This window comes from Desulfovibrio fairfieldensis, from assembly GCF_001553605.1.
Taxonomy (GTDB): domain Bacteria; phylum Desulfobacterota; class Desulfovibrionia; order Desulfovibrionales; family Desulfovibrionaceae; genus Desulfovibrio; species Desulfovibrio fairfieldensis.
Genome location: NZ_CP014229.1, coordinates 57,672 through 115,342, shown reverse-complemented (window position 1 = coordinate 115,342; position 57,671 = coordinate 57,672). Strand labels below are relative to the sequence as shown.

The following is a 57,671-nucleotide window of genomic DNA, read 5'->3' as shown; positions in this document are numbered from 1 at the left end:
GCCGTCGCCCAGAATCCCCGTATGGCCGCCCAGGCAGGGGCCGCAGGTGCAGGGCCCCACAATGCAGCCCGCATCCATGAAGACCTCCATGAGACCTTCCTTCAGGCACTGCTTCCAGACCGTGGGCGTGGAGGGCAGCACGATGCAGCGCACCTTTTTGTCCACCTTGCGGCCGCGCAGCACTTCCGCCGCGTCACGCATATCGCTGATGCGGCCGTTGGTGCAGGAGCCGATGACCACCTGCTGGATGGGCGTATCCCCAACTTCGGACACGGGCTTCACATTGGACGGCAGATGCGGACAGGCCACCACGGGCTCCCGGCCGGTGACGTCGATCTCCACCACGCGCTCGTAGACCGCATCCGGGTCGGCGGCCAGTTCCAGACTCAGACCGGGGCGGCCGTGCTCCGCGCAATAAGCCCTGGTCTGGGCGTCCACGGCGAAGAGCCCGGCCTTGCCGCCGGCCTCGATAGCCATGTTGGCCATGGTCAGGCGGCCTTCCACGTCCAGGGCGTCAATGACAGGGCCGCCGAATTCCAGGGCCTTGTACAGGGCGCCGTCCACGCCGATGGCGCCGATGAGCAGCAGCATGAGGTCTTTGGCGCGCAGCCAGCGGGGCATCTCGCCCCTGATCTCGACCCGGATGGTGGGGGGCACCTTGAGCCAGGTCTCGCCCAGGGCCATGGCCGCCGCGATGTCCGTGGAGCCCATGCCCGTGGCAAAGGCCCCGATGCCGCCGTAAGTGCAGGTGTGGCTGTCCGCGCCGATGACCAGGTCGCCGGGGGCCACCAGCCCCTGCTCGGGCAGGAGGGTGTGCTCCACCCCGCAGTCGCCGCCCTCGTAATAATGGGTGATGCCCTGCTCTTCCGCGAAGTTACGGCTGATCAGCACCTGATTGGCCGAATCAATGTCCTTCTGGGGCGTGAAGTGGTCCATGACCAGGGCGATCCTGTCCTTGTCGAAAACCTTTTCCGCGCCCATGCCGCGAAATGACTTGATGGCCAGCGGGCCGGTAATATCGTTGGCAAGCACCATGGATACCCGGCACTGGATGATCTGGCCGTCGCACCGCACGGCCTCGTCGGTATGGGCTTGCAAAATTTTCTGCGCAAGCGTCTGAGGCATGTTCAAACTCCTTGTATCTCCAGGACAAAAAAATCTTCTTACCTTTCTTACATGACATTTGTGCGTTTTTCGTCGCTGGCAAGGCAGGCAAGCGGTCCGGCGCGCGGAGCGTAGCCGTCTACGTGACCAAGCCGGACCGCGCCGCCTAACACCGCCAGCGGCAAAAAACGCCAAATGTCAATCATGCTGGCAGTGGAGGCGTGTGCCTTCTTCCTCCCTCTTGGCCAGATGATTCAGGGCATCCACATAGGCCTTGGCGCTGGCCACAAAAATATCCGGATGCGTGCCGCGTCCCACGGCGGAATGCCCGTTCTCCTTGATGCGCACGGTCACTTCGCCCAAGGCGTCGGTGCCGCCGGTGATGGCGTTGATGGCGTACTGCTCCAGCTCCGGCTCGCGGCCCACCATATCGGCGATGACGTTGAACAGAGCGTCCACCGGCCCCACGCCGAAGCCCGCGCCGCTCTTTTCCATGCCGTCCACATCCATGAGCACCGCGGCCGTGGGCGGCACGCCCCCGGCATCCGAGCTCTGCACGCTGACGTGCCGCAGGCGCAGGCGGTCCGGGATCCGGTAGATTTCCTGCTGGACCAGGGCCATGAGGTCGTCGTCGTGCAAAGTTTTTTTGCGGTCGGCCAACTGCTTCACGGCCTCAAAGACCAGGTTGAGCTGCTCGTCGTCCAGCTTGTAGCCCATGCTCTCGAACTTGTTGCGCACGGCGTTGCGGCCCGAATGCTTGCCGATGACCAGATTGCTCTCGGTGCGGCCCACGGACTGCGGGGTCATGATTTCATACGTCTCGCGGTTCTTGAGCATGCCGTCCTGATGGATGCCCGACTCGTGCGCAAAGGCATTGGCCCCCACAATGGATTTGTTGTTGGGAATGGGCTGGCCGATGATCATGGAAAGCAGGCGACAGGAAGGATAGAGCTGCTCGGTTTTGATGCCGTGCTCCAGGCCGTAGTAGTCCCGGCGCACGCTCAGGGCCATGGCGACTTCCTCCAGGGAGGCGTTGCCCGCGCGTTCGCCGATGCCGTTGAGGGTCACCTCGGCCTGACGCACGCCCACCCTGAGGGCGGCCAGAGTATTGGCGACCGCGACGCCCAGGTCGTCATGGCAGTGCACGCTGAACACAGCCTTGTCGCTGTTGGGCGTGTTTTTGATCACATAGTCCACCAGAACCGCGAATTCCTGCGGCTGGGCGTAGCCCACGGTGTCCGGCAGGTTGATGGTGGTGGCCCCGGCATTGATGGCGGCCTCCACGATGCGGCAGAGGAAGTCCTTTTCCGAGCGTGAAAAATCCTCGGCGGAAAATTCCACGTTGTCCGTGTAGGAGGCACAGCGTTTGACCCCGGCCACGGCCATCTTGAGCACGTCTTCGGGGTCCTTGCGCAATTTGTGCTTCATATGCAGGGGCGAGGTGGACAGGAAGGTGTGGATGCGTGGATTTTTGGCGCACTTCACGGCTTCCCAGCAGCGGTCGATATCGCTGTCCACGCAACGGGCGAGCCCGGCCACCTGAATGTCTCCGGCCTGCGCGGCGATGGTGCGCACGGATTCGAAATCGCCGGGACTGGAGGCGGGAAAGCCCGCTTCCATGATGTCCACGCCCAGCACTTCCAATTGATGGGCAAGGCGCAGTTTTTCCTGGAGATTCATGGTGGCGCCGGGCGACTGCTCGCCGTCGCGCAAGGTGGTGTCGAAGAAATAAACGCGGTTTTGCATGTTCGTACTCCTCTGGGTTGACAAGATATATCTGCTTGCATAACGGCCGCCGTAAAGGGCGGCTGTCCAGGGAGCGCGTCTTCCGCCCGACGGGCGGCGAACCGTTACGCAGCCTTAATCGCTCTGGGGCGATAGGGCGCGTAGTAGCTGACGGTTGCGGCGGGGAAGAATCACAAAGGTGTAGGCGAGCCCGCCCGCGATATAGATAGCGCAGAGCAGAAAGCCGAACAGGCGGGGCAGGGAAACCACCAAGGCGAGAAGGAAAAGAAAAGTCACCATGGTGCGGACCGGATGGGCGCGCAGGAAATCATATTCCTTGAAGGAGAAATAGCGCACCCGGCTGACCATCAGCACGCCCACGCCCACGCTCAGAAGCAGGGCGAAGTAAGGCGTGACGGAAGCCAGGAAATCCGGAAACAGAGAGGCGAAAAAGACAAAGGTCACCACAGTGCAGCCGCCCGCCGGAATGGGCAGGCCGATGAAAAAACGTTTGCCCACGGCGGCGGTGCTGACGTTGAAGCGCGCCAGGCGCAAAGCCCCGCAGGCCGCGTAGATGAACGCCGCGGCCACGCCTAGGCGGCCGAAAGCCTGCAGCTGCCATTGCCAGAGCAACATGGCCGGGGCAAGGCCGAAGGCCACCAGATCGGCCAGGGAGTCGTACTGCACCCCGAATTCACTGGCGGTGTTGGTCAGGCGGGCCACCTTTCCGTCCAGGCCGTCCATGAGGGCCGAGACCAGGATAGCCATGCCCGCTTCTTCAAAGCGGCCCTGCACTGCCCAGACCATCGACAAAAAGCCGAGAAACATGCTCAGCGTCGTGATCATGTTGGGCAGGAGATAGACCCCTTTATGCGGCTTTTTCTTTTCCATAACATCCATGGCTGTGGCCTGATCGGCGTATCCGGCTCAATGGACCCGGGCGATCACGCTTTGTCCGGCGAAAACCTGTTCGCCGATGCGTACAGCCGCAACATAGCCCCGGGGCAGATAAAGGTCAACTCGCGAGCCGAACCGAATCATGCCGTAACGCTGGCCGCGCGCCAGGGGATCGCCGGGCTCCGTGCGGCAGACGATGCGCCGGGCCACCAGGCCCGCGATCTGGACCATGCTCCAGACCTGGCCGTCGTCGCCGCGCAGGCGGTAGGCGCAACGCTCATTGTCCGTGGAGGCCTTGTCAAAGGCGGCGTTGAGAAATTTGCCGGGCCAGTAGCGGACATCCTCCACCACGCAGTCCACGGGCGCGCGGTTGACGTGCACGCTGAAGACATTCATAAAAATGCTGACGCAGCAGCAGGTTTCGTCACTGAAAGGATCGGCCCTGTCTTCGACACGGATGATTCTGCCGTCCGCCGGGCTGACGGCCAGGCCTTCGCCCTGGGGCACGACCCGCTCCGGGTCGCGGAAAAAATGCAGGCTGAACCAGCAGAGCGCCAGCAGCGCCAGCGCCAAAAACCACCAGTCCAGAAGCGCGAAAACCAGAGCCGAAAGCCCGGTCAGGCCGATGCAGGGCCATCCTTCGGGCGTTATGCCGCAATGTGCTGGGCGCATGGCAACTCCAAGGGAAACGTCGCGCTGTCCCGCGCGGCGGTATAATTGCATATGAAGGCGAGATTATAGTCTGAGCCGGAGCGCAAGGCAAGGACGGCGCGGACCCGCGTCGCGGGCAGACGCCTCCCAGCCAGCTTTTGCCGGCTTCTTATTTGCCGAATTATCCGTCAAAACCATCCTTTTCCTTGCCGGCGCCGAAAAATCTTTTTTATTGCGTGAATAGCAACAGTAACGGCCATAAGGCGGCAAAGCGCAGCTTGCCGGGGATTGGAGAAACCCCTCAACAAGCGGGTTCCGCAGGTTTGGGCCGGAGGCGCAACACGGGAAGATCGCAAAATAAAAATTGCAACTACACGCCAAAAGGGAGAATAAAATACGTTCAATTTATAATGATGATTATGACAACAAATGTTTATAAGCGTTTACTTTTCTAAACTTGCCCAAATCTTCTGTATCACGGTATTTTCTTATCGATTCCATATCAAATACAGCATACACCAAGCCTTCAAATGCTTCGTCAGCGACGATTATGCTGTTTTCTTGATGTCCCCAAACCATAGGATGAAATGCGCAGGAACACCCTGAATTCTCCCCTGGTGGGTTTGCCATTGCAATGCCCACCATATTCTGCATGGCCTCCACTGACAATTCTCTTAATCTGAACGGCCTGACACAATCACAATCATTTGGCACCAGTATCAGCTCTGCGCCCTGCATCATTAGCTCTCTTGCACTTTCAGGGTATTCCCGGTCATAGCAAATCATAACTCCAATACATATCCCGTCAAAGTGACATACCTTAAATTCCTTACCGCTTTCAAGATAGCGTTCCAAATCAAAATCACAAGTATGAACTTTGCTGTATTTCAAAATGATTGAACCATCCCTGTCAATTATAAATGCAGTATTTTGAGGATATTTCTTTCCTTTGGTGAGACAAGTGATCTCAACACCGATGCTTAGTTCTTTCGCGACCCGTCTTATCTTTTCAAGATAAGTGCAGTCATCGTCTAAGGCACCTTCACACCATTTGGCAAATTCATCATTAGTTTCAACCTCTTCAACAGACTGTAATGTTTCACAAATTTTTGGAAATTGATAAGCCGAAAGGAAGCATTCAGGAAAAAGAACAAAATCAGCGCCATCCGCTTTCGCTTCTGTGATATATCGTATCGCTAGTTCCGTGTTCTCCCCGACATTTGACGTAGGTACTTTGTGCTGTACCATTGCGACCTTAAATTTTCTCATAGCTTATTTTCCCTTTTCAAATAGGGGGATATCAAAAGCGCCTTACCCGCCGACTGCGAACGAATGGCTCTTTGCAGATGAAGCGACTCATAATAAATAAAAAGGCAGTATTAGGGGATTGGCTCAACGTGCTGGAAAGGCCAGTACAAACAGCAATAAATCAGATACGTTAATCAGGCATTCGTTGGCAGCGGTTTTCAAGCAGCTCTGTCCTGCCGAACCCGCGTCGCGGGAACACAGGGCCGCCCCGAAAAAAGCTGGGGAAGCACAGAGTAATGAGGATTTTTGTTCTCTGCCAAGAACGGCGAGCTGCGGGTGGAGGAAGTATATTCAAAGCCGCCCTTTGCACGGAGTGAACCGGGCGCGGGCAGAGGGCAAAAAGGCCATCAACCCGCGTTCCTACGCGTCCTCGTCCCCGTACAGACAGATCCGGTCGCGGCCCCCGGCCTTGGCCCGGTACAGGGCCTTGTCCGCGCGGGCCACCAGTTCCGCCCCGGAGCAGCCCTCCCCCCGCCGGGCCACCGCCACCCCGATGCTCACCGTCACATACGGGGCCACCGCCGAATCGGGATGCGGCAGGCGCAACGAGCGGATTCTGTCCATGATCCGCTCGGCCACGGCCAGGGCCTGCTGCGCGACGACATCTTCCAGAATCACGGCGAATTCCTCGCCGCCGTAGCGGAACAAGGTGTCGTCATGCCGGTAGAGCGTGGCCTGCATGGCCCTGGCCACGGCGACCAGACATTTGTCGCCGGCCAGATGCCCCAGAGAATCATTGTAGTTTTTGAACAAATCCACATCAATCATCAGCATGCCCACCGAAGCGCAACAGGCGCTTTGCGCCAGACGCGCGTCAAAGCTGCGCCGATTGGGCACGCCGGTCAGGGCGTCCACCAGACTGAGGTTCTCGTATTTGTTCTTCTCCTGCTCCAGTGCGCCGGAACGCGCGGCCAGATCTTTCAGATAGCCGCGCAGGCTGGGCACAAGATCCAGCAATTGCTGCAGCTCACGAATGCGCACGGGCGGCAGCGCCTTGGCCGGGCTGCCGAAGCGGATCTGGCGCAATTCCTGGGCGGCCAGGGAAATGGGCGAGAGGATATGCCGGTGCAGTACCGCCACGGTCCCGAGCACCATGGCGGCCAGCAGGGCGATGGAAATGTAAAAGCCGTTCCGCATGCTGCGGGCTTCGGCCCGCAGGCCTTCCATACCGGCATAGGCCCGCTGAAATTCCTCGCTGGAAGCGGCGTTGCTCAGGTCCTGGAGGGAGGCGTCCAGACTTCTCCAGAGCATCAACGCCTCCTGGTCGGACGCACCTTTTTGGTTCCAGGCCTGCCCCACCACACGCAGGTCACGCTGAAAGGCCGCGCAGTCCTCGCTCAAGGCGGGGGTGAGGTCCATACGGCGGCAGAGAGCCAGCATCGGCTCAAAGCTCTTCCGGGCCCGTTCATACTGGGCTTTGTCTTTCTCCCGAGCGGGCGAAGTGACGTGGCGCGAGCTGTGCGTGGGTTCAAGGGTGTGCACGTCGCCGGCGGCATGGCGCAGGAGCGCCAGCACTCCGGACAGACGCAGTTCGTTCAGATGCAGCGCGTCCGAGGCCTCGTCGCTGCGCTTGCGGGCATTGTCCAGCTTTTGCGTCAGTTCCTGCACGGTCTTGGCGAAGCCGGTGATCTCCGGAGATTGCTCGAACACGGATTCGGCCACCAGGGCCTGGACCTTGAGCCGGGCGGCGCGGCGCTGGCCGGGGTCCTCGGCCATAAAGACCACGGCGGCTTCGCTGCGCAGCACATTGATATTGTCCACCGTGCGCTGGCTGTCCAGAATGCCGGGCAAATGCTCTTCTTCCAGGGAATCCGTGATCTGACGGATAGTGTCCAGACTGAGAAAGACCGCCAGCCCGGCCACGCCCAGCAGGAGCGCCGCGGGCAATATGAGCAGCGCCAGGAAGCGGTAGGCGCTGATACGCCTGATTTTCCGGGATGGGGCTTCGGGCCGCCCCTGCTCTGCATCCATGCCGCGGCTCCGTCAATACAAGGTGTACGGGAAATAGTTGCGATTGATCCGCCCGAACACGCCGCTGAAACGGATGCTCCGGATGGCGCGGTTCAGTTCCTCGCGCAGCCCCTCCTCCCCCTTGCGCACGCCGATGTTCACCAGACTGGGAAAGGAGTCCAGCGGCAGAGGATCGCCCAGCACTTCGAAATCCCGGCCCCGCTCGGAAAGCAGAAAGCTGTAGCCCGCCAGGTCATTGGCCAGAACCAGGTCCAGTTCCCCGGCGCAGAGCATGTCCAGCAGGCGGCCGAATTCAGCCTGGACAACTTCCGCGCGTTCAGCCCGGCGGTTCCGAAGGTGGCCTACCTGCACGCTGCCCCCGCGCGCGCCGATCCTGACCACGCCGTCCTTTCCGGTCCCCATGTCGCCGGGCCTGCCGATATAAACGGAACGCGCGCGGAAATAGGGCTTGGAGAAATCCATGAATTCCCGCCGCCCGTCAGTCTCACTGACCCCCAGCAAAAGGTCGAGCCCGCCGTTGCGCATGCTCTCCAGCAGTCCGTCCAGCGGCAGGAAGACGAATTCGCATTGGCGGCCCATGGCGCGGCACAGTTCCTCGGCCACCTCCAGGTCAAAGCCCGAGGCGTGACCGCGCCTGTCCACCAGGGAAAACGGAGGATAATTGCTGTCCAGGCCCACCCGCAACGGGGCGGCCGACGCCGGGGCCGACAGGCCGAAGAACAGCAGCGACAGCGCAAGAACGCCCGCAAGGCGCAGCAGATCCGGCGCTCCCCACACCCTTTCCATGGCAATCCTCACCCGGATAATTCAGATAATCTGCAATGCCGCACTGCCGGCGGCGCATATATTTCAGGGATATAGGCCCTCTTGACTTCAAATGCAACGAGCCTTTCTCCGCCACTTGCCGGATGGGCCGCGCATGTCTATACTGAGAACCATGAAGGTCCTGGTAAAAAAAATCCGCGCCGCCCTTTCGGCGAAGCTCGTTCCCCTGGTTCTGGCGGCCCTGCTCTTGCCGGTTCTGGCGGGTTGCGGCCCCAAGGACATCGGGGCGGGCTCCTCCTCGGACGGCGAGCGCGGCGCTCCGGCCCCGTCAACGGCGGAACAGCTGCGCTATCCCATGACCGGAGCCGGCAATACCCAGCGCATGCTCTACTATTACAACCGCCCGGACGTCATGAGCCGGATGCAGGACTGGCAGATCAGCCGCTTCAACCGCCTGACCGGCGCCCAGCCCTCACCCGAGGACCCGGCCTATCGCGCCGTGCCCAAGCAGCGCAGCCCCTTCCGGCAATAAAGGGCTTATGGATCCCATCACCCATGCCGCCAGCGGCGCCGTGGCCATGCTGGCCCTGCCGCGCCGCCCCCTCACCCGCTGGGCCGTGCCCCTGGCCGCCCTGGCTGCGGCCTCGCCCGACCTGGACCTTGTTTTTGTCTCCACGCCGCTGCAGTTCCTGCTGCTGCACCGGGGCATTACCCACTCCCTGGCCGCCATGCCCATACTGGGCCTGCTGCTGGCTCTCTGCTGTTACCCGCTCTGGCGTTCCACCACGCCGGGACGCTGGAATTTCGGCAAGGTCTGGCTGCTGACCTGCGCCATGGTATTGCTGCACATCTGGCTGGATGTGGTGACCACCTACGGCACCATGATTTTTCTGCCCTTCTCGCACGAGCGGGTGCGGCTCAACGGCGTTTTCATCATTGACCTGCTGCTCACCCTGCCCCTGCTCTGGGCCGTGTGGCGCTGGCGGCGCAAACGCGGCCTCATGCTCCTGGCCCTGGCCTGGGTTTTCGTCTATCCGGCGACGGGCGTGGGGCTCAACGCCTGGCACGCGGCCCAGGCGGAAGCCCGACTGCGGGCCGAAAACCGCCAGGTCAGCCATCTGACCATTCTGCCCGACGCCTTTTCGCCCTTTTTCTGGCGGGTATTGTTTGAGGAACAGGGGCCGGACGGCATGCTGGTGCATGAGCAGAGCCTCAACGCCCTGGGCCGACCGCGCGCGCCCGAAACCACGCATCAGGCCGCGCCCGCAAGGCTGACAGCGGAACTTTCGCGCCAGTCCGTGACGTGCGAGACATTTTTTCAGTTCACGCTTCTGCCGGTCATGACGCCGCTGCGCCCCGAGGATGCCCCAAAGGCGCCCTCCGGCGTTCAGGACGCGCAAAATCTCCTGTTTTACGATCTGCGTTTCGGCAGCGGTCTGGCCTTTGTCCGCAAAATCATGGCCCTGCGCCCCCACGCGGATATTCCCTTCCAGTTGATGGTTGAAGTCGCCCCGGCCCAGGCGCAATCCGGCGCAAAAACTGCGGATATGCTCCTGCTGCGCCAACGTCTGCGCTTTTCCGACAGTCGGCGCGACTCGCATTGGCAGCTGCCGCGCGTTCCCCGGCCGCCGTCACTGGCGGAATGGCTGGTGGGCCTGCGCTGAGGAGCCTGGACTGCCCAGGGTCATTCTGTTCTCCGTCCGTTGTTTTATTCTGCCCTCCGGGCATTAGGGTTCTCGCTTCGTTCCCGTTTGGGCCGCCTATCGTTGCTGTCTTCATCCGTAAGGTGGCTCAAACGCCGGGGGGGGGCGTAAACCCTCCGTGCCCGCAGGACTCGGAATGCCTCATCCGTATGACAAGCCCTAGAACAATTGCCTTTAAGATGTAACTTATTATAAATACAGAATAATTTTGTCTATATGCGAAGAACAGAATGCCCCTGCGGACTGCTCGGCGGCTTGCGCCGCGCCCCTACTTGCAGTATGTGGCGTATATCAGCGCATGGTCGATTGCAACAAAAGCATAGGTTCTCGATAAGGATTCGCAGTATGGAACATACATTTTCACATCTGGACGCCCAGGGCAACGTAACCATGGTGGATGTGGGCGACAAGGCCCCCAGCAAGCGTGTGGCCATTGCCGAGGCCGTGGTGGAGCTGGCCCCGGCCACCTTGGAACTGCTGAAAAAATCCGCCCTGCCCAAGGGCGACGTGCTGGCCTGCGCCAAAATCGGCGGCATTATGGCGGCCAAACGCACCAGCCAGCTGATTCCGCTCTGCCACAGCCTGAATCTGACCTTCGCGGACGTCCGTTTTGAAGTGCGCGACATGCCGCCCCAGGTGCGTATTGAGGCCGAGGCCCGCACCGTGGGCAGCACCGGCGTGGAAATGGAAGCCATTGTGGCGGCCCAGAGCGCCGCGGCCGTTATTTACGACATGTGCAAGGCCGTGCAGCGCGACATCGTCATCAGCCGGGTGCGCCTGCTGCACAAGAGCGGCGGCAAAAGCGGCGAATTCAACGCTCCGGAATTGCCCGCATGACCATGCCGCATATTGATCCCGTAGCCATTTCCATCGGCAGTCTCCAGTTGCGCTGGTACGGCCTCATGTACCTCATCGGTTTTGCCGTGGGCTGGGGCCTGGGCCGCTGGCGGGCGTCGCGCCCCGGTTCGGGCTGGCGTCCCGCCGATGTGGACGACCTGCTGACCTGCGTCATGCTGGGCATCATTCTGGGCGGCCGCCTGGGCTATGTGCTCTTTTACGATCTGCCGGTCTACATCCATGATCCCGTGGAAATCCTGCGTATATGGAACGGCGGCATGTCCTTCCACGGCGGGCTGCTGGGTGTGCTCGGGGCCTTCTGGTACTTCGCGCGCAGCCGCAAAAAGTCCTTCCTGGAAGTCTCGGACTTTGTGGCCCCATTGGTGCCGCAGGGCCTCTTTTTCGGACGCCTGGGCAACTTCATCAACGGCGAGCTCTGGGGCAAAGTCAGCGACGCGCCCTGGGCGATGGTCTTTCCCGGCGGCGGCCCGTATGCGCGCCATCCTTCCCAGCTCTATGAAGCCCTGCTGGAAGGCCTGCTGCTGTTCATCGTGGTCTGGGTATACTCCGGCAAACCGCGCAAGCCCGGCGCGGTGTCCGGGCTGTTTGCCGTGGGTTACGGCCTGTCCCGTTTTATGGTGGAATTCGTGCGCGTGCCCGACGCCCAGCTGGGCTACCTGGCCTTCGGCTGGCTGACCATGGGGCAGGCGCTCTGCCTGCCGTTGATTCTGGTGGGCTTGTGGCTGCTCTTCCGCAAGGACGACAGCCCGCACGGTTCCGCGCGGACCTGAACAAGCTCTGAACGCGTCCGGAAGCGCCACGGGGCCAGGCCCGCCGCGCGATACGCCGGGCTTGCGGATGCCGTGCGCCGCTCCGGTTGACAGGTGCGGGCTTTTTTGTGAAGCTGTCCGCCGTTCAGAGCGGCTTAATTTCGGGAAGCCGGGCCGTCGTGGGATTTCAAAAAAATCCCCACCGCGAGGGCGGCAGCGCCGCTTTGCCGTCACGCAACACGTTCACGCGCACATTGCCAAATACGTTTTTTACGGAGGCCCCATGGCTAAGGAAGGTTCCATTGAAGTTGACGGCGTGGTGCAGGAAGCCCTGCCCAACGCCATGTTCCGCGTGGAGCTGGAAAACGGCCACGAAGTGCTGGCCCATATTTCCGGTAAAATGCGCAAATTCTATATCCGCATTCTGCCCGGCGACCGCGTCAAGGTGGAACTCTCCCCCTATGATCTCACGCGCGGCCGCATCACCTATCGCATGAAGTAGCGCCGGGCACGGCGATTTCTTTTTTCCGCTTTTCCCTGCATATTCCGCCGGAATCCGTCGGTGCGCCCGCTTTGCGCGGCGCTCCGGCGTCATGCCGCGCGTCTTCGGAAAAGTCCCGGCTGGGGCCTGTTGACGCTATAGAATTTTTGTTCGCCCGCAAGGAAGATAAGCCTGCTTTGAGGGAGTGTACTCTTTTGGTACTCGACCCAAAAAGCAGGCTAAATCTGGCTTCAGCCGTTGCGACGCAGGAGCTTCAGCCGTAGGCGAACTTGTGAGCCGTACGGATAAAGACAGCAACGCCCAACTACGGATGAAGACAGCATGCGTAATGACACAGCCTGTTCCATGCAATTGCTGTCGCCATCCGTAAGTCCTTCGGACAACGGCTGCCGCGCATAGTGAGCGGCAAAAAGGCATAGTGTCAAAGGCCCTAAACCAGCCCGACCCAGTGCAACACACCCACGCACAGCAGGGCCCAGAGCCCGGCCAGCACGTCGTCCAGCATGACCCCGAAACCGTCGGGCAGCCAGTTTTCCGAGGCGCGCACCGGCCAGGGCTTGGCGATGTCGAAAATGCGGAAGAACACAAAGGCCGCGACCACCAGCCAGACCCCCGGTGCGGCAAACGGCAGCAGCACCAGCCAGACGCCCACCAGTTCGTCAATGACCACTTCGCCGGGGTCTTTGCGGCCCAGCAGCTTTTCCGCGCGCGTGGCGGCCAGCGCGCCCAGCACAAAGAGCAGCAGCAGCGCCAGCACGCGCCAGCCCATGCCGAGCGGCAGAAAGACAAAGGGCGCCAGCAGGCAGGCCAGGGCCGTGCCCCAGGTGCCCGGAGCCTTGGGAGCCAGCCCGGCCACGCCCAGGCGACAGAACGCCAGTACGCAGGTATCCCGGAAACGCATAGTTCCTCCTGTTCGGAATTGCCGCGCGGCGGCCTGTTCCGTGTATATTTCGTGTATAGCGGCTTTTCACTCCCAAGACCAGCCGCGTGTTGCCTAATGCCAGGCTTTGACATATAAAAACCGGCAGATTGAGGCCGCCATGGACAAAAATCGCAGTGAGGTTTTCGGGCAGTTCAGCTACGACGAAAGCCTGACCTACGAAGAACTGCTGGATGTGGAAAGCACGCTGATCGCCGACCTGGAAGCTCTGCTGCTGCGGGCCGGAGCGACACACCTGGATTTCACGCCGCTGGGCGACGCGCTGATGTGCCAGTGCGCCTTTGAAGCGCACAAGCTCTACGTCTACCGCAAAATCGCCCAGGAAGCGGCGGCCCTGCTGCCGCGCGGCGTCACGGGGCGGCTGCTCTGCCTGGACAAAAGCCTGGCCGCCCTGCATGTCTACTGGATTCAGGCCGGTCAGTGGCAGGAAGAGGAGCGTCCCGTGCCCGAGGATCCCCCCCAGGGGCTGAAAATCTGGCGCGTGCCGCCCGCCCCGGCGGCAACGGAAGGAGAAGAGTGACGGCGGCGCGCCCGTGCGGCAGCGGCCTGATGTGACGCACTATGCCCGGATGGTGGAATTGGTAGACACAAGGGACTTAAAATCCCTCGGCCTTTGGCTGTGCCGGTTCAAGCCCGGCTCCGGGTACCAGGAAATCAACAAACATCCCGGATTCGTTCAGATGGCGAATCCGGGATGTTTTACTAATCCTGAAAATGCGTCGGCCGGTTCATCCCCGCCAAGCCAGATACAGCAGAGGATAGGGCCGTCCCGCGTTGTCCAGGGCTGACCGCCCTGTCACCGCAAAGCCTTGGCGCTGATAAAAGGCCAGAGCCCGCGCATTCTGCTCGTTGACTTCCAGGCTGAGCGCGCCGTGCAGGTCCCGGGCGTGCCGCAGCAGGGCCTTGCCCACGCCGCGTCCGAAATATTCCGGTTCCACAAAAAGCATTTCCACATGCGCTCCGTCACAGCCCAGAAAGCCCACTGGGCAGCCTTCTTCTTCCGCCAGCCAGACTTCATCCACACCCGGCAGATAGACGTCCGCCACTTCCGCGTAAATCCGCTCCAGATCACCGGGCAGCAGAAAGTCATGCGTGGCTTCCACGCTGCGCCGCCACAGTTCAGCCAGGACCGGGAAATCATCGGCCATTGCCCGGCGGACGGGCCAGGACGGGTTGCCGGAAGCGGCGGAAGCGGAATGAGGCGGTACGGACATGGCGGCCCTTCCATTATACGGCACAGGCGGCGACGGACGGATCAGTAATTGTACTTCCAGCGCACGCCGCCCCAGGTATCCTGCTGTTCGGTGCGGAGTTCCAGATTGATGCGCGGGGTCAGTTCCAGCTGGATGATAAAGGCCGTGCTGTCCGGCTTCATGCCCTGCTCCACGCCTACGTAGATCAGGTCGCCGATGTACTTGCCCATTTCCAGGGTGGTGCCCCCCGCGGTCTGGTCACCGGGTTCTCCGGCGGCCCCGGTGGACGAGGTGCCGAGGCGCAGCACGTCCACGCCCAGGGCCTTGCGCGTGAAGTCGAGCATGCCACCCCCGCCCGAGCCGAAACCGGCCAGCTGGGCCACGGCCCCTGCCAGCTGCAGGGCCTCCAGGCGGCTCAACTCATTGGCGCTGCGGCCAAAGAGAATCCGGGAGAGGATTTCATCCTTGGGCAGGCTGGGCTCGCTGCTCAGGCTGAGCTTCATCTTGCTCACCGTGCCGCTGATGGTGATGTGAGCCGTGAGGTCCGGCGTTTCATTGGTCATCACAATATCCAGCAGGGGATTGCTCAGGGAACCGCCGCCAAAGGTGATGACCCCGCGCGTGAGCGCGAAATTCTTGGTCAGGAAATCGAAATTGCCCTTCACGGCGCGCAGTTCGCCAGTAATCATGGGCGCGGCCGGGCTGCCGCTGACCAGCAGATTGGCCTGCCACTCGCTGGTCAGGCCATGCCCCTCAACGATGAAGCGGCCCGGAGCGCGGATGCGCAGATTCAGGGAGCCCTGTCCTTCGGCGGCCGCTGCGGGTGCCGCCGGGGCGGCGTCCGTCACGGTAGCGGCTTCCTGAATGGGCAAGGTGGTGATGCTGCCGCCCACGGCCAGGTTGTTGAGCAGCAACGCGCCCTGGTTGATGACGATTTCACCGCGCACGTCCGGAGCCGTGGCGCTGCCCGTAACCTGGGCCTGGCCGGAAAGATTGATGCGCAGATCCCGGCGGCGCAGAGGACGCAAATGGTCCAGCACGGCCCGCAGATCCAGATTGCGGCCGTCCAGCCCGCCGCCGCCCGTCAGGCGCAGGCTGCCGCCCAGGCCGTCGGCCGCGCTGAGTTCCAGATGCATGCTTCCGGCCAGCGGGCCTGTGCCGCCTGCCGCATTCTTTTTTCCGGCCTCTTTCCCGTTCAGGTCTAGGCGCAGATTGATGTCCGTGAGCAGCACGCCCAGCACCAGGTCCTCATAACGAGCCTTGTCCACGCGCAGGCCGCCGGTCACGCGCGGCGCGGCCAACGTGCCCCCCAGATCGAGATTCAGGGATATCCGGCCGTTGAGACGGCGGTCCGCCAGGGGCAACAAGCTCCAGACGGGACCCACGGCCCCCTCCCAGCGCACCTGCCCGGCCAACTGCCCCCGGGGAGCGGGTTTGGGCAGGCCGTCCGGGCCGAAAAGCAACGGCAGGCGCAGGTTGAGGCGGGCCTCGCTGCCGCCCAGGGCCTTGACGGCCTGGGGGTCCAGCTCCAGCCGCGCGGCCAGCGCACTGCCCGAGGCGCCGCGCTCAATGCCGCCCACCAGGGCCAGATCCAGCGGGGCCACGGGACTGCCCGGCACGCGCAGACGGCGCACGCCCAGCCGGAAATCCCCGCCGGGCCGGGCCGGGCTGCCGCTGAGCCGCACGCGGGCCTCGGCCGTGCCCAGAGGCAGAGCGGGCACCAGCGCGCGCCAGGGTTCCAGGGCCAGGCCGTCCAGAACGACCCGCAAATCAAGTTTCTCCGGCGCCAGCGCGCCCTGGACCTGCAAGCGGCCCGAGGGCGACAGGGCCAGATCCAGGCCGGAAACCGCCAGCCCAGGGTCGCCGTAGCGGATCTCCGCGCCGCGCGTGGCGCGCAGGCCCAGAGCCCGCCCTTTGCTTCCCTTGCCGCTGTTGCCCGCGGCCAGCGCCGCGTTCAGGCGCACTTCCAAGGTTTGCAATGCCACCAGGCCGGGCCGCCACTGGATGTTGAGCCGACTTGTCACGCCGCCCGAGCTTTCCAGATTGAGGTCCAGGGGCCCCTGCAAGGGCCCCGAGGCCCGCGCCCGCGCGCTCAAGCGCAGATCGCCCCGGCTCACCCCTTCCAGATCCAGACGCGCCGCCAGCGCCGCCCGGCCGAAAAGATCCGTGAGCCGGGCCTCGCCGTCCAGGCCGCGCACATGCAGCGCCGCATCCCCGCCTTGCGCGGAGCTGAGATTGAAACGGGGAATCTTCCAGCGCAGCAGGACCTGCTGCGCGCCGGGCCCGGAACCGTTTTGCGGCGCTTCCACGCGTAATTCCAGATCCAGCCCGGCTTCGCCGTCCAGACGCTGCCCCGGCACAAAGGCGGACAGAGCCTGCCAGTCAGCCACGCGCAGCCGGATCGCGCCGTCCAGAACGGGCGCTTTGCCCGGCGTGAGCACGGCGGTCACGTCGCCCGTGCCTTCCAGGCCCGCCGCCCCCAGGCGCAGCTTGCGCAGACCGGCCACAGCCGCCTCCGGCGCGACGCCCGTCGCGTTTTCCGGGCCGCTCCTCAGGTCCGGCCCGTAAAAAAGTTCCGTCGTGAGGCTGAGAGGACGCTGATCCAGCTCGGCGCGCAGGTCCAGCACCAGCCGGGCCTCCCCACGGGCGCCGTCCAGGCCGAACGCGTCGCCCCAGGCCAGGGGCGCGCCCGTGAGCGCCAGCGTCGTATCCTTGAGGGCATGGCCGTTGCTCTGAATATTCGCGCAGGCCAGACGCAGGTCCACGTCCGGCCGCCGCAACGCGCCCTTGGCGGTCAGCGTGAGGGAGAGCGGCGCGCGCAGCATGGCCAGCACATCCCCGGCCTCTTCCGTGCCATCTGCGGTTTTTGCCGGAACGGCGGCCGTGTCCGTCGCCGGACTTTGCAGATTGACGTTCAGACTCAGGTCCAGAGGGCCGTCCGGCCAGTCTTCCCGGCCGCTGTGCCACTGCCCCTGCCCTGTGGCCGTCACACGGCCCGCCGTCAGATTCAGGTCGGCCAAGGCCAGCCGCGCCGAGGACGCCGGGCCGGATTCCCTTGCGGTCGTCCCGCCTGCAAGGGCCAGGTTCAAGCGGGCTTCGGAACCCAACAGGTCCGACGGCAGAGCGTCCACATGGAGCACAGGCTGCCGCAAGACCGCTTCCAGGCGGCTGTCCACGGCCAGGCCCGGCCCCGGTTCCGCTGCGTTGCCCGGCCCTTTGTCCGTCCCCTTATTCGCCCTGGCCGATGGTCCGGCCTGGGCTTCCAGGCTGACTTCCGCCGCCATGCAACTGAGCACGGACACGGCAACAGGCGCATCCTCCGCGCCGCTCAGGCGCGCCCGGACGTGCAGCTTCGCGCCCTCTTTTCCGGCCGTGAGCCCGGCGTCCAGATCGGCCCTCAAGGCTTGCGCTGCGGGAGCCGGAGCAGGCGCGTCAGCAGTTTTCCGCTCCGGCGTCTGTGCTTTTGCCGGGGCCGGCGTTGGCGGCATCGCCGCGCCGCCCAGCAATTCCGACGGCAGCAGGGCGTTTTCCACGCTCAGCGCGTCCAGACGCACTGCGGGCAGCCAACCGGGCAGATCATTCAAAACGCGCGCCGCGTCGCCGAGCATCACGCGCAGGCCCTCCACGGTCAGGGGCTGCCCTGGGGCGGGCGGCTCCGGGGCGGGCGGCAGATCGGGCAGACGACGCAATGCCGGATTGGCGCTGCGGATGGACGCAATACGCATAGTGCCGGGCAGGGCATGCCAGTCCCAGGCAAAGCTGTTTTCCGGAGCCGTAAGCCAGACGCCCTGGGCGTCGGCGGCTTCCAGGCCGAAGGAGCAGGCAAAGGGCAGCGGGCCGGAGAGGTGGGTCAGGCGCACATGCAGGCCGCTTTCCCGCAGGGAGCTTTCCAGAGCGGCATTGACGGTTTCTGTCAGCCAGGCCTGGCCGCTTTCACTGCGCAGCGCCCAGGCCACCCCCCCAGCGCCGCCAACAGCAGCACCAGCAGAACGGCCAACGCGCGGCGCAGCCAGCGCGTCCACCTTTTGGGATGCCTGGGGCGTCCGCTGTGCCCGTCCTGCACGGCGGCCGAAGATTGCGGCGTGGGGCTCGCCGGCCGCCCTTCCTTTATCCGCGCCATCAGAAGGACTGCCCTATGCTGATATAGACCTGCACCGGCGGATCGCCGTCAATGCGCCGCAGGGGTGTGGCCACGTCCAGGCGTACCGGCCCGATGGGCGTGTAATAGCGCAGACCCAGGCCCACGCCCCAATCCATGTCGCCGATGATGCGCGGAAACTCGTCCGTATAGACCATGCCGCCGTCCAGAAAAGGCACCAGGCCGATGTTTTCAGTCACTTTGAAGCGCGCCTCCAGATTGACGATCTGGTAGGAGCGCCCGCCCAGGGGGTCGTCCTTGCTGTCGCGCGGCCCCAGGGCCTGATAGGCATAGCCGCGCACCGAACCCGCGCCGCCCGCGTAATAGCGCATGCTTGACGGGATGCTGTGCAGCGGCGAACCGGCCATGGCCCCGCCTTCCACCCGGCCCGCCAGCACCAGGCGGTCGTCGGGACGGCCCGTCTTGTCGCGCATGGGCGCGTAATAGACGCTGGCCGCCAGGCTTCCGGCCATGGCGCTGAACGACTCCTGATAAAAGCCGCCGAAGGGCGTGAGCTTGATTTCCATTTCCGAGCCGCTGCTGGGATTGAGCACGTTGTTGCGGCTGTCGCGCCGCAGGCTCACGCGGGGGCTGAATACGCCGTAAGGGTGCTCGCTGTTCTCATTATCCTTGAGGGAACCGCTTTCCATGAACACGCCGACGCCGCCCCACCACTGGCGGGCCAGCTTCCGGTCCAGGCCCGCCGAGGCGTTGCCCGCCATTTTGCGGTAGGCGCTGGTATCTTCGCGCAGGGCCGAGGCCGAGGCCAGCAGGCGCTGCTCGCGCACCAGAAAGGCGGGTTTTTCAAAAGCCGCCTTGATGCCCTGGATTTCCGTGGCCAGAGGCGCGGTGACCGTAAGTTTTTCCCCGTTGTGGAAAAGATTGCGGTGCTCCCAGACGCCTTCCAGGCCCAGACCCGTATCCGTGTCATAGCGGGCGCTGCCGCTGATGGAACGGAAGGGCGCTTCGGCCACGGTAATGTCCGCGGGCAGCACGGGCACGCCGTCTCCCTCGCCGCTTTTTTCCAGTTCCGCCGCGGCCGGGGCCGCCTCCACGGAGCGAAACAGGCCCAGGCCGCGCAGGGTATTGGCGTAATCGTCCAGCAATTCGCTGTCCCAAGGCTCGTCGCCCGGCGTCCAGGGCGTCAGCCGTTGCAAGTATTCGGCGTTGACATCCTGCGCGCCGTGCACGCGGATGGCCCCCATGAGCGCGGGCGGTCCGGTCCGGACCAGGATATCGGCATTGAGCGTGCGGGCCTCGCGGTTCAGGGCATAGCGGGCGTCGGCCACCTTGGCCAGGGGATAGCCCTCGCGGCGGAAGCGTTCCGGCAGGGCGTCCACGGCGGCCAGCATGGCGTCGGCGGTCACCGGCTGCCCCACGTTCACGCCGGGCAGGCTTGCCGGAAAGGACGGCGGGGGCAGCACCTCCCGCTCCAGGCCCCAGAAGCCCGTTTCGCGGCTGCGGTTCTTAAAGGATTCCGGCACCACGGGCGCGGGTTCGTAGCGCACGTCGGCCCGGCCCAGCGTGTAGCGCGGGCCCGGTTCCAGCAGCAGGGTCACCTTCACGGGGGAGGCGGCCTCGTCCATGCTGAAAGAAGCCTTGCCGTCATAATAGGATTGGGAATGGAGCAGCTTGAGCGCGGTTTCCGTATCGGCGCGGGCACGGCGTTCCAGGGCCAGCATGCTGTCCGGCGGCTCCTTGGCGAGCTGGGCGAGCTGGCTGGCGGCCTTCATCTTGCCCTCCAGGGAGGACGGCCCGTCGCGCACCTCAATGCGCAGGGCATAGGGAATGGGCTTGCCCTGCCAGTCCGGGTCCGGCTCAGCGCCCTGTCCGGAGTCCGCCGCCTCGGGCCCGGCATCGCCGTTCCTGGCCAGCAGGCCGCAACCGTTGAGCAGGCCCGGCAGAACCAGCAGGGCGGCCAGCATCAGAACACGCGCCGACTGCCCGGCCCGTGGGCGAGGCCGGGCGTCGATAAAAAAAAGCCGTCCGCCGACGGCGTGAAAAAAACATAAAAGAGTAACGAATGCGCAACGCATAGTATATTCCATATACGCTTGAGCGTCAGCGCGCGCAAGCCGGGTTTCACACGAGGGCGAAAAAAACGCCGCAGCGCCCGCCCGCTTGGCAAAGCCGCGCCGCTTTGCTAGGCTCAACCCTCATTAAAACGCCGTCCGCGAAAAGCTGAATTTTTTCGGGCAGTAAGGCGCAAAGGAGAAATTGGGCGAAGCTGTATTGAACATACCGCGAGGTCAATTTCTTTTTTGCAACGCAGCTGCACGGAAAAAGGCGGCTTTGCAGCAGGCGCTTTTAAGGAGGGCTGAGCCTAGCGTAACTGCCGCTTCGCCATATCGCGGAACCGTGAAACTATCTGGAGAATACTTATGAATTATGATCTCTGCCTGCATATAGACAGCAACGACCCCGCCATGCTGCGCCTGGTGCTGAAAAACGCGGCCAACTACATCAAGGGCCTGCCCGGCGAAAAATTTCAACTGGCCGTGGTTGCCAACGGCCCCGCCGTAATCCTGTTCACGGACGGGCACGCGGATCTGCGCGAACTGGCCGCGCCGCTTCTGGCCCAGGGCGTGCGCGTCATGCTCTGCGCCAATGCCCTGGCGGACAACAAGATCGACCATGCCCGCCTCTGGCCGGGCTGCTCGGTGGTGCCCGCCGGTCTGGTGGAAGTGGTGCGCCTGCAACGCGAAGGTTTTGCGTACATCAAACCTTAAAAAGGTACGTTGCACAACAGACAAAGCCCCCGTTTCCGGCTCGCGGGACGGGGGCTTTCCCATGACGCGGGCGTGGGCAAAGGAGTGCGGAAAGAATGATCGCCAGAACCTGGCACGGCTTGACGCCGCTGGAAACAAAGACGGCTTTCCGGAAGTATCTGGAACAAACCGGCGTCAGAGACGCCCTGGCCCTGCCCGGCAACCGGGGGGCCTTTGTTTCAGTTGTGGACCAGGGCGCTTACGCCCATTTCTTTCTCTGCACATTCTGGGAAAGCCGGGAGGACGTCCTTGCCTACGCCGGAGACAATCCCTCACTGGCGGTCACCTATCCGGAAGATGCCGCCTTCGGCCTGATTTCCGACCCCATCGTCATCCATCAGGAAGTGCCGGAGGCGCGCAATCCCTTCGTGGAAGGCGGACCGCGGCAAAACCTCCTTGAATCCGCAAGCGGTCAGCGGGAAAATCCGCCACTGGAAGCCGTTGCGGAAACCCTGCGCGCCGTAAGGCAAACAAGCCCGCTTGTGCATTTCATCACAAATTACGTCACGGTCAATGACTGCGCCAACATCACCCTGGCGGCGGGCGCTTCGCCGATCATGGCTGACGACGCCCGCGAGGCCGGGCAGATCACGGGCCTCTGCTCGGCCCTGGTGCTGAACATGGGCACGCTCAACGAACGCACGGTGCAGGCCATGCTCCACGCCGGTCAGACGGCCAACCTTCTGGGCAGGCCCGTGGTTTTTGATCCCGTGGGCGCGGGCGCGTCCGATTTCCGCAACGACACGGCCCTGCGCCTGCTGCGTGAGATCCGCTGCGCCGCCATCAAGGGTAACAATTCGGAAATCAGCTTCCTGGCCGGAGGCATGGCCGACGCCAGGGGTGTGGACGCCGGTCCGGAGAGCCTGGTCACCGAGGACAACCTGGCGGAAAACGCCCGGCGCGCCCGGAAAATGGCCGCGCTGACCGGCGCGGTGATCATGGTCAGCGGGCCCATCGATATTGTGGCGGACAGCCGGGAGGCCTGGGCCGTGCGCAACGGCCATGCCATGATGGCGCGCATCACGGGCACGGGCTGCATGTCCGCTGCCGTGACCGGCGCGTATCTGGGCGCGAATCCGCAAGCGCCCCTGCGGGCCTGCGTCTGCGCCATGGCCGCCATGGGCGTCTGCGGCGAGCTGGCCTATGAAAAACTGCGGGCCGTGGACGGGGGCACCGGCTCTTACCGGATCTTCCTGCTGGACGCCATGAGCAAACTGGATGCGGAAACCCTGGCCGCGCGGGCACGAGTGGAGCGCCTGGAACTGTAAGCCACCGCTCCGCAGATGAGCATGACAATCAGGAGTACTTCACTTCCAATAAGTTACTCAGCGAGCGATCCGTCAGCATACTGAACAGTTCGTCGTAATCCCCGGAAAAAACACCAATGCAACCGTTAGTGCCGGGCTGACCGCCATCGGGATGGATACCGAACATACCTTTTCCAGGCGTGCCCCGATCGGTTTGGAAGCATGGTTCAAGAGGCACAAACCAACCAATATTACGTCCGGGGATTCTCATCTCCTCCTGACTTATCCAACCACCATGCCTGACCGGCAGGATATGATATGGACCATCCGGCAAATGCTGGGCGTATCCGTCCGCCCCATAGGTCACGTTCCGACTATGACCTGCAATTCCTCCACTACGGGCCGACCAAACCTTCATGCCGTCAGGTGAGGTCAGAAAGCTGCCGTTGAATTTCCACATAACCACTATCCTCCCTTCACACGGCTCTGAAGATAGTGCCGCTCGACAGTCTCAAGCCAGCCGTCGCCATAGCGCAGCAAGGCCCTGAGCGGCTCCCCGGCAAATGGTTCACGGCAACGCAGGAAAGCGCGTACGATGCCGTCAAACGGCGGTCTGTACAAACGCTTTTCCGTCCGCAGGGCGGCTTCCACCGAGGCCCCGTCCGTGGGAAAACTTTCCAGAAAACCCTCATAGTCCACAGCCCGTTGCAATAGTATGGCCTGTCCCACGTCCGGCTTGATGTTTTTTTGCTGAAGCTCTTCGCGCAGTCGGCGCAGCTTTTCCGGCTTTGATCCGCACCTGTATATCAGTAGTGCCGCTATACGGGAATCCAGGTCGTCGCTCCCCATGAGCGCCTTGATCTTGGCCTCGCAGATTTTTCCCGGCACATGCTCTCCGCACTGGCCTTCCTTCACTACCAGAGCGTCCCCGTGCGCGTCGAGATAGGGCTTGACCAGCGGGTCGCGGGCCTCCTCGCCCAGTGTCTCCGCCGGGCCGTTGTTACTGATGATCCGGGCCAGATGCGGCAGTGCCCTGTCGCGCGTGCGCGGCTCATGCGCCAGGAGCAGCAGAAAATCCGCCATGCCTGTACCCAGCGTGGAGGAAAGCCGCCATTCCGCATCTTGCAACGTCAAAAACAGTCCGGCGTCCACGGGGAAAGCAGCCAGAAAGGCGTCCACATCCTCCGGGGCGCGGGTCATCGCCGCCAAGGCGTAGAGCGTGACAATCCGCTCCAAAGGATCATCCGTGGACAGATTCTGCCGCAGAATCCGCACGTGCTCCGGCCGCTCGGGCAGTCCCACGGAAAGAAAACAGGCTTCCAGGCGCGTGATCCGGTCGGCATCCTGAAACAGTTCGCTGAAGGCCCGCGCCAGAGGCTCGCCGGGACGGGCCGGTTGCGCCGCCCACGCGCCGGAACAGCCGGAACAAAGGCACACAAGCAGCCCGAGAAACGGAAGAAGCGCCCGCAGGCGCACACCAGGGCATTCGCGACCCAGCATGGCATCTCCTCAAACACCGCGCACGGTGAGGCATCAGCCGTTATTTTATTTATTTATAAATAGTATTAACTGAAAATATATTTTCAGCAAGGGCCCTTCCGTCAAAGGAGGGGGCGTGGAAACAAAAAGCGCCCCGCCGGACTTGCCGACAGGGCGCTGATTCATGCTCCAACGCGCCGCCCGTTTCCCCTTACCTGGGGCCCAACGGCTCAGGACTTGCTCTTGGCGGCCTTGCCCGCTATCTGGTAGCGTTTCAGGGACGAAAGCTCGACCTTGCGCAGGCGAAGGGACTGGGGCGTCACTTCCACCAGTTCGTCCTCGCGCACGAAGTGCAGGGCATGTTCCAGAGTCATTTTCTTCACCGGGGTGAGGATGACGTTTTCATCCTTGCCCGCGGCGCGCAGGTTGGTGAGCTTCTTTTCCTTGGTGGCGTTGACGTCGATGTCATTGTCGCGGTTGTGCTCGCCCACGATCATGCCCTCGTAGACCGGGTCGCCGGGCTCCACAAAGAGCGTGCCGCGCGGTTCCAGATTGAACAGGGCATAGGCCACGGCTGAACCGGGCCGGTCCGCCACGATGGAACCGGAAAAACGCGTGGGGAAGTCGCCGCGCCATTCCTCGTACCCTTCCAGATAGGAATTCATGATGCCCGTGCCCTTGGTGTCCGTGAGAAATTCGTCGCGGTAGCCGATGAGCCCGCGCGAGGGCACGGAGAATTCCAGGCGCACGCGGCCCGTGCCGTTGTTGGTGCAATTGAGCATGCGGCCCTTGCGCTGGGCCAGCTTGTCCGTGACCACGCCCATGAAGATTTCATCGCAGTCCACATAGAGATGCTCAATGGGCTCCAGGGTCTTGCCGTTGGCGTCCTTTTTCAGGATCACCTCCGGCCGCCCCACGGAAAGCTCGAAACCCTCGCGGCGCATGGTCTCAATGAGAATAGCCATCTGGAATTCGCCCCGGCCCTTGACCAGAAAGGCGTCACGGTCCGACGTCTCTTCCACCCGGATGGCCACGTTGCGCAGGCTTTCCTTGACCAGACGGTCCTGGATGGCCCGGCTCTGCACAAGTTTGCCTTCGCGCCCGGCCAGGGGCGAGGTGTTGATGCCGAAGCGCATGGCCACGGTGGGCTCGTCCACGCGGATGCGCGGCAGGGCGCGCGGGCTCTCGCGGGTGCAGATGGTGTCGCCGATGGTCACGTCCTCAATGCCCGCCAGCACCACGATGTCGCCGGGCCGGGCCTCCTCCACCTCGGAGAGCTGAAGGCCGTCATAGACCTGAAGGCGGGTGGCGCGCAGGGGCCGGGCTTCGCCGCCCTCGCCGATGCAGGCCAGGGATTCCTTGGCAAAAACCTTGCCGTGCATGATCCGGCCCACGGCCAGCCGCCCAAGATAGTCCGAGTAATCCAGGTCAGCCACCAGCATCTGGAAGGGCTGCTCCGGATCGTGGGCCGGGCCGGGAATTTTGGTCAGAATGGCTTCGAACAGCGGGGAAAGATCTTCCTGCGGGTCGTCGATATTGTTCATGGCCACGCCCGAACGACCGATGGCGTAGAGCACGGGGAATTCCAGCTGTTCCTCGCTGGCCCCCAGGTCGATGAACAGATCGTAGATTTCATTGAGCACTTCCTGCGGCCGGGCGTCCTTGCGGTCGATCTTGTTGATGACCACCACCACGGGCAGACCGGCTTCCAGGGTTTTGCGCAGCACGAAGCGAGTCTGCGGCAAGGGGCCTTCGGAAGAGTCCACCAGCAGAATGGCTCCGCTGGCCATGGACAGGGAACGCTCCACCTCGCCGCCGAAATCCGCGTGGCCCGGCGTGTCGATGATGTTGATCTTCACGCCCTTCCAGCGCACGGCGCAGTTCTTAGCGGCAATGGTGATGCCGCGTTCGCGCTCCAAATCCATTTTGTCCATGACGCGGTCGTCCACGCGCTGGTCGGCGCGGAATACGCCGCTCTGCTTGAAAAGGGCGTCCACCAGGGTGGTCTTGCCGTGGTCAACGTGGGCGATAATGGCAACATTGCGGAGAGAATCATTCTGCTGCATGGGAAAAGCCTTGGATTAGAAAAGGATACGGCGGCGACGAACCGGAAGGCCGCCGTAAAAAACAGTGCAAACGCTCTGGAGAGAGGCCGCCGACGGCGGCGCAAACACTGCGGAGCGGGGCTTGTCATCAGCCTGAAGGAGAGGCTTTGTACGCATTTTTCAAAGTTTTGTCACCAAGGCCCTGAGCAGGCGGTCCAGTTTGGCCCCGGCGCGCCCGGCCACGGCGATGATTTCCTCCAGGGGCGCGGGCGCCATGCAGTCCGGCAAATTCTTGTTGGACAGGCAGGAAAAGCCCAGCACGCGCATGCCCAGATGCCGCGCCGCAATCACTTCCAGCACGGTGCTCATGCCCACGGCGTCGGCACCCCACTGGCGGTACATGCGGGTTTCCGCCGGAGTTTCCATTTCCGGCCCGTGCACTCCGATGTAGACGCCCCGCTCCAGGCGGATGCCCAGATGCTCCGCCGTTTCTTGGGCCAGGGCCCGCAGTTCCGGGTCAAAAACCGCGCTCATGTCCGGAAAGCGCTCGCCCCAGGACGCGCAATTGGGCCCCATGATCGGCGAAACGCCGGTATGGTTGATCTGGTCGGCCATGCACATCAGGTCCCCGGCCTCAAAGAGCGGGTTGAGCGCCCCGGCGGCATTGGTGATGATCAGGGTTTTCACGCCCAGCCCGGCCATGACCCGCACGCCCATGCAGACCTCGGCCGGGCTTCTGCCCTCATACAGATGGCAGCGGCCCTGCTGGGCCAGTACCGGCCGCCCGCCCAGGCGGCCCAGAACAAAGGCCCCGTGATGCGAATCCACGCCGGGCAGCGGAAAACCGGGCAGTTGCGCGAAGGGCGCCACGCAGGGACCGGCCCCGCCCGCGTCGCCAGCCAGGGCGGCTGCCAGGCCCGAAAGGCCGGTGCCCAGGATCAGACCCAGAGGGGCTTCCGCCCCGAAGGCGGAATCGGGCAGGGCGGCGCGCAACGCCTCGACGGCAAGCTGGACTTCTTGTGGATTTTGCATAAGATTATCTCTCGACTTCTGGTAGATTTTCGGGTGAAAGACATCGCCCGGCCACTATAGCCCGCGCGCATCCGGCCCACAAGGGCGGGCGCGCGGCGCGGGCATGCCATAATAGGGAAGAGCACTGTTCCCTGGGGAGAGAGGTTTGAACAAAGCTCAGGACAGCAGCAAAAAAAAGGCCGCCGCCGGCAGCGCCGCCAAAGGCGTTCCCACGGAAATTCCGTTGACCGAGCATAAAATTCTGGTGGCCAACCGGGGCGAGATCGCCATACGCATCATGCGGGCCTGCCGCAAGCTGGGTGTGGCATTCACGGCCGTGTACACCGCCGAGGACGCGGCCTCGGGCCATGTCCGCCTGGCCCGCGAGGAAGGCGGGGAAAAGAGCCTGTTCCGCGTGTCCTCCTATCACGACGCCAACGAACTGATGGCCGTTGCCGACGAGGCGGGCTGCACCGCCGTGCATCCGGGCTACGGCTTTTTCGCCGAGGATTTCCGTTTCGCCCGCCGGGTCACCAAGCGCGACCGCAAACTGACCTTCATCGGCCCCTCCTGGAAAATCATCCGCGAGCTGGGCGACAAGATCAATACCAAGCGCCTGGCCCGCAGCCTGGGCGTGCCCACGGTGCCTGGTTCGGACCGCCCCATTTACGACGAGATGGAGGCCGAGCGCATCGCCAAGTCGGTCTTTGAATTCCAGGAACAGCAGGGCATCCAGCGCCCGCTGGTGCTGGTCAAGGCCTCGGCGGGCGGCGGCGGCATGGGCATTGAGGAAGTCTACGACCCGGACCAGTTCCGCTCGGTCTACCGGCGCATCCGCAATTACGCCCTGCGCCAGTTCAAGGACGAAGGCGTGCTCATCGAGCAGCGCATCACGGATTTCAACCACCTGGAAGTGCAGATCGTTTCGGACCGCTCGGGCACGAACCCCGTGCACTTCGGCACGCGCAACTGCTCCATCCAGTCAACGGGCCTGCAGAAACGCATCGAGGTCGCGCCGGGCTTCGCGCCGGACGAACTGGAGTATACCTTTAATGCGGGCCGCGTGCTTACGGACATTGTGGACTATTCCCTGACCATGGCCCGCAAGGTGGGCTATGACAACGTGGGCACCTGGGAATGGATCGTCACCCGCAAGGGCGACCCCTTCCTTATGGAGGTCAACACCCGCATCCAGGTGGAAAACGGCGTCTCGGCCCGCATTTCGCGTGTTCGCGGCAAAGAGGGCGTGGATCTCATCGCCGAGCAGATCCGCATCGGCCTGGGCCAGCCCCTGGGCTACACCCAGGCGGAAATCGCCTCCGAGGGCGTGGGCATCGAGTACCGCCTCATCGCCGAGGACCCGGACAACAATTTCACGCCCTGGGTGGGCCGCATCGAGCACTTCCAATGGAAGGACCAGCCCTGGCTGGCCATGCTGACCCATGTGCCCCGCAACGAGCCCTACGAGATCCCCACGGAATTCGACCCCAACCTGGCCCTGGCGATCATCTGGGGCAAGGACCTGGAGGAGGCCAAGGCCCGCGGCCTGGAATTTCTGGACTCCCTGCGCCTGGAAGGCCAGAACGGCGCGGGCGACCCCCTTAAATCCAATGTGGGCTTTTTGAAGGCCAATACCGGACGCATTCTGCGTTTTTAACCACGGCCAAGGCGTCGGCATGCACAGTTCCTCCCCACCGCCCCGTTGCGCGGCCTGTCCCTTCAAACGCGAAGAGCGGCTCTGTTGCGTGCCGGGCGGCAAACATCCGCCGGACTGCCCTTCGGCGGCGCACACGGACTTGGTGGAGAAGAGCCGCCGGACCTACGCGCAGCCGGACATCCGGCATTTCGCCCGCCAGGCCGCCCGGGTGGAGCGGCACAGCTACGCGAAACTGCCCGACGGCGGGCGCATGCCCTGCCGCCCCCGGATTTTGGAAATCGTGGCCTTTGCCAGGGCCATGGGCTACCATCGCCTGGGCCTGCTCTTTTGTATCGGCCTGCGGCGCGAGGCCGCGGGAGCGGCGGAAATCTTCGAGGCCCAGGGCCTGGAAACAATTTCCGCCGTTTGCAAGGCGGGCGGGCTGTCCAAGAGCGAGCTGGGCCTCTCGGGCGAGGATCTGCTCAACCCGGAGCAGCCGGAAAGCATGTGCAATCCCGTGCTCCAGGCCGAGCTGATGAACAGGGCCCAGGTGGACTTCAACGTGCTGCTGGGACTCTGCGTGGGCCACGACACCCTGGCCCTGCGCCATCTGGAGGCCCCGGCCACCGTGCTGGCCGTCAAGGACCGCATGCTGGGACATAATCCGCTGGCCGCTGTCCAGTGCAGCGGCAGTTATTTCAACTACCTCAAGACACCGATGTAAGCGGCGCACCTAACTTATGGACAACAACATCGAAAAACGCATCCAGAGCCTGCGCGACCGACTGACCTACATGCAGGACATTTTCGCGGGCAAGCACAAGGACAACGCGGACCTGCTGGAAGAGCGGCTCACGGCTTTCGCCGAACGCGCCCGCTCCGGCTCGCTCAACGATCCCTATGCGGAACTGGCCACGGTCGAGGATCTGTTCTCCTATGTGGAGCGCCGTCTGGAAAGCAGCGTCACGCCCATGGACCGGGTGCGCATCGTGCGTCATCCGCAGCGTATCTGCCTGCGCGACATCCTGGAAAACGTCTACGACAACTTCACTGAAGTGGGCGGCCAGGACGAGCACAGCCTGGACCCCAGCATGCTCATCGCCCGCGCGGTGATCACCCGCCGCCGGGGCAAAAAGATTTACACCCAGTCGGTCATGGTCATCGGCCAGGAGAAAGGCCACGGCGCGGAATTCCGCAACGGCGGCTCGGTCAAGCCCTGGGGCAACGCCAAGGCCCTCCAGTACATGCGCGTGGCCGAAACCGAGGGCATTCCCATCCACGCCTATATTTTCACGCCCGGCTCCTTTCCCATTGAGGACTACCCCGGCGCGGCCCAGCAGATCGCCCGCAACATTTACGGCATGGCGGGCCTGCGCGTGCCCGTGGTGGCCGTGATTTCCGAGGGCGGCTCCGGCGGGGCCGAGGCCATCGGCCTGGCGGACAAGCGCCTGATGCTCTCGCACGGCTATTATTCGGTCATTTCGCCGGAAGGCGCCGCAGCCATCGAAGGACGGCTCAAGGCCGGACAGCGAGCCACTCCCGAGCTGATCGAGCACTGCGCCGAAAATCTGCACATCACGGCCCAGGACAATCTGCGCTTCGGTTATATCGACCGAGTGGTGCAGGAGCCGTCCCTGGGCGCGCGGCCCTGGCATTTCGACTTTTTCCGCTCCTTGCGCCAGGAGGTCATCCGGGCCACGGACGAAGTGGTCATCTCCACCCGCAAGATGCCTGTTTTCCGAGGGCTGGCCCTCTCGCGCCACCGCAATCCGGAAGTCAACCTGGACGAGCTGCATATCCGCTGGGGCCTGTCGGCCGCAGCCAAGGACCGTCTGCGCGAACGCCGCCAGCAGAAATTTCTGCGCCTCTCACGCCAGGCCGCGCGCGACCGCCGTCCCTTCCTGACCAAGACCGCCGCCGCCTTCTGGGACTGGTTCTCCAAGCCCTGGGTCAGCTTCAAGTATGATTTCTATCGCAAGCACCAACGCCAGATCCGGGGCTTCATGGAAGAGGTGGACAACGAGTGGGAAATGTTCAAGGGCCGCCTGCTCTCCCCCTGGCGCAAGCTCACCCGCAATCTGCCCAGCCGCGCGGACAACAAGGCCAGGGAACTCACGGCCCTTTCGGCCTGGACGGACGATTCGCGGCGGCACAAGTGGAATTATCTCTCGCCCCGCTACAAGGTCGACCGCACCCTGACCTGTCCCAACAGCGCTTCCTACGGTTGTCTGGATCTCTGGGGTCCGGACCTTTTCGCGGAATTCGCGGGCGTGTGCAGCCACTGCGGCTACCATTTTCCCATGGAGCCCGAATGGTACGTGAAAAACGTCTTCGATCCCGGCTCGGTCTTTGAGTTCAACAGCGAAATCGAGGCGGGCAATCCCCTGGACTTTCCCGGTTTTGCCGAGCGCATCAGCGACGCCCAGAAAAAGACCGGGGCCAAGAGCGGCTGCATGACCTTTGAAGCCCGCATCGACAACACCAAGATGGTGGTTGCCATGCTCATGGGCACCTTCCGGGGCGGCTCGGTGGGCGCGGCCGAAGGCTACAAATTCGTGGAGGCCGCGCAGCGCGCCGCCAAGAAGCGCTACCCCTTCCTGGCCTACGTGCACGGCACGGCGGGCATCCGCATCCAGGAGGGCACCCACGGCGTGATCCAGATGCCGCGCTGCACCGTGGCCGTGCGCCGCTACATCGAATCCGGCGGCCTGTACATGGTGCTGTACGATACCAATTCCTTCGCCGGGCCGGTGGCCAGCTTCCTGGGCTGCTCGCCCTACCAGTTCGCGGTGCGCTCCTCCAACATCGGCTTCGCCGGACCGGGCGTGATCAAGGAAACCACGGGCATGGACATTCCGCCCAAATACCACCGCTCCTACCGCGCGCTGTCGCGCGGCCACATTCAGGGCATCTGGGACCGGAGGCAGATCCGCGCGAACCTCAAGCAGGCTCTGCTTACCATCGGCGGCAGAAACTTGTATTATCGGTAAGGAAGTACTGAGTAATGGTCTTTTTGCCCTTTGTCTGCGTCAGGCTCACCCCGTGCGAAACTCGTGTATGTTTTGATACACTTCGTTCCGCCCGGCGTTCGCCTTTCTTGGCAAAGAACAAACATCCTCATTACTCAGCACTTCCTCAAAAACACAACCGTTCAGGCTCTGTTTCCTTATACCGCCGCGCTGAGCGCAGCGAAGAAGGCGGGTGCCGGTTTGGACGGGTTTTGCAAAAAATAAGATATTTTTTCGCGGTCAAGGAAAGCTCGTTTTTTTGAGCGTAAACGTACTCAGGTACGTACGCATCAAAAAAACGAGTATGACGCCGACCGCGGGGAAAAAGCTGTTTTTCGTAAAAGACGAACAAAAAATACGCAGAACGCGCCATAGACATAAGCCATAACGGACAGAAAATGATCGACATTTCCGCCTTGCTGGATGAAATCAAGGCCTCGCCCTACCGCGAGATCGTCATTACCGCGCCCCACACCGGGCGAGTGACCTTTGCCGGTCTCAAAACCGGCGACAAGGTCCTGGGGCCCCAGGGCCAATGGAAGGAAAAACCCGGCACCCAGCTGGCCACACTGGAGCGCGAACGCAATCCCAAGCCCATCTGTACGCCGGAAAAAGGTGAAATCAGCGAGTTGCACAGCGAGCTGGAGGGCTGCTTCGTAGAGGCCGGAACGCCGCTGGCCGTGCTGCGCCACATGCTCACCCGCGAGGAAGTGCAGCGGGCCATTCTGCAGAAGGCCCTGCATCTGTTCCGCGCGCCCGAGCGGGCCAAATACTATTTCACGCCCGAAGTGGACAAGAAAATCCGCGCTTCGGACGCGCATTCCGTAGCGGTGCGGGACGGCATGGAACTCCTGATCATGTCGCGCATGAAACGCGAAGTGCCCCTGCACTACACGGGCCCGGACGGCGTCATTTACGCCGTCTACTTCAAGTACAGCGAAAACATGGACACGGGCGCGCCGCTCATCGGCGTTTGCCCGCAGGACCAGCTTCCGGCCATTCAGGACGTGATCATGCGCGTTCAGACCGAATGGACGGAAAAAGAATAACGGCGGCAAATCCCGCGTCAGCCGGCGCGGCCCATGATACGCCGCCCCAACACTAACACATACGGTAGACTACTATGGGAAAAGCACTGCAAATACGGGTCAGCGCCGTGACCTGGAATGAAGATCTTCTGGAACAACTCTGGCCCCAACTGACTGAACTGGCCTTCAGCGTGCCCATCAAGCACGAAAAGCGCGGCGTGCTGGAAATGGTACGCGCCCTGGACGAGGGCCTGACCTTCATGAAATGGTCCAAGGCCCGCCAGGACGCCTTGGGACCGGGCATCCGCGAAGCCGCGCGCCTGAAGCAGGAGCTGGAGGCGGCGCTTGCCGACTGGCAGCCGCGCGAAGCCAACGTTCTGAGCGATCAACTGGAAGACGTGCTGGACAATCTGGAACGGGCCTTCGTGGCCTGAGCCCGGCACATCCGCTAACAGCATATTGTGCTTGAAGTTTCCGCGGGCGGGCTTTGCCCGACCGCGGAAATCTCGCGGATCCAGAGCAGAGTAACTTTGAAATTTTACAAATTTCAAAGTTGGGATTCCGGTGAAAAACGTGGTTTTCGCCGGAATCCACGCCGCGCCCTGTGCGGCGTTAGAGCAATTTCAAAGTAAAACTGCTCTGGTTTCACTTCCGTCTTACGAGGCCGAACATTTTGATAATAACAGAGCAATTTCATTGTGAAAATGCTCTACCCGCTTTCATCCGGAGCAACAGCCATGTTGAATAAAGTCATGATCATCGGCCGCCTGGGCCGCGACCCCGAACTGCGCTACACCCAAAGCGGCTCGCCGGTAGCCAGTCTGAACGTGGCCACCGACGAATCCTATACCGACCGCGACGGCAACAAGGTGGAACGCACCGAATGGCACCGTGTGTCCGTGTTTCAGCGCCAGGCTGAAAACTGCGCCAATTACCTTGCCAAGGGCAGCCTTATCTATGTGGAAGGCAGTCTGCAGACCCGCAAATGGCAGGATCAGCAGGGCCAGGACCGTTACACCACGGAAATCAAGGCCCAGCGCGTGCAGTTTCTGGACCGCAAGGGCGACGCCCCGCGCGGCGGCCAGGGCGGCCCCGGCGGCTATGAGGATGACTACGCCGCCGGTGGCGGGTCCGCACCCCGGCAGGCTCCGCGCGGCCAGGGCGGGGGCCAGCGGGCCCAGGGCGGACAGGGGGGCGGCGGTCAGGCGCAGCAGCGTCAGGCTCCGCGCCAGCAGCCCCAAGACGAGGATCTGGGCCCGGCCTTCCCCTCGGAAGCCTCCAACATGGATGAAGTGCCCTTCTAGGCAACACTGATCGTCAGTGTTTTCCCGAGCAGCTCAAGGTTAGAAAGACCCTGCTCTTGCACCGACAATCCGTGCTGACGCGGATTGCCGGTGTATCTTTGTCCCCGGCGCGGGCCTTACGGCCGCCGGGGACTTTTTTCCCCACAAGCGCCCGGAGAAGCCACAAAAAATTCTGAAAGGTAGTTGACTTTTTGTTAGATTATTCACAAGATGGATGCCGGAACAGCCCCTTGCCGTCCGACGCGCGTTCTTGTCCGGCGCGGCAAGGCGTCCATAACCAAAACATGGAGGATTTCGCGATGTCCAAACTGGTACCCCCGCATGGCGGCAAAGGCCTGGTGTGTTGCCTGTTGGAAGGCAAGGCTTTGGAAGATGAAAAGAAAAAGGCCGCCGGCCTGAAGCAGATCGAGATTTCTTCCCGTGCCAAGGGCGACCTGATCATGATGGGCATTGGCGGTTTTTCGCCCCTGACCGGCTTCATGAACAAAGCCGACTGGAAGAGCGTGTGCGAAAAAATGCTGCTCTCCGACGGCACCTTCTGGCCCGTGCCGGTGACCCTCGACATCTCCGCCGAAGACGCGAAAGGCCTCAAAGTCGGCCAGGAAGTGGCTCTCGTCCGCAAGGGCGAAATCATGGCGACCATGAAGGTGGAAGAAATCTACGAGATGACCGAAGCCGACAAAAAGTGGGAATGCGAGCTGGTCTTCAAGGGCGAAGGCCCGGACTCCGAAAAGTTCTGGGAAGTGGCCCCCAATGACCACCCCGGCGTCAAAATGGTGCTGGCCCAGAAGGAATATAACATCGCCGGCCCGGTGAAAGTGCTCTCGCAGGGCGAATTCCCCGAAAAATTCCCCGGCGTGTACATGACCCCCGCCCAGTTGCGTGAAAAGATGGACGAACGCGGCTGGCAGAAAGTTGCCGCCCTGCAGCTGCGCAACCCCATGCACCGTTCGCACGAATACCTCGCCAAGATCGGCGTGGAAATCTGCGATGGCGTGGTCATCCACTCCCTGGTGGGCTCCCTGAAGCCCGGCGACATTCCGGCCGAAGTGCGCGTGAAGTGCATTGACACCCTGGTGGACAAATACTTTGTCAAAGACTTCGTGATCCAGGCCGGTTATCCTCTGGACATGCGTTATGCCGGACCGCGTGAAGCCCTGCTGCACGCCACCTTCCGCCAGAACTACGGCATCAACAACCTGCTGGTCGGCCGCGACCACGCCGGTGTGGGCGACTTCTACGGCATGTTCGAGGCCCAGGAAATCTTCCGCAAGATGCCCGCGCCCGCCGATGAAGGCAAACGCCTGCTCTGCGAGCCCCTGAACATCGACTGGACCTTCTACTGCAAGAAGTGCGACGGCATGGCCTCCATGCGCACCTGCCCGCACAGCAAGGAAGACCGCGTGATTCTGTCGGGCACCAAACTGCGCAAGATGCTCTCCGAAGGCGCGGAAGTGCCGGATCACTTCGGCCGTGAGGAAGTGCTCGTGATTCTGCGCGAGTACTATTCCGGTCTCACCGAAAAGGTGGAAATCAAGATGCAGCGCGCCGCCGCCGGTTCCACCATGTAGCAGCGGGCCTCATCGCAAGTATACAAAAGGACGCCCTTCGGGGCGTCCTTTTTTTAGAGCATTTCAATCTTGAAATGCTCTACCGAGACTGCGAGAGCGCCTCGCTACGAAGCCGTAAGCGCAACTTATTTGCGCTGTTGCCTCTCCCGTTAGCGAGTCCTTGAGCTTTACGGGCGCGGACAGCATAGCGAAGCGGCGGAGTAAGCGTATCTTTAACTTTGGAATGCGCGGCATTTAACGTTAATCCGCTCCAGGCTCTGAAGCGACCGTTAAGGCGATACGCAACCACGGCCGGAAACGCGCTCTATTTCTTGCACTTCACAATGATATTGCGCATGGGCGTATTGCCCACTCCCACGGTATTGGTGCTGACGATCTCGTACGGGCCGTCGCACTTGTCCGCCGCCTGGTTGTAGCAGTCGGCCCAGTCGTTGTCCGTGCCGTTGCAGTTGATGGAATAGCCTTCGCTGCCGTCAGGCAGTTTGGCATTGCGCGCGCCGCCGCAGGCGCAGAGCAGAAAAGCGAAGGCCCCCAACAGAATAACGTTCTTCCACATGGCACTCTCTCCGGACAAAAGTTCAGGCGGCCGATCCCGCTTGATCTAAAGCAGATTAACTTTGCAATGTTACAAATTTCAAAGTTCGCATTCTGGCGAAAAACACGGTTATCGTTGCTGCCGATCCCCGTATGGCTCCGTTGTCGCCAACGTGGACAGCCCTTCGGACTGCCTTCGGTCGCTTCGCCGGAATCCACGCCGCGTTGCTCTCGATGCCTGTACGCCCTTTGGGCTACAGGCACGGCCCTACGGGCCGCCCGTCGGGTCGGTCTTCGCGGCGCGCCGCACCGTGTGCGGCGTTAGAGCAATTTCACTTTGAATTTGCCCTAGAGGCTGTCGTCACGAGATGGATTTTCGTGTTATATCAAGGAGAACGAGCCTTTTAGCACTGCTGTCTTTATCCGTAATGCGCGTTCCTCGCATAACGGCTAAAGCATGCAGGGAGTATACTCTTGCCTCAGCCGTTAAGACGAAGAAGCTTTAGCCGTAGGCGAACTTGTGGGCCGTACGAATAAAGACAACAACTCTGGCTACGGATGAAGGCTGCAATGAGTTACACAAAACTTCTCTCATCGAAATCACAGTCGCTATCCGTATCGTTGCTGTCCTTATCTGTACGCCTCTTTGCGGCTGCAGCTAAATCAACACAGCAGTGCTGTGAACGGCTGGCGCGACCGGAATAAAAGGCGATGTTCGACACGGAGATAACCCAAGAGACGCTCATGACGACAGACTCCAGACAGTGTGCCCCGCATGGCAGCAAAGGACAAGCGCTTTCCGAAGCGCTCAGCCCGTGATGCTGATCAGGGACGGCAGTAGGCCCGCCAGGCTTATGAGCAGGAGCAGGGCCAGCACCACGCGCCGGAAGCGGACCTCGTCCACGCGCCGGAACCAGCGCGAGCCCAGCCAGATGCCCAGGCCCACGCAGGGCAGCATCACGGCGGCCAGCAGGAAAACCTGGCCGGTCATCAGGCCGTAGCCCCAATACACCAAGGCAGCCAGCACGTCGGTGAACAGGAAAAAAGCGATGAGCGAAGCGCGGCTCACCGCCGCGCTGGAAGGGCCGGACAGGAAAAAGAGAATGACCGGCGGCCCGCCGTTGGCCGACGCGCCGTTGATCAGCCCGGTGAGCGCGCCCACCCCGCAGGCTCCCCAGCGGCCCGGCCGCTGCCGCAGCTTGAAGCCGAAAAAAAGCATGCCCGTCAGGACCAGCACGACCGTATTGATGACCGCGGTCATCGGCGCGGCGGGCACCGAGGCCAAACAGTACGCGCCCGGCGGCGTGCCCAAGGCCACGCCCAGCGCCAGATGGCGCAGGGCTTTCCAATCCGCTTCCTTGTAGACAAAGGGCAAATGCCCGGCACTGGCCGCGATCTCCCAGAGCACGATCACCGGCGCGATGTGCGCCGGGGGCAGCAGCAGGGTCAGCAGCACAATGCAGATCATGGAAAAGCCGAAACCTGTGGCGCCCCGGACCAGGCCGGCGCAGAACACGGCCAGGGCGGCGCAGCTCAATTCCAGGGGCGTAAGGGGCATGGCGGGCCTCCGCGAAAGGAGAAAAGCCGTTTCCCGCGCACAAGGCGCGGCACGCTCTTTCTCAATAAGCCGCGGGACCGGACCAAGGCAAGTCCCCGGAAGAGCCGTCCTTCGACCTTTGCCATCCGATGCCGCCGGTGCCGCCCGGTGACATGTGCCCCGCTGAATGCGAAGCAAGCGCATCCGCGGGTTGAGCGTTTGCACAGGCCGTGCTCCCTGATGCGCCTGCTCCGCCGCCGAAAGCCCCCGCGCTTTACGAAAAGTAAAAAACAGCCTATAGATGTTGTACTTTTGTGGCCCCGATTCTCTCAGCGGCACGTCCCAGATCACTCCGGCGGAGCAATCCCGACAACATCGGCGCGACACGTCCGCGCCGCACAGCCATACCCACAGGTGTTTCATGAAGCGATCCCGCGAGATACTCACCGGCTCATTGTGCGTCACGCTGCTGGCAGCGGCCTTCTGCGTCTGGAGCGCCTTCGGCAATGACGTCAATTTCTGCGTGACCGCCGGTTGTTCCCTGTATCAGGACTTCACCGTGGGCGGCGTTTCGCTCTGGTGGCTGGGCACGGGGACCTTCGCCCTGCTGGCCTTGCTGGCCCTGCTGGGGGCCGCCGCCGCGGGGCGTCTTCTGGCCGGACTGGCCCTTTTGGGCGATATCTGCCTGCTGTTGCTCATGGCCCTGACCGCGCCCTGCGTGAGCTGCCTGGTGGTGGCCGTGTTCTTCGCCCTGAGCTATCTGGGCTTCCGGCAGGCCGAACCGGCGCAGGCGCGCGGGCGCGACAGCCATGGCCGCCGCTCCGTGCTGCTCTGGATCTGGGTGTTGCTGTTTACCGTCAACGTGGGGGCCGTGGCCCGCTCGCAGACCGAGGTCTGGCCCATCATGGGGGCCGGTGACGAAGCCACGGTACGCATGTTCTTCTCCCCCTCCTGCCCGAGCTGCCGCGAGGGCATCAACATCCTGTCCGGCCATGTGGACGTGGCTTTCTATCCCCTGGCCGAAAACGACAATGATGTGTACAAGGTGGCCCAGATGCGCCGCCTGCTGGACGCGGGCATGAATCTGGCCGAGGCGCTGGCCCAGTCCCAGAACGTGGCCGTGCCGCGCGGGCTCGCGTCCTTGAGCCCCGATCTGCTCTGGCTGCGTTTCAAGATGCTGCGCAACAAGGCCCATGTCTTTTCCGCCGGGGCGCAGACCGTGCCCTTCTTTGAATATCACGGCCTGCCCGGCATGCTGGTCAAGCAGCAGGAGCGCAGACAGCGCCAATCCCCCGGTTCCGTTTCCGACCAGACGGAAGGCCGACCTGGCGTTCCGGCGGCGCAGTCTCCCGTCCTGCCCCCGTCCGACCAAGCCGACCCGACAGGTCAGGCCGGTCAGGACGCCGGTCTGCCTCTGGACCCGCAGGTGGCGGGGCAGTGCGGAGGCCCGACCCCCTGCCCCTAGGGCCTGTTAACGCTATGCCTTTTTGCCCTCCTGCCGCGTCAGATTTCACCTGCTTTTTCGGTCGAGTACCAGAAGAGTACACTCCCTCAAAGCAGGTTTATCTTCCTTGCAGGCGAACAAAAATTCTATAGTGTTAACAGACCCTAGAGCATTTTGCGCTTGAAATTATCGCTTAACGGCGAAGTAAATTCGCCTTGCGATAATTTCGCGGTGCGGATTTTCATGAAAAATCCGCACAGGGCGTTGAGATATTTTCAATATCAAAACGCTCTAGGGCCTGATTGCACTTGAGCCTTCATGCCTTCGCACGGGGCATGCTTCATGCTCTTTTTTTAGCCGTCCGTTTTCTTTCTTCTTAGGCTTGTGTCCATCTTGTATAAAAATTCACAATCCTAAATCTTCCGGCATGCCTCTTGACGGGCAAAATTTTTCACGGCATGCAACGCGTCCGCTCCCGGCTTGTTTTGCCAAAAGCGACGTATGCTTGCCCGAGGCTCCGGGGCCGGGAACAGTGCGTGAAATGACCGAAAGGGCTTGACGCGCTTTGCCCTTCCCCCTTATATGAGGAATCTATATACTTGGCCGTTTGGCTGGAATTCATGAACGCACAAGAAATTTTTCGCAGCCGGAAAAATGATGTGGTCCGCCTCTGGACAGAGGCGGTGTACTCCACCTATCCCTTTGAGACCACCGGATTCCTGCGCACCAAGCAGGACGCTTTCGGCAATCCCGTGGCAAATATGACCAAGGAGGCGGCGGGAACGCTGTACGACGCCGTGGCCGGAGAAGAGGTGGAGGTGGCCACGGTCAAAAACGCGCTGGAACGCTTCGTGAAGCTGCGCGCCGTGCAGACCTTCACGCCGAGCCAGGGCCTGGGGGTTTTTTACCTGATGAAGCCCCTTCTGCGGGAGCGCATTTTGCCCGAGCTGGCCGAACAGGGGGAGCTTGACGCCTATCTCACGGCTGAATCCCGCCTGGACAGCTTGGCGTTGCTGGCCTTCGACATCTATACCGCGGCCCGCGAAACGCTGGCGGAGTCGCGCATCAAGGAAATCCGCAACCAGTACGCCCAACTGGCGCGCTGGGCGCAGACATTGGAGGAAGGCCCGTCCGGCGCGCGTTGACGCGGCGGCGGGAGGCGGCCTGATGCCGAAGCGCGGCGGCGGACAGTGTCCACGGCCGGCTTTTTACTGTGGAACGGCGGTCGGCGACGGCCCGCCGGGCACCCTGAAAAGCCACGCGCGCGGCACGGGAAAACCCGATCCGGGGCGGCGCACGCCGCCGGACAAGCCCCGGCAAAAACACGCGGACGGCAAGGCCCACAGGCGTGTGGGACGCAACGATCTTCCTGAAATCCCCGGCCGGAATCCGCCGGGCGGTTTCAGGATAACTTGTAGTCAAGCGAGGTAGGGAATGTTCTCATCATTACTGCTGGTGCTGCTCATAGGGGCCATCGCCTGGGCGGGAGCGAGCGCGGGACTCGCCCCTCTGTTCGGCGTGGCGCTGCCTTATGTGGCGGTAGTCGTCTTCATCGCCGGGATGGTCTGGCGCATGGTGTACTGGGCCAAATCGCCCGTGCCCTTCTGCATCCCCACCACCGGCGGGCAGGAGCAATCGCTTGATTTCATCAAGCAGAACAAGATCGACTGCCCCAGCACCACCTGGGGCGTTGTAAAGCGGATGTTCCTGGAAGTCTTTTTCTTCCGTTCCCTGTTCCGCAACTCCCTGGCGGACGTGCGCGAAAATGACCCGATCAGCAACGGGCCGCGCAGCGTCTACTATTCCTCCAAGTGGTTGTGGTGTTTCGCCCTGCTCTTCCACTACTGTTTCCTGTTGATCTTTATCCGGCACTTCCGCTTCTTCATCGAGCCCGTGCCGTCCTGTATCACCTTCCTGGAATCCATCGACGGGATCATGCAGGTCGGTTCGCCGCGCTTCTACTGGACCGGCGGCCTGGTGCTGGTGGCCCTGCTTTTCCTGCTGTGCCGCCGCATTTTCAATCACCGCCTGCGCTATCTCTCCCTGCTCAACGACTACTTCCCGCTCTGGCTGCTCATCGGCATCGTGGGCACGGGCCTCTGCCTGCGTTATTTTGATAAAACCGAAATCGCCGAGGTCAAGATCTTCGTCATGGGCCTCACGCACTTCGCGCCCGTGGCGGCCACAGGCATCAACGCCCTGTTCTTCGTGCACCTGACCCTGGTCAGCGTGCTGCTGATCTACTTCCCCTTCTCCAAACTCGTGCACATGCCCGGCGTGTTCTTCAGCCCCACGCGCAACCAGGCCAACAATTCCCGCCGGGTGCGCCACATCAACCCCTGGAATCCGCCCAAGCAGTACTTCACCTACCCCGAGTACGAGGATACCTACCGCGAAGCCATGGCCGAAGCCGGCCTGCCGCTGGATAAGCAACCCGAAAAGGCCGCCGAGTAAGGAGTCGTCATCATGGCAAAGTTACCTACGCCGCAAATGCTCGTCGCCAGCCGCCCGGCCTTTCCGGACAAAAGCTGGCTCGACACCAAGCCTGAATTCATGCCGGGCAGCTTCTGCTATCCGGCCAAAAAAGAGACCATGGAACTCCTGCACATGCCCAATCCTCACGAGTGGGACCCCGCCGCCGAGGACTGGAACCTGCCGGAGAATTGGGAAAAAATTCTCTGTGACGCCTTTGCCGACCGGCTGGAGAAGCACCGCTCGCTGAAGCTGTTCATGGACATCTGCGTGCGCTGCGGCGCCTGCGCGGACAAGTGCCACTTCTTCCTGGGCACCAACGACCCCAAAAACATGCCCGTGCTGCGCGCCGAGCTGTTGCGTTCCCTCTACCGGCGCGACTACACCATGCTCGGCAAGATTCTGGGCAAGAAGGTGGGCGCGCGCGGCTGGGACATGAGCGTGGTCAAGGAGCTCTTCTACTACGCCTACCAGTGTACGGAATGCCGCCGCTGCTCGCTGTACTGCCCCTACGGCATCGACACGGCGGAAATCACCATGATCGTGCGCGAACTGCTGCATGAGGTGGGCCTGGGCATCCACTGGATCATGGACCCGGTCAAAAACTGCAGCTTCACCGGCAACCACCTGGGCATCCAGCCCCATTCCTTTGTGGAAATCGTGGAAATGCTGGCCGACGACTGCGAAACCGTCACCGGCATCCGCCCCAAGACGCCCTTTAACAAAAAGAACGCCGAAATCCTCTTCATCACCCCCTCGGGCGACGTGTTCGCGGATCCCGGCATCTATACCTTCATGGGTTATCTCCTGCTCTTCCACGAGCTGGACCTGGACTACACCCTGTCCACCTACGCCTCGGAGGGCGGCAACTTCGGTTCCTTCACCTCCTTCAACATGGCCAAGAAGCTCAACGCCAAGATGTACGCCGAGGCCGAGCGCCTGAACGTCAAATGGCTTCTGGGCGGCGAGTGCGGCCATATGTGGCGCGTGATCAACCAGTACATGGACACCTACAACGGTCCGGCCCCGGCCAACATGGAAATTCCGGTGTCGCCCATTACCGGCACGGTGTTCAGCAACGCCACCTCCACCAAGATGGTGCATATCGCGGAATTCACGGCCGACCTGATCTACCACAACAAGCTCAAGCTCGACCCGAACCGCAACGACCATCTGGTGACCACCTTCCACGATTCCTGCAACCCGGCGCGCGGCATGGGCCTGCTGGACGAACCGCGCTACGTGCTCAAGCACGTCTGCAACAACTTCGTGGAAATGCCCGAAAACACCATTCGCGAGCAGACCTTCTGCTGCGGCGCGGGTTCGGGTCTGAACACCGAGGAAATCATGGAGCTGCGCATGCGTTCCGGCATGCCGCGCGGCAACGCCCTGCGTTATGTGCAGCAGAAAGACGGCGTCAACCACATGGCCTGCGTCTGCGCCATCGACCGCGCCACGCTGCCGCCGCTGGCCGACTACTGGGCGCCCGGCGTGAGCGTGAGCGGCCTGCACGAGCTGGTGGGCAACGCCCTGGTCATGAAGGGCGAGATCAAGCGCACCATGGACCTGCGCCAGGAAGAGCTGCCCAACGTGGCGGAGGACGAGCCGGAGGAAAGCCCGGCGGATGCGCCTGAGGCGCAGGGGGAGGGCCGATAGATGTATAACGCCAAAGCTGTGATCACGGGCATCGTCATTTTTGTGGTGCTGTTCAGCTCTCCCTTCTGGGTGAGCTATCTGGGACAGGACTACAAGAAAACCGACGTGGTGCTGCCCAAGGATGAAAAGAACTGCATCGAGGACGTGGAATTCATGCGCGCCCAGCATATGCGCCTGCTCAACGAGTGGCGCGACGAGGCCCTGCGCAAGGAAAACCGCATCTATGTGTCCGCCAAAGACGGCAAGAAGTGGGTCATCAGCCTGCAGAACACCTGCCTGAAATGCCACAACAACTACAAGGAATTCTGCGAAAAGTGCCACGTGGCCAACAGCGTCTATCCCTATTGCTGGACTTGCCACATTATTCCCACGGAGGGCAAGTAATGAACACGAGCAGAAGAAGCTTTCTGAAAGTGGCGGGGCTTTCGGCCTTTGCCCTGAGCAGCGGGATGGCAAGCCTTGCCGGTACGGCGGGCGCGGCGCGGGCCCAAATCGCGCCCGGCCGTTATGAGAAAGGGGAGCATGCGCTGACCGCCAAGCGTTGGGCCATGGTCATCGACACCCGCCTCTTCCGCAGCCCCGAAGACTACGAGCCGCTGATCGAAGCCTGCCACAAGGTCCACAATGTGCCGCACATTCCCGGCAACCAGAACATCAAATGGTTCTGGCTGGACAAGTACGACCACGTCTTCCCGGACGACATGAACGCCCACATCAACGACAAGACGCGCCAGGCCAGCTACCCGCTGCTGTGCAACCACTGCACCAATCCGCCCTGCGTGCGCGTCTGCCCCACCCAGGCCACTTACAGAATGGAAGACGGCATCGTGGCCATGGACTACCACCGCTGCATCGGCTGCCGCTTCTGCATGGCCGGGTGTCCGTACGGGGCGCGTTCCTTCAACTTTGTGGACCCGCGCAAGTATCTTTCGGATCCCGTGCCCAACCCGACCTTCCCCACGCGCATGATCGGCGTGGTGGAAAAGTGCACCTTCTGCGCCGAGCGCCTGGCCGCGGGCCAGATGCCCGCCTGCGTGGAAGCCTCGGGCGGCAAGATTCTCTTCGGCGATCTGGAAGATCCCAATTCAACGGTGCGTCAGGCCCTGGCCGCCAACTACAGTATTCGCCGCAAGCCCAATCTGGGCACGCAGCCCGGCGTCTACTACCTTATTTAGGGAGAACAGGCCATGCTTGAAAAATTGTTTTCCGGTCCCAAGAGCTATTATGTGTGGCTGCTCTTTCTGCTCTGCGTCATCGCGGGCTGCGGCCTTGTCTATCTGGACCAGCTCCAGAGCGGTCTCGGCATCACGGGCATGAACCGTGAGGTCTCCTGGGGACTGTATATTTCGCAGTTCACCTATTTCGTCGGCGTGGCGGCCTCGGCCGTGATGCTGGTCTTGCCCGCCTATTTCCACCATTACAAAAAATTCAAGCGCATGATCATCTTCGGCGAGTTCATGGCCGTGGCGGCCGTGGTCATGTGCGCCCTGTTCATCGTGGTGGACCTCGGGCAGCCCCAGCGCATGCTCAACGTCATGCTCCACCCCACGCCCAATTCGGTCATGTTCTATGACATGATCGTGCTGATCGGCTATCTCTGCCTGAACATCGTCATCGGCTGGGTCACCCTGGAAGCCGAACGCCTGGACGTGGAACCGCCCAAATGGGTCAAGCCCCTGATCTACCTTTCCATTCTCTGGGCTTTCTCCATCCATACAGTCACGGCCTTCCTGTACGCGGGCATTCCGGGCCGCCATTACTGGCTCACCGCCATCATGGCCGCGCGCTTCCTGTCCTCGGCCTTTTGCTCCGGTCCGGCCATCCTGCTGCTCCTGCTCTTCCTGGTGCGCAGGCTGACCGGCTTCGATCCCGGCAAGGACGCCGTCAAGACCCTGTCCACCATCATTGTTTACGCCATGTGCGTGAACGTCTTCTTCTATCTGCTGGAGCTCTTCACCGCCTTTTACAGCCAGATTCCGGGCCACATGGAGCCCATGCTCTTCCTCTTCTCCGGGCATGGCGGCCATCTGGCCTGGGTGAGCTACTGGATGTGGGCGGCCGTGATCATGGCCTTCGCCTCTCTGGCCATCCTGATTCCGCCGCAGTGGCGGACCGGCCCCCTGCTGCCTCTGGCGCTGATCATGCTGGTGGCCGCCAGCTGGATCGACAAGGGCCTGGGCCTGCTCATCGGCGGTTTCACGCCCAACATGTTTGAAGCCTTCACGCCTTACATGCCCACGGCCAAGGAGATTGCCGTGGCCCTCGGCGTGTACGCCGTGGGCGCGCTGGTGCTCTCCCTGCTCTGGAAGATCGCCTTGGGCGTCAAGCGGGAAGCCCATCATTTTAGTGACTAACCTTCCTGTTTCACACTGAAGCGACGCCCCGCGCCATAACGGCGCGGGGCGTCCAGACTGATGACAAACCCCGCTTTGCGTGGTTTGCGCCACCAACGGCGGCTAAGCCGCCGGGTGGAAAGGCACGAAAATCAGTCGCTTAACGGCGCGGCAAAGCCGCGACCTGCTCCTGATTTTCGGGGCTGCCGACTTTGTCAACAGCCTCGACGCCCCGCGCCGTTATGGCGCGGGGCGTCTTCATTTCGCCTTCGCTTTTTCGGCGCGCGGCGCGGCATTCCCGACCCAACAGAGCGGGATGCTTGACTTTCAGACCGCCTCCTGTGCATAATTGAACTAATGCGATATCACGCCCCACCTGTCGGTTCGGCGTGAAGATTGCACAGCAGAACCCATGGTTTTTGCTGTGCTTACGTCGTCTATGGCGGCGCGCAACCCTTTACGGGCTTGCGGCATGTGTCGCTTGACGCGACACCAGCACATTCTACCCTTGAGCCACGCGTATAACGACACAACGGAAACCGCTCCCGCCGCGACCCGTCCGGATTTTCAGAAAGGGCCCCTGCGGGCGACTTCCCGTCCGTTGCACCGCCATTGCTCTTCCGCGCGTTTTGCGGCCCGTCCGGCCGCGAGGACGACGCTGTGCCCATCTTTCGCAAGGAGCCCACGATGCATCAAGCGCTCAAAGAAGCCATCACCATCTGCAAAACCCTGCTGCGCAACGGCTATGACGCGCATGTCATCAACGCGCCCCTGCAGGAGCAACTGTTGCGCGCCGTCCGGCAGCCCGCCGTTGACATTGCCTGCGAGCCGGATATGGACACCCTGGTCAAGCTCTTCCCCAAGGCCCGCATGGAGTCGGAAAAGCGTGCGCTGGCCGAACTGGAGGAAAACGGGGTGCTTTTCCGTTTCTATCCGCTGGAAGTGGCGGACGCCGGGCATCCGGAGCTTTCGCTGCTGCGCATCACGCCCAGCATGGCCGCCATGATGGACCCCAAGGAACGCGAGCAACTGCGCATGACCGGTTTCGGCAGCCCGGCCCCCACCGGCGACGCCTATGAGGGCTTTGCCGATTTCAAGGGCGGCACCATCCGGCTCACCGGCCTGCCGGACGAAACCCTGCGTCACAACTACCTGCTGGCCGTGCGGGCCTTGCGCTTCGCGGCCAACTTCGACATCCCCATTGATCCCAACACCTGGATGGCGATTGTGCGCTCCTCGGTGCGCGTGCTGGACTACGTGCCCGCCACGGATATCATGGACGAATGGCGCAAGGTGGCCGCCGAATCCATGTACCGCTTCGTGCGCCTGCTTTACGACGCCCATATTCTCCAAGGCCTGATCCCGGAAGTGGCGGCGCTCTCCTGTGTCTGCCAGGAGCGCGACAGGGACGGCGTGGAGGTGAATGTCTTCGACCACACCCTGGAATGCATGAAACACTACCCGGAAGAAGGTTTCCACTACGACTGGCTGGGCACCATGGCCATGCTCTTTCACGATGTGGGCAAGCTCTTCACCGGTGAATATTTCGACGGCCAGTGGACCTTCTACCAGCACCACCGGGTGGGGGCCAAGGTCACGCGCAAGATCCTGCGCCGTCTGCACTTCGCCCAGGAGGACATCGACCTGCTCTGCCACCTGGTGAACCACCACATGCGCTTCCACTTCATGATGACCGACAGGGGCATCCGCCGCTTTAAGGCCCTGGACGAATATCCACGCCTTATCGCCATGGCCCGTGCCGACCTTCAGGCCCGCGAAGGCAGCTATACGTCCTTCAACCACAATATGAAATATCTGGACCGGGCCGAAACCCCGGAACAGATGCTGGAACCCCTGCTCAACGGCAATGAAATCATGAGCGAAACTCGTCTGGCCCCCGGCCCCATGGTGGGTGTGATCCGCGACGCGTTGCTGCAGGCCCAGATCACGGGCGAAGTGACGGATCTGGAATCCGCCGTGGCCTTTGTGCGTGAGTATGCGCGGAAGTCCGTGGGGTAACGGCCTTTCCCTTGCCGCCGGGCAGGACAAGCCAATGATAAATCTCCTCAATTATACCCTTCCCGAACTCACGGACTGGATGCAGACCGAGCTGGGCGAGCCCAAGTTCCGGGCCGTGCAGGTCTGGCAGTGGATCTGGCAGAAAATGGCCCGCGATTTCGATGCCATGAGCAACGTCTCCAAAGCCTGCCGGGCCCGCCTGGCGGAAACGGCGCGTATCGACTGGCCTGAAGTGGCCCGCGTGCAGGAAAGCAGCGACGGCACCACCAAGTTTCTGCTCCGCCTGGAAGACGGGGCGCTGGTGGAGACGGTGCTGATTCCCTCGGATTCCCGCGAAGGCGTGCGGCGCTGGACCCAGTGCCTGTCCTCGCAGGTGGGCTGCGCCATGGGCTGTACCTTCTGCGCCACGGGCGACATGGGCTTTGAACGGAATATGACCATGGGAGAAATTCTGGGGCAGATTCTGGTGGCCCGCGAGCACCTGGGCGACAACCGGCCCGACTGGCCCGTGCTGCGCAATCTGGTGTTCATGGGCATGGGCGAGCCTTTGCTCAACCTGCGCGAAGTTATGCGCGCCCTGCAAAGCCTGAACAACGACAAGGGGCTCAATTTCTCGCCGCGCCGGATCACGGTTTCCACCTGCGGCATTGAGAAGGGCCTGGCCGAGCTGGGCGCCAGCGGCCTGGCCTATCTGGCCGTCTCCCTGCATGCGCCCACTCAGGAGCTGCGCGCCCGGATCATGCCCAAGGCCGCGCGTTGGCCTTTGGACCAGCTGCTGGCCGCGCTCAAGTCCTATCCGCTGAAGACGCGGGAACGGATCACCTTTGAGTATCTGTTGCTGGGCGGGATCAACGACGGACCGGGACAGGCCGAGGAACTGGCCCGGCTGGTGGCCGACATCAAGGGCAAGCTCAATCTCATCGTCTACAATCCCGCCGAAGGCGCGCCCTACGCGGCTCCGGACGAGGCGCGCGTGCTGGCCTTTGAGCAATGCCTCTGGAAGCGCCATATCACGGCCATTGTCCGCAAGAGCAAGGGACAGGACATCAAGGCCGCCTGTGGGCAGCTCAAGGCGGCGTCCACCGGCGAGATCTGATCCTCCTGCTGGGAAAATCGGCGATTACCCGCCCCGCAGTTTCTTCGCCTTTCGGCATCACGCGGGCGGTCACGGACCGGGAGACGCGCTGTGTTTTGAGTCTTCATCAACCCACAGCTATGAAAATAAAACCGACACGGCAGTTCAATTTATTGTTGTCAATTATTATCCGGCATAGTTGATGGCAGCGCGGGGACAGGACGACGACATTGTGCTCGCGAAAAAAGCGCACCCGAAACAATTCCGGAGTGCGCCTGAACGCCGCGCGGCATGAGGCCGCTACCCGCCCCCTGCCCCTCTCAGAGCAATTCACTTTTGAAATAAATGATTACCCTGGCGTCCGCGTAAACGGACGCCAGCGCCCAAGAGCAAGGAAGCGACCGGGACGGCGTAGAGTTTGAAATGTGCAAATGTGCAACATTTCAAGCGCAAAAGCTGTAATTATCCGTTTCAGCAGACACAGAAACGCTACTGCGCGTTTTAATCCGTCGCCGGGAGCCCGCGCGATTTACGCCTGCGCGCGGCCGGCAACAGCCTGACCCAGCGACCGCGCCCCAGAAGACGCAGGCAGCCATGGACAAAGAGAAGCAGGGGCAGGGCCAGGGCGCAGAACAAATGACCGAGTTTGATGACGGCGTAGGTCGCGCCGTATACGGAGAATCCCGGCAGATTGTGCAGGATCAGCAGCAGGCCGGTAACTGCCAGAACCAGCAGCAGGGCCACCCGCAGGCCGCCCCAGGGGGTCAGCGCATAGTCCCGCCGTCCCAATGTGCACCAGACCACCGCCGCGTACGTGCCCAGCAGAAGCAGGGCTGCCGCCGACCAGTAATGCGCCACTGTGGGCGAGGCACGCCAAGTGTTGATCAGCCCGTAGCGGAAAGCAAAGGGCAGATGGGCCAGACCGCTCACAATGGCGGCCAGCATGCAGGCCGCCCAGAGCAGCTTGAAAAAGGCCGAGAACAGACGAGGATCTTCTTTCACGGCCGCCGCCTTTTCTGCTTTTCCCGCCAGATGCGCAGCCAAGCCAGGGCCGCTCCGGCCAGCGGGGCCAGCAGCACCGTGCCCAGCAGGCGGTTTTCCTTGTCCATGCTGGCTCCGGCCGGGCGCAGGCTGGGACGGCCGTAACCGATCTGATCCTCGCGCAAGAGCTCCGCTTCCATGTCGCGAAAGGCCAGCGAGGAAACATAGAGAGTATTGGTGCCCCCGTTTTCATTGAGGCCGAAAATATCGCCCTTGCGCTCCTCCGCCATGACCCGGGCCGCGCGCACCATATCCTTGCGCGGCCCTATGCGCTGGGCCTGACGCGGACAGGCCGCGATGCAGGCGGGCGGTTTTCCCTCTGCCAGCAGATCCTGGCAGTAATCGCATTTGAACATCTGACCGTTGCCCGCATAACGAGGCGCAAAGCTGAGATACGGCCCCACGCCGGATTGCCGCCGAGGGATCATCCAGGGGCAGGCGCGGTCGCACTGGCCGTCGCCCATGCAACTGCCATGGTCGATATATACCGCGCCGCTGGCGCGTTGCCGGGCCGCTCCCGTGGAGCAGAGATTGGCGCAGGGCGGATTGATGCAATGCATGCAGCGCCGAGGCAGAAAAACCTTACGCGCCCCGGCCTCGGTCTGCACCGTGCAGGATTGGAGATAAAGCCAGTTGTACGGCGTGAGCCGGTCAGTGACGTCGCGCTTGCCGGACCAGTCCTGAATGCGTATCCAGCTTGGATAGGGCTGGGGCGGCTGCCGGACCGGCAGGGGCACGCCTTCCAGATTACGATCCCGGCAGGCACGCACGCAGGCTCCGCAACCGTCGCAGGCGTCCACGTCAATGAGCGTGGTCAGAGGCTCACCGGTAAGATTCCCGGCTTTGGCCGCAACGGGAACCAGCGCGGACGGCAACGTTCCGCCCAGCAGCAGGCCCGCTGCGCCCTGAAGAAAACGGCGGCGCTGAAAAAAACGATTTTTCCCCACAATCCCTCATTCCTTATGCCCGGCGGTACCCTCGGCGGCAACCTCGAACATAAAAAGCAATTTATCCCCGAGCGGCTCACCGCGTCAACTGAACGGAGTCAGGCACAGGGTCATTCCGTTCTCCGCTCGTTGTTTTATTCTGCCCTGCGGGCAGGGAGCTTTACGCCTCCCGGCGTTTGGGCCGCCTCCGGCGCGGGCAGGGCTCGAAATTCCTCATCCGTATGACAAGCCCATGGAACAATTACCTTTGAAAGGTAATACCCTATAAATACAGAATACTTCTGTCTACAAGCGCGGAAAGGAATGACCCTGGTCAGGCAACCGTCAGCGGCGCGGCCTCGTCCTTTTCAAAGGGCGGCGGCGGCCGCCAGAACCAGAACAGGGCCAGCAGCGGCACAAGACCGGCCAGTTCGGCCAGCTCTCGCGGCAAAGCCAGCCCCACGCTCCACCACAGCGCAACGCTGGCGGCAGCGGCACCCAGCATCAGGGCCCACTGGCCCAGAGTCATGGGCTTGGCCGCCCACTGGAAGAAACTGACGGTCAGGATAGCCACCCAAACCTTGGTAATGGTCAGGGAAAGGGCGGCGCCCTCCAGAGGCATGGCCGGGATCATCGTAAAGCAGCAGACAATATTGAGCACCAGGCCGCTGAGGTAAAAACCCAGCAGGAGTTTGTGCCGGCGCATGCCGATCATGGCGTATGCCGCCAGATTATGCAGGAAAGCCGTTGCCAGGCACGGCGTGAGCAGGCGCTGGGCCGTCACCGCGCTGGCGTAGTTCGGACCGTAAATCAGGGGCAGGAAGCGGTCGCTCTCCACGCAGATCAGAAAAATCACCGGCAACGAAGCCGCCCAGAGCGTGCGCGCGGTCTGCCCGGCCAGACGCCGGAACGCCTCGCGATCCTGCTGCCAGGACTTGGCCAGCAGCGGAAAGATCACTTTGCCCAGCAGCGCGCTGGAAACCAGCACGGAAAGGCCTTCCACGGTTTCCCAGGCCACGCCGTAGCCGCCCACGTCCGCGTCGCCGCCGTATTGTTTGAGGAAGATCACGTTGATCTTGTTGTAAAACATGGCGCAGGCCGCCATGCAGGTAAAGATCAGCCCGCTCTTCATTTGCCGGGCCAGATCCAGCATGCCGCTCGTGCCCACCCCGGCCAAGGGATTGCGGCCAAGGGCGCTCAGGGCCAGAGCGATGCAAAGCAGGGATTCCAGGGGCTTGTAAAGAGCTATGAGGATGGGCGGCGCGTGCAGCAACACGCAGGCAATGCCGTAGCCGATGCCGATGAGGGCCGACGGCACGCGGATGCGCATTTCCACATCCTGCCTTCCACGGGCCTGGCAGAGCGCGAAAAAGGAATCGCTGAGCGCGTCCAGCCCCAGTCCGGCGGCAATGCAGAACACGATCAGACGCAATTCCGGCGTGTAGTGCTGCCAGCCGGTGATCAGCCAGGTGACGCCCAAAGCGGCCAGCAGCACGACCATTTTGAGCCAGCTCACCTCGCCCAGCAAGGCCCGGGGCCGCCCTTCGCGCCGGGCGAACGTGGAAAGCAGAAAATCGTTGAGCCCTACGTCGGCCACGGTTTTGACCAGATAGCCGTAGGTCAGGGCCAGAATGATCTGGCCCATGATGTCCGGACTGCGGCGCGCCAGCAGAATGGTGAATATGGTCCAGGAAAGATCGCGCGTCCATTGCGCGCCCAGAATATAGCCGAGCCGCCGGGGAATGCTTTTCAGCTTCATGGAGGCGGCTTACCTGCCGCCGCTGAAGCGCACCACGGCCTTGAAACCGGGCTTCAATTCAAGGTCGGGATTGGGCACGGTCAGCTCCACCGTGTAATAGGAAGGATTGCCCACGCTCATGTCGTTGGAGACCCAGGAAATCTCATTGACCGTGCCCGTGAATTTCCGGTTGCCCAGGGACGGGATTTCCACTTCGGCGGTGTCGCCTTCCTTGATGCCGCTCACTTCGGCCTCATAGACCGGCACCTGGATCAGCACGGGATTGAGCTGCCCCACGCGAATGGGCATGGTGCCGGCGGCCAGCACCGTGCCGGGATTGAGCGTGGAGTCCAGGGAAAGCACATAGCCCTTGATGGGCGAGGTTAGCACCAGGGTGACGGGCAGTTGTTCGCCCTCCTTGATGGGCACGCCGTAATAACCTTCCAGCTCCCTGAGGCGGGAGGCGAAGTTGCTTTCGGTCTTCTGGATGGTGGTGCGCAACAGCTCGATGCGGCGCTTGAGGGAGTCCACATCGTCCTCCAGCCGGGTCAGAGCCTGACGGGAACCCAGGCCGGAGGCTACCAGTTGGCGGGCCTTGTTGCGCTGGGCCGTGGTCTCGGCCAGCTGCCGCTCAAAGTCCAGCACCTGGCCCTTGAGACTCTCGGTAGCCGCGCCGATGGTCACTTCGCGCTGCAAAATCCGTTCAGCTTCTTCCTGCAGATGGTAGCGCAGGAGCGGCGAGCCTTTTTCCACGGCGTCGCCGGACTTGACCAGCACTTCGTCCACTACCGCGTTAAAGGGGATGGGCACGGCGCGGGTTACGGTGGTGACCACCTTGCCGGTCAGGATGGTAGTGGACGCAGCGGATTCGGCGGCCAGAGCCGGGCCGGAGGCGACCGGCCAGAGGGCGGCCCAGAGCAGCGCGGCCAACGCGACCAGTGCGGCACGGAAGACCCGGGACACACGGGTTGGGCGGCCCGGGCAATGCGCGCGCTGAAGAAAACGCGAAGGGGAAATAAGGGACGGCATCACATGAACTCCTTGGCGGGCAGGCCCAGGAAACGCTCTTGCAGCAGATTGGCGACGTACATCCATTCCAGATTGGCCAGCTTATATTCCAGCTCCGCCTCGATATAAGCGATACGGGCGTTGGTCATGGCCTCCTGGCGCTCGGCCACCACGGGCAGCTGTTCCGTGCCTTCGTTGAAGGAAATACGGGCTTCCTTGTACTGCAGTTCGGCCGTGCCGAAGCGGGTCTTGGCCAGCTTGAGCTGAGTTTCAGCCAGGGCCACGCGCTGCTCGGCCTGCAGCCAGGTATTGGAATAATCCGTGCGTTTGCGGGCCATTTCGTGGAAGGCCTGGGCCTTCTGCATGCGGGCGGTCTGCACGCCGCGATAGCGGCGGCCCCAGTCCAGCAGGGGGAAGTCAAAAGTCAGGTGCAGGAAGGTGTCTTCCTGGCCGCTGACCGGCTGGTACTGTCCGGCCGGGGGACTGTTGTTGATCTGAATGGACATGTCCGGGATATACTGGGCCCAGGCCACCATGATATTGTAGTCGCCCAGCTTGACCTGGGCGCGCAGCAGCAGATCGTCCTCGGTGGCGGGCCAGCGCTCTTCCCACTTCAGCCCGTGTCCGTCAAAACCGGCCAGAATCCCGTCGGCGCTTCCGGTATCCACATTCAGGCGCTGCTGCGGTTCCACCCCGGCCAGGATCTTGAGCTGGGTGCGCTGCATGATCTCTTCCATCGTGGTCTTTTCGACGGTCAGCTCCAGTTCGCGCTGGTGCTGGGTCGCCAGGTTGAGCGACACGCCCTGGCGTCCTTCCACGGACTCCACCTGCTGCCAGTAGGAGATCAGCTCCTTGCCCACAGGCAGGAGTTCCTTCTGGGCGGCCACGATGTTGCGCTGGGCCTGAAGCTTCAGATAAGCCTGGGCGATTTTGTAAATGGCTTCGCCGATGGCCTTGCGGTGCGTGGAAATGGCCAGATTGACCATGATCTTCTGCACCTGATGCTCGAAATAGGTGGCCACGGGATTGGGAAACGCGGCGTAAAAGCCCACCCGCAACTTGGTCCGCCCGTAATCGCCGGGCGTATCCTTGCTGTCCATGTTCAGCCGGGTCAGGTTGTTGGAAACCTGCAGCGTCATGCGCGGCTCGGGCAGATACTTCCAGACCGCGTCGGTGAGGGCCACGCGTTTGATTTCCAGGTTCACGGCGCTGTTGACCAGCAGGGGAGACTGCTGGATGGTCAGGAAGACGCAGTCCTCAAAGCCGAAAGTTTTGCCCGCGTCGTACAGGTTGGGCACGGCGGCTTCCAGCTTGGTCTTGTTTTCCACGGGTACGCCCGGCGCTTCCTCCAGCCAGTGCCTGGCCGGCAGTTCCGGCGACTTGAGTCCGGCCTTGTTGGAAGCGCAGGCCGGGAAAAACAGGGTCAGGGCCATGAGCAGCGGCAGGAAAACGCGCGCTGACGGCGTGAGTAATGCGAAATGCGGCATCGGTGATTGACCCTTTGCGGGCTTGCGCCGGAAAACGGCGCCGCGCCATGTCAAGGTTGCGCAACGACGGCGGACGGCGGCTCCTGTTCAAGAGACGCCGTTTCCAGCCGGTCAAATTCCAGGTGATGGAGGGTCAGCAATACGCGCTCCCGCGCATCGGAAATCTGAGCGTCAAAGCGCTGCAATCTGCCGTCGGCCCAGGAACGCCGCAATTGCAGACGCCAGGGCCCCTTTGCCCCGCGCTCGCCGCCGAAACGGATGAAACCAGCCGCATTGAGCCGCCAGCGGCACAATTCGGCGGCCATGCCGACACCATCCGCGCGCACCGGGCCGTCCCCTTGCCGGGCCAGGGCCAAGGCCAGCGACGCGGCCTGCACGATCCCCTCCACCATATACAGGCAATCAGTATAGCCCCAATTCCCTTCGGGAGCAATGGGCTCTTCCGGTGTGGGCAAAGCGGCCCGGTACATATTTTCGGGCAGAACCGCAAAGCCGGACAGCAAACGCCAGGGAGCGTCCAGCCCCAGCGCATCGTAAAATACGGCCAATTCCTCCCGCCCCTCGCCGTCCACCGGCTTTCCATCGACGCCGTCAGCACCGGCGGCGGGCCAGAGCGGGGGTACTTCGGCGGGGGCGGCGGCCAGCAGCACCATGCCTTCAGCCACCGGCGCGTACTGCTCCGTATGGCGGCCGTTGTCCGTCAGTTGGCGGACAACGAGGTCCGCGCGGCACATACGGGTCATGACCCGGTCATGCATCAACCAGGGCCGGGCTTCCACAGTGAGACGGCATTCGCGGGTAATGCCGGTCGGCAGCGGGGGCGGCTCATGAAAGCGCACGTCGGACAGGCCGGTGACCGCCAACCAGGGCAGGAACAGGCGGGAACCTTCCAGCAGGGCCTGAAGGGCGCGGCTGGCCGGCAGCCAGGGCGCGGACGCCTGTACGGCATTGGAGCCCCGCCCGCCGTGGGCGGAAAGCGCCGGATCCGCGAAACGGGAAAACTGGCAGGCCCCCTGGAACAGGGTGGACGTGGGCCGGAGCGGCGGCCGCGGATCGGGAAAAACCAGCGGGAAAAACTCCGGCCTTTCCAGCAGGGGCAGGGCGCGCGGCGCGCAATCCGGGCGCAGGGCATTTTCCCGGCCCCAGATCACTCTTTCGCAGCCCCCGCGCAACAGCTCGCGGGCCAGCATGTCGCCCAATTCATTGAGCCCGGCCCGCCGACCGTCATCCAGCAGCTCAACGGCGCGGCAGGCAAAGCCCCCCTCGCGGGCCAAAGCGCTCAGGCGGCCGGACAGGCGCGCGGACGAGGGCCCGGCGGCAAAGGCCCGCTCCACGGCGGCGGGCGTCAGGGGCACGCGATTGAAACAGCAGGCGTAGCGCAGCCCGTGCGCCAGCGCCGGGCGCAGGCAATCCTCCAGCAGGGCCGGAGCGGCGGCGTTGGCCTCGGACGCGGGCACGAAAAATACGCCGTCCACCCGTCCTTCCTCGGCGGCAAGTCGGCGGAAGGCCGCGCGCAGGCTTTCGGCGTCCGGCCTTGCGGCACAGGTAACGTCCAGCGGCGTCAGACGCGCGCCCGCCTTGGCCAGGGGCGCGCAGACGTCCAGCAGGTCCAGGGGCGGCGCCAGCGTGCAGCCCAGCGGCGCAAGGCCGCTCAACAACTGCGGCAGCAGGTCCCGGTCAAAAACACAAAGCGCCACCACATCGCCGCGCCGCAACGGCAGTCCCTGGCCGCAGGGGTCCAGGGGCAGAGGGGAAGGACACGGCTTTACGGGCGATGAGGCATTACCGCCGTCCGCGTACGGCGGGCGGGGCGCAAAGCGGCAGAGGGGCGCAAGAGCGCGGTTCCGGGCATATTCAGGCGCGGGCTTATGTTCCGGACCGGGCGAGGACTCCCCGCTCTTCCGTTCCGCGTCGGCCTTTGCGCCGGTCTTTGCGCCAGTCAGGGCGCGGGCCAGATCCCCAATGGTCGCCACCTGCAAGAGGTCCTCAAAATTGACGCTCAGGCCCAGGCGCTGTTCGGCCTCCTGGAGGATCAGGGGAAAACGGCTCGAACGCAGGGCCAGATCGTAGCGCAGGTCCATCTCGGGCCGCAGTTCCTCCACAGGCCTGCCGCTGGCCTTCGCCAGCACTTCGAGCACAATGTCCATCTGGCCGGAAGTGACGCCGGACGCGGCGCGCGCCGGGGCGGCCGTGCCCGAAGCCGCCGGAACTTTGCCCGGCGCGGTGCTCTCCCGCGCCGCTACGCTTCGCCCGACCAAGGCCGCGGCCCTGGCGCGGATGGCCGCGCGCGGCAGATGGCCCAGAGCATACAACCGGGCGCAGGCCTGTCGCAGGCCCTCGGTTTCCCTGCCCTTTCGCCCGGCGGAAAAACACAGGGCGCGCGGCTCGATATCCCCCACCAGACCGCAGAGCGTATCCTGCGGCCCCAGTTCCAGAAAATGGCGGATGCCGTCCCGCTCCCACATGGCGCGCACGCCTTCCACCCAGCGCACGGAATTTTCGTCCAAGTCCGTGATGTAGCGGCAGATGTCCGGCTGCTCCCGGGGATAAAAGCCGGTGGTGATGTCGCTGAGCATAGGCAGGCGCGGCGCGTGCATTTCAAGAGCGTTCAGCCGCCGCTGGGAAAGATCGCGCAGCACGCGCATGCTCGGATGATGAAACGCCAGGCTGACATTGAGCATGATGGCCGGGATGCGCCGCTTGCGCATATGCTTGCGGGCTTCCAGCAGGACCTCGCGCGGCCCGCTCAGAATGAACTGCCGGGGGGTATTGTAGTTGGAAACATAGAGCGCGGGCCAGG

General features: G+C 62.7%; 47 protein-coding genes and 1 tRNA gene (2 of these 48 cut by a window edge). 25 read left to right on the top strand and 23 right to left on the bottom strand.

Features of this window, described 5'->3' with window-relative positions; genetic code table 11:
• From AXF13_RS00450 to AXF13_RS00425, 7 genes are all read right to left on the bottom strand, one after another.
• Positions 1–1,125: the 5' portion of a 3-isopropylmalate dehydratase large subunit gene (locus AXF13_RS00450; RefSeq protein ID WP_008683513.1), read on the bottom strand. Its footprint begins 138 nt before the window's first position; the window shows 1,125 of its 1,263 coding nt (coding positions 1–1,125); it begins with the start codon at positions 1,123–1,125; its stop codon lies beyond the left edge, outside the window.
• 177 nt (positions 1,126–1,302) lie between these two features.
• On the bottom strand, positions 1,303–2,850 hold the full coding sequence (locus tag AXF13_RS00445) for a 2-isopropylmalate synthase (protein ID WP_062251222.1): 1,548 nt from the start codon (positions 2,848–2,850) through the stop codon (positions 1,303–1,305).
• Positions 2,851–2,964: 114 nt separating this feature from the next.
• Positions 2,965–3,729 (bottom strand): CDP-diacylglycerol--serine O-phosphatidyltransferase, encoded by a 765-nt coding sequence (gene pssA / locus AXF13_RS00440; protein ID WP_083521903.1) that lies wholly within the window; start codon positions 3,727–3,729, stop codon positions 2,965–2,967.
• Between the two features lie 27 nt (positions 3,730–3,756).
• On the bottom strand, positions 3,757–4,398 hold the full coding sequence (locus tag AXF13_RS00435; protein WP_062251220.1) for a phosphatidylserine decarboxylase family protein: 642 nt from the start codon (positions 4,396–4,398) through the stop codon (positions 3,757–3,759).
• A gap of 396 nt (positions 4,399–4,794) precedes the next feature.
• Positions 4,795–5,646: a carbon-nitrogen hydrolase family protein gene (locus tag AXF13_RS15645; protein WP_083521902.1), complete on the bottom strand. Its 852-nt coding sequence runs from the start codon at positions 5,644–5,646 to the stop codon at positions 4,795–4,797.
• A gap of 399 nt (positions 5,647–6,045) precedes the next feature.
• Entirely contained in the window at positions 6,046–7,656 is a 1,611-nt protein-coding gene (locus AXF13_RS00430) for a GGDEF domain-containing protein (protein WP_062251219.1), read from the bottom strand.
• Positions 7,657–7,668: 12 nt separating this feature from the next.
• Positions 7,669–8,442: a substrate-binding periplasmic protein gene (locus AXF13_RS00425; RefSeq protein ID WP_062251218.1), complete on the bottom strand. Its 774-nt coding sequence runs from the start codon at positions 8,440–8,442 to the stop codon at positions 7,669–7,671.
• A gap of 133 nt (positions 8,443–8,575) precedes the next feature.
• Between AXF13_RS00425 and AXF13_RS00420 the strand changes: the two genes are divergently transcribed.
• From AXF13_RS00420 to infA, 5 genes are all read left to right on the top strand, one after another.
• Positions 8,576–8,953, top strand: a complete 378-nt coding sequence (locus AXF13_RS00420; protein WP_009303966.1) for a hypothetical protein — start codon at positions 8,576–8,578, stop codon at positions 8,951–8,953.
• Positions 8,954–8,960: 7 nt separating this feature from the next.
• Complete coding sequence (locus tag AXF13_RS00415; RefSeq protein WP_062251217.1) at positions 8,961–10,085, top strand: metal-dependent hydrolase; 1,125 nt, start codon at positions 8,961–8,963, stop codon at positions 10,083–10,085.
• 384 nt (positions 10,086–10,469) lie between these two features.
• Positions 10,470–10,961: a cyclic pyranopterin monophosphate synthase MoaC gene (moaC, locus tag AXF13_RS00410; protein WP_008683504.1), complete on the top strand. Its 492-nt coding sequence runs from the start codon at positions 10,470–10,472 to the stop codon at positions 10,959–10,961.
• Complete coding sequence (gene lgt, locus AXF13_RS00405; protein ID WP_008683503.1) at positions 10,958–11,752, top strand: prolipoprotein diacylglyceryl transferase; 795 nt, start codon at positions 10,958–10,960, stop codon at positions 11,750–11,752. Before moaC ends, lgt begins: the two co-directional genes overlap by 4 nt.
• A 262-nt stretch (positions 11,753–12,014) precedes the next feature.
• On the top strand, positions 12,015–12,233 hold the full coding sequence (infA, locus tag AXF13_RS00400; RefSeq protein ID WP_006008898.1) for a translation initiation factor IF-1: 219 nt from the start codon (positions 12,015–12,017) through the stop codon (positions 12,231–12,233).
• Positions 12,234–12,663: 430 nt separating this feature from the next.
• Here infA and AXF13_RS00395 read toward each other — a convergent pair whose 3' ends face one another.
• A complete protein-coding gene (locus AXF13_RS00395; protein WP_062251216.1) occupies positions 12,664–13,134 on the bottom strand; it encodes a phosphatidylglycerophosphatase A family protein in 471 nt (156 codons plus the stop codon).
• Between the two features lie 139 nt (positions 13,135–13,273).
• Here AXF13_RS00395 and AXF13_RS00390 point away from each other — a divergent pair, with 139 nt between their 5' ends.
• Together AXF13_RS00390 and AXF13_RS00385 are read left to right on the top strand one after the other, a co-directional pair.
• Positions 13,274–13,693 (top strand): hypothetical protein, encoded by a 420-nt coding sequence (locus tag AXF13_RS00390; RefSeq protein ID WP_062251215.1) that lies wholly within the window; start codon positions 13,274–13,276, stop codon positions 13,691–13,693.
• 43 nt (positions 13,694–13,736) lie between these two features.
• Positions 13,737–13,822 (top strand) — tRNA-Leu (locus AXF13_RS00385).
• 79 nt (positions 13,823–13,901) lie between these two features.
• Here AXF13_RS00385 and AXF13_RS00380 read toward each other — a convergent pair.
• From AXF13_RS00380 to AXF13_RS00370, 3 genes are all read right to left on the bottom strand, one after another.
• Complete coding sequence (locus AXF13_RS00380) at positions 13,902–14,387, bottom strand: acetyltransferase (RefSeq protein ID WP_083521901.1); 486 nt, start codon at positions 14,385–14,387, stop codon at positions 13,902–13,904.
• 41 nt (positions 14,388–14,428) lie between these two features.
• On the bottom strand, positions 14,429–18,322 hold the full coding sequence (locus AXF13_RS00375) for a translocation/assembly module TamB domain-containing protein (RefSeq protein ID WP_062251214.1): 3,894 nt from the start codon (positions 18,320–18,322) through the stop codon (positions 14,429–14,431).
• A 163-nt stretch (positions 18,323–18,485) separates the two neighbouring features.
• Positions 18,486–20,540 (bottom strand): autotransporter assembly complex protein TamA, encoded by a 2,055-nt coding sequence (locus AXF13_RS00370; protein WP_062251213.1) that lies wholly within the window; start codon positions 20,538–20,540, stop codon positions 18,486–18,488.
• A 345-nt stretch (positions 20,541–20,885) separates the two neighbouring features.
• On the opposite strand from AXF13_RS00370, the gene AXF13_RS00365 reads away from it, so the two are divergent.
• Both AXF13_RS00365 and thiM read left to right on the top strand, forming a co-directional pair.
• On the top strand, positions 20,886–21,233 hold the full coding sequence (locus AXF13_RS00365) for a DsrE family protein (RefSeq protein WP_062251212.1): 348 nt from the start codon (positions 20,886–20,888) through the stop codon (positions 21,231–21,233).
• Positions 21,234–21,328: 95 nt separating this feature from the next.
• Positions 21,329–22,540, top strand: a complete 1,212-nt coding sequence (gene thiM, locus AXF13_RS00360) for a hydroxyethylthiazole kinase (protein WP_223299947.1) — start codon at positions 21,329–21,331, stop codon at positions 22,538–22,540.
• Between the two features lie 28 nt (positions 22,541–22,568).
• On the opposite strand, the gene AXF13_RS16320 is transcribed toward thiM, so the two are convergent.
• From AXF13_RS16320 to AXF13_RS00345, 4 genes are all read right to left on the bottom strand, one after another.
• Positions 22,569–22,979, bottom strand: coding sequence for a hypothetical protein (locus AXF13_RS16320; RefSeq protein ID WP_150116037.1), 411 nt, complete (start codon positions 22,977–22,979; stop codon positions 22,569–22,571).
• A gap of 5 nt (positions 22,980–22,984) precedes the next feature.
• Positions 22,985–24,019 carry a serine/threonine protein kinase gene (locus AXF13_RS00355; RefSeq protein ID WP_223299946.1) on the bottom strand — a complete coding sequence of 345 codons (1,035 nt, stop codon included), beginning with the start codon at positions 24,017–24,019 and terminating at the stop codon, positions 22,985–22,987.
• Between the two features lie 209 nt (positions 24,020–24,228).
• The gene (gene typA / locus AXF13_RS00350; protein ID WP_062251211.1) at positions 24,229–26,064 is read right to left on the bottom strand and encodes a translational GTPase TypA; all 1,836 of its coding nucleotides are present in this window, start codon (positions 26,062–26,064) and stop codon (positions 24,229–24,231) included.
• 159 nt (positions 26,065–26,223) lie between these two features.
• Positions 26,224–27,075, bottom strand: a complete 852-nt coding sequence (locus AXF13_RS00345) for a purine-nucleoside phosphorylase (protein WP_062251210.1) — start codon at positions 27,073–27,075, stop codon at positions 26,224–26,226.
• A gap of 277 nt (positions 27,076–27,352) precedes the next feature.
• On the opposite strand from AXF13_RS00345, the gene AXF13_RS00340 reads away from it, so the two are divergent.
• The 7 genes from AXF13_RS00340 (at position 27,353) to sat (ending at position 35,601) form a co-directional block, all read left to right on the top strand.
• Positions 27,353–28,711, top strand: a complete 1,359-nt coding sequence (locus AXF13_RS00340; RefSeq protein WP_050801273.1) for an ATP-binding protein — start codon at positions 27,353–27,355, stop codon at positions 28,709–28,711.
• Between the two features lie 19 nt (positions 28,712–28,730).
• Positions 28,731–29,414 (top strand): DUF1847 domain-containing protein, encoded by a 684-nt coding sequence (locus AXF13_RS00335; RefSeq protein WP_008683488.1) that lies wholly within the window; start codon positions 28,731–28,733, stop codon positions 29,412–29,414.
• A 16-nt stretch (positions 29,415–29,430) separates the two neighbouring features.
• Entirely contained in the window at positions 29,431–31,680 is a 2,250-nt protein-coding gene (locus AXF13_RS00330; RefSeq protein WP_008683487.1) for an acetyl-CoA carboxylase carboxyl transferase subunit alpha/beta, read from the top strand.
• A gap of 416 nt (positions 31,681–32,096) precedes the next feature.
• Positions 32,097–32,747 carry a biotin attachment protein gene (locus tag AXF13_RS00325; protein WP_008683485.1) on the top strand — a complete coding sequence of 217 codons (651 nt, stop codon included), beginning with the start codon at positions 32,097–32,099 and terminating at the stop codon, positions 32,745–32,747.
• 74 nt (positions 32,748–32,821) lie between these two features.
• Positions 32,822–33,160 carry a hypothetical protein gene (locus tag AXF13_RS00320; protein WP_008683484.1) on the top strand — a complete coding sequence of 113 codons (339 nt, stop codon included), beginning with the start codon at positions 32,822–32,824 and terminating at the stop codon, positions 33,158–33,160.
• A gap of 303 nt (positions 33,161–33,463) precedes the next feature.
• Positions 33,464–34,030 carry a single-stranded DNA-binding protein gene (locus tag AXF13_RS00315; RefSeq protein ID WP_009302989.1) on the top strand — a complete coding sequence of 189 codons (567 nt, stop codon included), beginning with the start codon at positions 33,464–33,466 and terminating at the stop codon, positions 34,028–34,030.
• Between the two features lie 299 nt (positions 34,031–34,329).
• Complete coding sequence (sat, locus tag AXF13_RS00310; RefSeq protein ID WP_008683482.1) at positions 34,330–35,601, top strand: sulfate adenylyltransferase; 1,272 nt, start codon at positions 34,330–34,332, stop codon at positions 35,599–35,601.
• A 304-nt stretch (positions 35,602–35,905) separates the two neighbouring features.
• On the opposite strand, the gene AXF13_RS00305 is transcribed toward sat, so the two are convergent.
• Positions 35,906–36,157 (bottom strand): hypothetical protein, encoded by a 252-nt coding sequence (locus AXF13_RS00305; RefSeq protein ID WP_008683480.1) that lies wholly within the window; start codon positions 36,155–36,157, stop codon positions 35,906–35,908.
• Positions 36,158–36,943: 786 nt separating this feature from the next.
• Positions 36,944–37,693 (bottom strand): sulfite exporter TauE/SafE family protein, encoded by a 750-nt coding sequence (locus tag AXF13_RS00300; protein WP_062251209.1) that lies wholly within the window; start codon positions 37,691–37,693, stop codon positions 36,944–36,946.
• A gap of 400 nt (positions 37,694–38,093) precedes the next feature.
• Here AXF13_RS00300 and AXF13_RS00295 point away from each other — a divergent pair, with 400 nt between their 5' ends.
• From AXF13_RS00295 to rlmN, 9 genes are all read left to right on the top strand, one after another.
• Positions 38,094–39,137 carry a hypothetical protein gene (locus AXF13_RS00295; protein WP_062251208.1) on the top strand — a complete coding sequence of 348 codons (1,044 nt, stop codon included), beginning with the start codon at positions 38,094–38,096 and terminating at the stop codon, positions 39,135–39,137.
• 599 nt (positions 39,138–39,736) lie between these two features.
• The gene (locus tag AXF13_RS00290; protein ID WP_008683467.1) at positions 39,737–40,261 is read left to right on the top strand and encodes an RsbRD N-terminal domain-containing protein; all 525 of its coding nucleotides are present in this window, start codon (positions 39,737–39,739) and stop codon (positions 40,259–40,261) included.
• 289 nt (positions 40,262–40,550) lie between these two features.
• On the top strand, positions 40,551–41,570 hold the full coding sequence (gene dsrM, locus AXF13_RS00285) for a sulfate reduction electron transfer complex DsrMKJOP subunit DsrM (protein ID WP_008683465.1): 1,020 nt from the start codon (positions 40,551–40,553) through the stop codon (positions 41,568–41,570).
• Positions 41,571–41,582: 12 nt separating this feature from the next.
• Entirely contained in the window at positions 41,583–43,244 is a 1,662-nt protein-coding gene (gene dsrK / locus AXF13_RS00280; RefSeq protein WP_062251207.1) for a sulfate reduction electron transfer complex DsrMKJOP subunit DsrK, read from the top strand.
• Positions 43,245–43,628, top strand: a complete 384-nt coding sequence (gene dsrJ, locus AXF13_RS00275) for a sulfate reduction electron transfer complex DsrMKJOP subunit DsrJ (RefSeq protein WP_008683462.1) — start codon at positions 43,245–43,247, stop codon at positions 43,626–43,628.
• On the top strand, positions 43,628–44,419 hold the full coding sequence (gene dsrO, locus AXF13_RS00270; RefSeq protein WP_062251206.1) for a sulfate reduction electron transfer complex DsrMKJOP subunit DsrO: 792 nt from the start codon (positions 43,628–43,630) through the stop codon (positions 44,417–44,419). The genes dsrJ and dsrO overlap by 1 nt, the downstream gene beginning before the upstream one ends.
• Positions 44,420–44,431: 12 nt before the next feature.
• Positions 44,432–45,598 carry a sulfate reduction electron transfer complex DsrMKJOP subunit DsrP gene (gene dsrP, locus AXF13_RS00265; protein ID WP_062251205.1) on the top strand — a complete coding sequence of 389 codons (1,167 nt, stop codon included), beginning with the start codon at positions 44,432–44,434 and terminating at the stop codon, positions 45,596–45,598.
• A 666-nt stretch (positions 45,599–46,264) separates the two neighbouring features.
• Positions 46,265–47,596, top strand: a complete 1,332-nt coding sequence (locus AXF13_RS00260; protein WP_009302996.1) for an HD domain-containing protein — start codon at positions 46,265–46,267, stop codon at positions 47,594–47,596.
• Between the two features lie 34 nt (positions 47,597–47,630).
• Positions 47,631–48,692: a dual-specificity RNA methyltransferase RlmN gene (rlmN, locus tag AXF13_RS00255; protein WP_062251204.1), complete on the top strand. Its 1,062-nt coding sequence runs from the start codon at positions 47,631–47,633 to the stop codon at positions 48,690–48,692.
• 480 nt (positions 48,693–49,172) lie between these two features.
• On the opposite strand, the gene AXF13_RS00250 is transcribed toward rlmN, so the two are convergent.
• The 6 genes from AXF13_RS00250 to AXF13_RS00225 form a co-directional block, all read right to left on the bottom strand.
• Positions 49,173–49,673, bottom strand: a complete 501-nt coding sequence (locus AXF13_RS00250) for a hypothetical protein (protein ID WP_062251203.1) — start codon at positions 49,671–49,673, stop codon at positions 49,173–49,175.
• Entirely contained in the window at positions 49,670–50,659 is a 990-nt protein-coding gene (locus AXF13_RS00245; protein WP_062251202.1) for a 4Fe-4S dicluster domain-containing protein, read from the bottom strand. The genes AXF13_RS00250 and AXF13_RS00245 overlap by 4 nt, the downstream gene beginning before the upstream one ends.
• Before the next feature lie 313 nt (positions 50,660–50,972).
• Positions 50,973–52,397 (bottom strand): oligosaccharide flippase family protein, encoded by a 1,425-nt coding sequence (locus AXF13_RS00240; RefSeq protein ID WP_062251201.1) that lies wholly within the window; start codon positions 52,395–52,397, stop codon positions 50,973–50,975.
• Positions 52,398–52,406: 9 nt separating this feature from the next.
• Positions 52,407–53,405, bottom strand: a complete 999-nt coding sequence (locus tag AXF13_RS00235) for an HlyD family secretion protein (RefSeq protein WP_062251200.1) — start codon at positions 53,403–53,405, stop codon at positions 52,407–52,409.
• The gene (locus AXF13_RS00230) at positions 53,405–54,871 is read right to left on the bottom strand and encodes a TolC family protein (protein WP_062251199.1); all 1,467 of its coding nucleotides are present in this window, start codon (positions 54,869–54,871) and stop codon (positions 53,405–53,407) included. The genes AXF13_RS00235 and AXF13_RS00230 overlap by 1 nt, the downstream gene beginning before the upstream one ends.
• Positions 54,872–54,921: 50 nt before the next feature.
• Positions 54,922–57,671 carry the 3' portion of an acyltransferase domain-containing protein gene (locus AXF13_RS00225; RefSeq protein ID WP_062251198.1) on the bottom strand. It continues 1,213 nt past the right edge of the window, so the window shows 2,750 of its 3,963 coding nt (coding positions 1,214–3,963); the start codon falls outside the window, past its right edge; its stop codon occupies positions 54,922–54,924.

What these genes read in the sequence shown, in the direction of transcription:
- AXF13_RS00435 (WP_062251220.1), bottom strand. Translation starts at nt 4,398, where the DNA reads ATGCGCCCAGCACATTGCGGCATAACGCCCGAAGGATGGCCCTGCATC.
- AXF13_RS00390 (WP_062251215.1), top strand. Translation starts at nt 13,274, where the DNA reads ATGGACAAAAATCGCAGTGAGGTTTTCGGGCAGTTCAGCTACGACGAA.
- AXF13_RS00320 (WP_008683484.1), top strand. Translation starts at nt 32,822, where the DNA reads ATGGGAAAAGCACTGCAAATACGGGTCAGCGCCGTGACCTGGAATGAA.
- AXF13_RS00380 (WP_083521901.1), bottom strand. Translation starts at nt 14,387, where the DNA reads ATGTCCGTACCGCCTCATTCCGCTTCCGCCGCTTCCGGCAACCCGTCC.
- dsrK (WP_062251207.1), top strand. Translation starts at nt 41,583, where the DNA reads ATGGCAAAGTTACCTACGCCGCAAATGCTCGTCGCCAGCCGCCCGGCC.
- AXF13_RS00315 (WP_009302989.1), top strand. Translation starts at nt 33,464, where the DNA reads ATGTTGAATAAAGTCATGATCATCGGCCGCCTGGGCCGCGACCCCGAA.
- AXF13_RS00425 (WP_062251218.1), bottom strand. Translation starts at nt 8,442, where the DNA reads ATGGAAAGGGTGTGGGGAGCGCCGGATCTGCTGCGCCTTGCGGGCGTT.
- AXF13_RS00295 (WP_062251208.1), top strand. Translation starts at nt 38,094, where the DNA reads ATGAAGCGATCCCGCGAGATACTCACCGGCTCATTGTGCGTCACGCTG.
- lgt (WP_008683503.1), top strand. Translation starts at nt 10,958, where the DNA reads ATGACCATGCCGCATATTGATCCCGTAGCCATTTCCATCGGCAGTCTC.
- AXF13_RS00345 (WP_062251210.1), bottom strand. Translation starts at nt 27,075, where the DNA reads ATGCAAAATCCACAAGAAGTCCAGCTTGCCGTCGAGGCGTTGCGCGCC.
- dsrM (WP_008683465.1), top strand. Translation starts at nt 40,551, where the DNA reads ATGTTCTCATCATTACTGCTGGTGCTGCTCATAGGGGCCATCGCCTGG.
- AXF13_RS00365 (WP_062251212.1), top strand. Translation starts at nt 20,886, where the DNA reads ATGAATTATGATCTCTGCCTGCATATAGACAGCAACGACCCCGCCATG.
- AXF13_RS00395 (WP_062251216.1), bottom strand. Translation starts at nt 13,134, where the DNA reads ATGCGTTTCCGGGATACCTGCGTACTGGCGTTCTGTCGCCTGGGCGTG.
- AXF13_RS00355 (WP_223299946.1), bottom strand. Translation starts at nt 24,019, where the DNA reads ATGCTGGGTCGCGAATGCCCTGGTGTGCGCCTGCGGGCGCTTCTTCCG.
- AXF13_RS00240 (WP_062251201.1), bottom strand. Translation starts at nt 52,397, where the DNA reads ATGAAGCTGAAAAGCATTCCCCGGCGGCTCGGCTATATTCTGGGCGCG.
- AXF13_RS00370 (WP_062251213.1), bottom strand. Translation starts at nt 20,540, where the DNA reads ATGCGTTGCGCATTCGTTACTCTTTTATGTTTTTTTCACGCCGTCGGC.
- rlmN (WP_062251204.1), top strand. Translation starts at nt 47,631, where the DNA reads ATGATAAATCTCCTCAATTATACCCTTCCCGAACTCACGGACTGGATG.
- AXF13_RS00430 (WP_062251219.1), bottom strand. Translation starts at nt 7,656, where the DNA reads ATGGATGCAGAGCAGGGGCGGCCCGAAGCCCCATCCCGGAAAATCAGG.
- AXF13_RS00305 (WP_008683480.1), bottom strand. Translation starts at nt 36,157, where the DNA reads ATGTGGAAGAACGTTATTCTGTTGGGGGCCTTCGCTTTTCTGCTCTGC.
- AXF13_RS16320 (WP_150116037.1), bottom strand. Translation starts at nt 22,979, where the DNA reads ATGTGGAAATTCAACGGCAGCTTTCTGACCTCACCTGACGGCATGAAG.
- AXF13_RS00260 (WP_009302996.1), top strand. Translation starts at nt 46,265, where the DNA reads ATGCATCAAGCGCTCAAAGAAGCCATCACCATCTGCAAAACCCTGCTG.
- sat (WP_008683482.1), top strand. Translation starts at nt 34,330, where the DNA reads ATGTCCAAACTGGTACCCCCGCATGGCGGCAAAGGCCTGGTGTGTTGC.
- thiM (WP_223299947.1), top strand. Translation starts at nt 21,329, where the DNA reads ATGATCGCCAGAACCTGGCACGGCTTGACGCCGCTGGAAACAAAGACG.
- AXF13_RS00340 (WP_050801273.1), top strand. Translation starts at nt 27,353, where the DNA reads ATGCGGGCCTGCCGCAAGCTGGGTGTGGCATTCACGGCCGTGTACACC.
- AXF13_RS00335 (WP_008683488.1), top strand. Translation starts at nt 28,731, where the DNA reads ATGCACAGTTCCTCCCCACCGCCCCGTTGCGCGGCCTGTCCCTTCAAA.
- AXF13_RS00420 (WP_009303966.1), top strand. Translation starts at nt 8,576, where the DNA reads ATGTCTATACTGAGAACCATGAAGGTCCTGGTAAAAAAAATCCGCGCC.
- AXF13_RS00325 (WP_008683485.1), top strand. Translation starts at nt 32,097, where the DNA reads ATGATCGACATTTCCGCCTTGCTGGATGAAATCAAGGCCTCGCCCTAC.
- AXF13_RS00290 (WP_008683467.1), top strand. Translation starts at nt 39,737, where the DNA reads ATGAACGCACAAGAAATTTTTCGCAGCCGGAAAAATGATGTGGTCCGC.
- AXF13_RS00330 (WP_008683487.1), top strand. Translation starts at nt 29,431, where the DNA reads ATGGACAACAACATCGAAAAACGCATCCAGAGCCTGCGCGACCGACTG.
- dsrJ (WP_008683462.1), top strand. Translation starts at nt 43,245, where the DNA reads ATGTATAACGCCAAAGCTGTGATCACGGGCATCGTCATTTTTGTGGTG.
- pssA (WP_083521903.1), bottom strand. Translation starts at nt 3,729, where the DNA reads ATGGATGTTATGGAAAAGAAAAAGCCGCATAAAGGGGTCTATCTCCTG.
- AXF13_RS00300 (WP_062251209.1), bottom strand. Translation starts at nt 37,693, where the DNA reads ATGCCCCTTACGCCCCTGGAATTGAGCTGCGCCGCCCTGGCCGTGTTC.
- infA (WP_006008898.1), top strand. Translation starts at nt 12,015, where the DNA reads ATGGCTAAGGAAGGTTCCATTGAAGTTGACGGCGTGGTGCAGGAAGCC.
- AXF13_RS00415 (WP_062251217.1), top strand. Translation starts at nt 8,961, where the DNA reads ATGGATCCCATCACCCATGCCGCCAGCGGCGCCGTGGCCATGCTGGCC.
- AXF13_RS15645 (WP_083521902.1), bottom strand. Translation starts at nt 5,646, where the DNA reads ATGAGAAAATTTAAGGTCGCAATGGTACAGCACAAAGTACCTACGTCA.
- typA (WP_062251211.1), bottom strand. Translation starts at nt 26,064, where the DNA reads ATGCAGCAGAATGATTCTCTCCGCAATGTTGCCATTATCGCCCACGTT.
- moaC (WP_008683504.1), top strand. Translation starts at nt 10,470, where the DNA reads ATGGAACATACATTTTCACATCTGGACGCCCAGGGCAACGTAACCATG.
- AXF13_RS00235 (WP_062251200.1), bottom strand. Translation starts at nt 53,405, where the DNA reads ATGCCGTCCCTTATTTCCCCTTCGCGTTTTCTTCAGCGCGCGCATTGC.
- dsrP (WP_062251205.1), top strand. Translation starts at nt 44,432, where the DNA reads ATGCTTGAAAAATTGTTTTCCGGTCCCAAGAGCTATTATGTGTGGCTG.
- dsrO (WP_062251206.1), top strand. Translation starts at nt 43,628, where the DNA reads ATGAACACGAGCAGAAGAAGCTTTCTGAAAGTGGCGGGGCTTTCGGCC.
- AXF13_RS00230 (WP_062251199.1), bottom strand. Translation starts at nt 54,871, where the DNA reads ATGCCGCATTTCGCATTACTCACGCCGTCAGCGCGCGTTTTCCTGCCG.
- AXF13_RS00445 (WP_062251222.1), bottom strand. Translation starts at nt 2,850, where the DNA reads ATGCAAAACCGCGTTTATTTCTTCGACACCACCTTGCGCGACGGCGAG.